Here is a 56,629-nt window from a genome sequence, read left to right as displayed (position 1 = left end):
GCTACTGGCAACGTGCTTACGATTCCGGAACTCCCTGATGGCACCGGCGAGTGATGTGTTTTCACGAACGAGACTCCTCTGGGTTGGGGGATGACACCGTTGAGCGGCTTCTCTCATTGGCGGATGAGGTTAGAAAATGGACATTTCCTAATAGGGTGAGCGGCACGCGGAGGTCATGCGATGCTATGTCTTGCTGTGCTTAGTCCAGCAGACGCATGGCCTGATCCGCCGCCGCCATCATGTGTGCCCGGGATCGCCCGACTTTGCCGACGACCCTGAAACCTTGCGTCAGACTCAGCAGTGCGCGGCCGGTAGCGTCCGGATCCACGGCGGACGCGATCGAACCGTCTGTCTGGCCCACTCGGATCAAACGACACAACAGACGCTCCGTTCGCTGCAAAGACGCGACCACGTGACTCGCGACCTCATCATCGAAGGCCAGCAGGTCGACTGCACTTCCGACTACGAGACAGCCTCGCTTGCCCTCATCGCCAATTGCAGACTCAGCATAAAACCGCAGAATGGCCCGTACCTTGTCGCGGCCGGTCTGCTCCGCGTCGAGCAGGCTCTGCAACTGGTCATTTCGTAGGTGGATGTAGCGCTCGAGCGCGGCAAGGAATACCGCTCGCTTATCGGCGAACGCCTTGTAGATACTGCCGGCCGTGAGCCCCATCGCGGACCCAAGGTCGCCAAGAGACGTCCCTTGATAACCGCGCTCACGAAAAATCTGGATTGCGCCGTCCAGCGCGACGTCCATGTCGAATTCGCGTGGACGACCTGGAGCACGTGGCTGTCTGGCAGCATGGTTGCGTGTAGTCATACAGCGATTATAGGAAATGATCATTTCCTAATCAAGATGTCCCAACGTGTACAGGCATTCGCGCCAGGCTCGTCCACCGTCTCATCCACTTTTTCCGTGTACGACTTTTATCCGAGGCCACTGGGGACGATCGGCCGTGACGCGGTCCAACCAATCCGGTGTAGTCTGACAGTCCGGTGCTCATTTCGGAGGCGGCATGGAACGGGAGCTGAAGCTGCGCGTTGCAAACGAAGATCTCGTCAAATTGCGTAACGCGTCGATGCTTGCGCAATCAGAAGCCACAGCGGGAACGCCTCACCTGCTGACGAGCACCTATTTCGACACGCCCGATTTTTCATTTCACTGGTGCGGGGCTTCGCTGCGCGTGCGCACCGTCGGCAACGAGAAAATCCAGACGCTGAAGCGCGAAGGATCGGCCAAGGCGGGGTTGTTCGACCGGGACGAGTTCGAGATGCCCGTGAATACCGACGCGCCCGATCTAACGCTGCTGTACGACCAGATCCCCGACGACAGCGACTGCGGAAAGCTGATTCGCGACGAGACCGTTGCGGCCCAACTGAAGCCGGTGTTCGTCACGCGGATCAACCGGTCAGCGTTTGTGCTGCGCCAGCCGTCCGGAGACGAACTCGAGCTTGCTCTCGACGAAGGAAGCGTCGAAGCGGATTCGGGATCAGTGCAGATCGCCGCGGTGGAACTGGAACTGAAACAGGGCAATCCGGATGTGCTGTACCGTGTCGCGCTGGAAATGCTCGAAACTGTGCCGCTGCGTATCGATCATCGCAGCAAGGCGGATGTCGGGTATGCACTGCTCATTGACGAGCACACCGAGGCCGTGAAAGCGCAACCAGTGCGACTGAACAAACGCGATTCGGTCGAGGATGCGTTCTGCGTGATTGTGCGCAACTGTCTGGACCAGGTCCACGCGAATGAACGGGGCGTCGTGTCGGGCCACGCTCCATCGAGCGTCCATCAGATGCGCGTGGGACTTCGTCGCTTGCGTTCGGCTCTCGACCTGTTTGCGAAGGTCATCCCCGCCTCGTCCGGATTCGACGAGGAGTTGCGCTGGATTGCCTCGGAACTCGGCGGCGCGCGCGACTGGGAAGTGCTTGCGGGATCGACGCTCGACCATGCCGGCGCCGACGGCAATGCGGACGAGATCCGGCCCGTCAGACAGGCGTGCGAGCAGATTGCCGTCAACAACCGGCAGCGCGCGGCGGCCGCGGTCGAGTCGGTTCGCTACACGCGGCTCGCGCTCCAGTTCGCGCTCTGGATGAACCGCAAAGGTTGGCGAGATGAGATGTCCGACGAACAGCGCAACGCAATCAGCGGCCCGGTGAAGTCATTCGCCGCCGATGTCCTGCGTCGTCGGCACAAGAAACTGATCAAACGTGGCAAGGGTTTGGCCGATCTGGACGATCACCGTCGTCACCGCGCCCGCATCGCGGCGAAAAAAGTTCGATATGCCACCGAGTTCTTTGCGTCGCTATGCCCGAAGCAGGCCGTTCGCCATTATGTCGACGCGCTCACCGCGCTTCAGGATGATCTCGGCTGGCGCAACGATGCCGTCGTCGCCGATCAGCTTCTGAAGTCGTTGTTGAAAACGTCGCCGGAAGCCGCCTCGGGCGCGGCCTTCGCACGCGGCTTCCTCGCGTCACGCGTCGCTGCCGATCATCAGACATTGAAGAAGCTGTGGAAGCGCTTCAAACTGCTTTCGTCACCGCACTGACGCGAACAATTCACCGCGAGGTATCCGGGCACGAACCTGTCACGCGCAACACTCATCGTGAGGTCTCACGATGTTCGAGATCGAAGTCTTATTATCCGAACAAGCGCGACCACGCCGCGCGTATGCGGCGCGCGCGGTCCTCGAACAGGTACGACGCAGCGAGCGCGAACAGGCCTGACATGACCCCCGTCGCGACGTGTTCGAGAACATGAAAGCGGTACTGGCTCAAATGAGAGTAGGCATCGCCGATAGCGGTCAGGCAACCGACGAGCAGTGCGTTGCTATAGCGATTCCCGTACCACTTCGCCGCCGGGGTGAAGGTGAGCAGCAGGGCGAGCACACCGGTGAGCAGCCCGGTTTTGAATGCGATCGCCCAGTGCGTGAGGCTCATGATGTTGCCCCAGCTCCCCGGCATACAGGTCATGCACGCGCTGGTTGGCTGCCAGAAACGCTGGATAAACAGTTTGAAGCGGCGTTTCCATGCGCTTCCCATGATGTACTCCACGATATCCAGCGCGAGATTTCACGCAGACATGGTACATCGTGAGCGTGGCGTGGCGTGGCGTGTGATGAGCGTTCCCACCTGATGGATCCGACAGGCAAACGCCAAAGGCTATGACGACCGATCGCGATTACGCGCACGCGTGGCGCCCGTAATCACCGCAATGCCGAGCAGGATCACGGCCACGATTGCGATGATGTGCTGCGCGACATGCAGCGCCATCAATCCCCACGCGACGCCGCCAATGAAAATGATCCATCCGACCAGATAGATGAGCAGGGTCATCGATTTCTCCTTGTGGTTCCGGCCAATGGCGCCGGTTGCCCGCGCTGCTAGATTTACCGTGCGCTCCGATGATCCGCTGACAGCACTCCTAGCGGCGCATGGCGCGGTGCACACGACGCCCTCGCCGCAAAAGCGATCAACGGGTCTATCTCCGAGCACATTGCGCGCCTGATCGTCAGACGCAAGGACGAGCCGAGCTATCAGGGCACGTTCACGGGCGCGCGTCGGTACTGCTGCCGCGGCCTCACAGCAGCGCTTACTGGCCGAGTTGCCAGCGCAGGATGGGGTGGGTCGCGCCGGCAGGCATGACCCACGCGCCGGTTTGACTGAAATCCCACGATGCGTCGAAGCTCGCCGGGTTGCTCATTTGAGCAGTCGTGAACCCGTTTGACGCGGGCAGTTGCGACACGTCTCCAGTGCTCACCGTACGTGTCGTCGTCTCTTTGTCCCAGTAGACATTGCCTGCAATCGTTCCGCTGGCGCCGTATGCCACGATTCCCCCGTAAGTGCCGTAGCCCGGGCCTTGGTAGGAAGGTCCTAGCACCGGACCAACCGCGAACGACTGCTCGATCACGCCGCTATTCGCGAACGCCAATCCGCCAGCCGCAAAAAGCCCTAACACCCTGCCGGCGGCATAAGACTGTGACACCGTGCCACTGTTGATGCCGACGAGTCCGCCCGGTTCCATCCGCACATCTCCGCTAACATCCGCGGTAGTAAATGATTGAACGATCCGGCCGGTGTTGACGCCGACGAGCCCCCCTGCCTCGCCGGCATCATTCACTGAAGCGCTGCTCCACGAGCGCTCGATGAGACCATCATTGGTGCCCACCAAACCGCCGATCGGAACGTTCCCATAGTGGGGCGACGTACGCAGGCCGGTCGTATACGCGTAGGTGATCAACCCCTGGTTCCGGCCGGCCAGTATGCCGTACGTGACCGAGATGGGATCGTTGAACGAAATGTCGAAGATGGCCGTAAGTTCGCTGTTCGTCATGCCGACGTTGCGTACGACGCCCGTGCTCCCGATTTCGCCGAACAGGCCAAGCGACCGGGTACCCGACGGCGAGTAATACTCCTGCTGACTGAAGTGGTCGATCACATGTCCCATGCCGTCGAACTGGCCTGAAAAAGGTGTTGCCGCGCTGCCGAGCGAGATGAAGTCGACGCCGCCGGAGGGGGTGGAAGAGAGATTCGTCGCACTCGCGTCAATATCCTTGCCGAGCGCATAGTTGCCGGTCAGATCGAGCGATATGTTCTGCAGGTCGAAAAGCGAATTGACGAGCTTGTAGCCAGTCACTTGCGTGAGAAGACCGCTATAGGGCGCGGCAGTCCACGCGGTATTCGAGCGGATGATTCCTGGGCTGTAGCTGCCGTTCATGTCATAGAACGAACTCACCGAACCGGTACTTACCGACCAGTCGATCGTGCCGCGGTTGGTCACGCTGGCTGCGTTGTCGATGCCCGTCACGTCGGCCCGCAAACTCAGGTTGCCACTGCCGGTGCTCCTGAGCGTCGTCGCAGGTGCGATCGTCACGTTGCCAAAAGCGGCGAGCGATAACGACGCCGGTCCTCGCCAGTTGAGATTCGACGCAACCGTCATGTCGCCGCTTGCGCCGTTCGTGCCGGTCGCGGTTGCATCGACGGACGTGCCGGCGTTCAGACTGCGCATGAAGGCGTCGGCTGTGCCGCGATCGATCGTGAAGTTTGGCGTCGACGCGTTCCAAAGCCCTGCTCGGACGCGGGCGCCATGCGCCAGCGTGAGTGTGCCGGCAAGCGTATCGACGGTGCCGCCGCTGCCGTCGGCATTCGTTGCGGCGATCGTGCCTTGCTGCGTAACGTGCCCGTTGTCGGCGACCAGCCAGATGTGACCGCCACGCATCGCCGTGCCCGTCGCGCGGATACGCGAGCCACCACCTGCAAGGGCATAGATATTCCCGTCGGCCGCTCCCAGATTGATCTGCGCGGCTTGCGTGGCACCGCGATCTATCACGGTCCCTGTGCTGCCTATCTGCACGAATACCTGCCTGCTGCCCGACGATTCGAGCAACGCCACTTGCTGCCCCGTGACGAATTCCGCGGTGCCGTTCGGTGCGCTGACCGAGCCCGCATTGACCACGACACCGCGTGCAATCAGGAAAACATCGCCTCCGCTGGAACTGATGTTGCCGAGATTCACCACATTGCCATTCGATGTGCCCGTGAGCGTGAGCGTCCCGCCATTCACGAAGGGTGTATTCGGCAGATCGAGCGTTGAAGCAACGAATCGTCCGCCGGTAGTGATAGTCCCGCTACGACCCACCACGATGCCTTGCGGGTTGATCAGATACACGCTGCCAGTTGCCTTCAGGCTGCCGAGAATCGCGGAAGGCGCGCAGGCCGTCACGCGATTGAGCGTTGCGCCCGAACCGTTGTCGAAGTTGACGGCGCTGCCTTTGCCGATCGAGAAGCTGCTCCAGTCGATCACGCCGCGAGTCGAGTTCGGCTGCGTGACGGTGATCACGTTGCCCTGACCGGCGATGGTTCCCGCCCCGGCAACATAGTGCCCGCCCTGCGGAAGCACGCCACCGGCAAAGGCCGCGTGCGCCAACGACAATCCAGCGATGAAGGGTGAGATGTGTTGAGACGGATGTCGGCGATAGAGTGCGCGCAGTATCGGACGACTTAATGACAATGGCGTCATATGTCCCCCTTCCGCGGAAGTTGGACGCCATCGGCCCGCAATCCGACCGGAGTCGCGTGAACCGTGGTGAGCCCACACGCAGAATATTAGTCAGCTTGTCCGAGAGATACCAGCGAATCCCGCACTTGCCGCCTACGCAGGTCGTCCCGCACACGACGAGCGACCAGCACCGTCAGGTAGTCCGTGATTCGTGCACCTTCGCTGTATTCAATCCACGTCTGCGCGTACATCTGCGAGACCGTTTCCTCAGGAGTGTCGGTAGCGGCGGCAATCTGCCTGATGACATCCTCGACGTTGCGCGTGACCATGGCTTGCTCCGAGCGTGCGGTGATAAAGGACCGTCACACACACGTTACCCGCCTCGATGCGTCAGTCAATTGACCTGCGTCAATTGACTTCGTCCATGATCGATTACAAGCTGTTTGAGGCGGGTGGCATCGAGGCCTTCACTGAAACACCGGTTTTCCCGACGCGTCCTTGACCTTGGTCTTCCATTGCGCGCGGATTTCCGACACGACCGAATCCGGCAGCGAAATGTAGTCGAGATCGCTGGCAGCCTGCCCGCCGTTCTTGAACGCCCAGTCGAAGAACTTCAACGTTGCCGCGCCTTGTGCCGGCTTGTCCTGCGTCGCATGCAGCAGCACGAAGGTCGCGCCGACGACTGGCCACGCGTCCTTGCCGGGCTCGTTCGTCAGGATCTGGTAGAAGGTCGTCTTCCAGTCCGCGCCCGAGGCGGCCGCCTTGAAGGTTTCGGTCTTCGGCGCAACCACGATACCGGCCGAATTCTTCAGGCTGGTGTAGATCATGTTGTTTTGCTTCGCATATGCCCACTCGACGTAACCGACCGCGCCCGGCAGGCGTTGCACGAACGCGGCAACGCCGTCATTGCCCTTGCCGCCCGTACCGGTCGGCCAGTTCACCGTCGTGCCTTCGCCGATCTTCGACTTCCACTCCGGGTTCACCTTCGACAGAAAGTTCGTCCAGATGAAGCTCGTGCCCGAACCGTCGGCGCGGCGCACCACGGCGATGTCCGTATCTGGCAGCTTCATACCCGGATTCAGCGCGGCGATCGCCGGATCGTTCCATTTCTTGATCTTGTTCAGATAGATGTCGCCAAGCACGGCACCCGACAGAATGAGTTGACCCGGCTTCACGCCGGGCAGGTTCACGACCGGCACGACGCCGCCGACCACGGTCGGGAATTGGAACAGGCCAGTCTTCGCCAGTTCGTCGTCCTTCATCGGCGCATCGGAACCTGCGAAATCAACGGTCTTCGCGATGATCTGCTTGATGCCGCCCGCTGAACCGATGCCTTGGTAGTTGACCTTGCCGCCTCCCGCCTTTTGGTAGGCGTCAGCCCACTTGTTATAGATCGGGGCCGCAAAAGTGCTGCCCGCGCCGGTGATGTTGACGGTTTGCGCTTGCGCGGCCGCAAGCGGTAGAGCAACGGCAAGAACTGCAATTCCTCGTTTGAACAGCATGGTTTGCCTCCACGAGATTGACTGACCGGTTCAATGGTTGCAGCAAGCTACGCGCCGCGATCCCTCTCTTGCGCATTCCGCAGGCCCGGCGTGCCCATCGCCGCGTCGAGCCTTGCCATCGGCTCGAACGTCTAAACTTAGGCGGTTCGAATGACATTTCGTTGACAACTGCGGCGCGGCGTTCAGACAGTCTGATTGCGGCGTCGTTCAGCAATGCGGTTGGCTTTGCCGCGTTGAAGGATGGAATCTCACGGACAGGCTTCGGCTTCTGCATAGTACCGGTTCGGCGCGGGAAAAACTCCGGTGATGACTTCGATCAGAAAGGGGCCGTCATATTGACAAGCTTCACTCAGTACACCATCAAGCTCGTCGATGCGCTCAACCGCGCGCGCGGCCACACCGATCGATGATGCAAAAGCCGACCAGCTATGACAGGGCAATTTGGTGAACTGCTCTGAAATGGAACCACTCCTGATAGCGTCGATATGGATTGCGCCATGTGCGGCGTTGTTCAGAACCACATAGATCACCTTGACTCGGTATCGAGCCGCGGTCTGAATCTCCATGCCGTGCATCATCATGCACCCGTCGCCGGTCACCACGACACACGGGCGTTCTGGGGCCGCAAGCTTGACGCCGATTCCGGCTGCGATGGCCCAGCCCATCGGGGCGAGCGAGCTCGACGAAAAGTAGTTGCCCTTACCTGACGACAGCCAGTAATGGGCCATGAAGATGCGGTGGGCTCCGGAATCCACCACGACGTTGCTGTCCTTCGGCAGAATCCGGCACAAGCGCTTAACTACGTCTCCAGGATATAGCGCTTCGTCACCGCTGGAAACTCGGTCTCCTAACTGCTCGAACCGGTGGTCGTACAGGGGGGTCTCGTTGATCTCGGCAATCCACCCCTTTCTTCTTTGCAGTGCTTGCGGCAGCCCGGGAGGGTTGTCCGCGGCTTTCTGGGCCAGCAACCGGAAGCTCGCGGAAATTCCGGAGAAGATTCCTTGACGCGAAATGTGCCCCATCGCCGGTGAATCGAAGCTGTCGTCAAAGATGAATAGCTCCTTCCCCCCTGTCAGCCTCCTGCTCCAGTTCATGCTGTCTCGCTGGTTCAGGTCGCTACCAAACACGACTAGTACATCAAGTTCGTCGGAGTTGATCACCCGTGCAGCGCGCGAATGACTTGAAAATCCGTACACACCCAGTGCAAGGGCATGTTGCTCAGGAAATGCACCTTTTCCCGATAGTGTCGTTGCGACTGGAATGTGAAAGCCTTCGGCAACCTCGAGAAGAAGCTTTGCAGTTTCCGCATCATTGCCGCGACTTCCGACCAGAAACGCGACTCTCTTCGACTGAAACAGATACTGGTCGCACAGGGCATCGAGAGCGGCGCGGTTCGCGGGCACTTCGCATGCGTTAAATTCGCGGTGAGCGTAGGGTTGTCGTGCCACGTCCTGACCGGGCAGGACATCCTGCTTTTGAACGTCTACGGGAATACTGATGAATGACTGCGCTCGACGCATCCAGTTCAACCCTTCGATCGCACGACGCATCTCGGCCTGAGTATTTTCCTTGTTCTTTAGCTCGACGATATCCGTCACCAGACTTCTGACCACGCCGCTTTCAAAAATGCCTCCGGGCGTGGCATCCTGGAACGCCCCTTTGCCTTCCGCGTGCGACGAGATCCCGCCGGCAATATAGAGCATCGGAATCCGGTCTGCGTGAGCGGCCGCCATGCCGGGCACGAAATTCATCGTGCCTGGGCCGGAAATCCCTGCGCAAACACCGAATTTCCGGCTGGCGCGGGCATAGCCATCGGCCATGAAAGCACTGCCAGTCTCATGAGCGCCTACGATTCCGCGAATCAAAGGGGAGTTGTCGATTGCGTCCAGCAGCGGATAGATCAGTTTTCCCGGGACCAGGAACACGTGGTCTATTCCGGCGGACTCCAACGAGTTCACAACCATTGTCGAGACATTGAGCGGAGCGTTTGATCCCATAGTTTTGATTACGATCTCACGAGTTACCGTTAATCGAATCTCACCGCTGCGCATCTGCCCGTCACGCGCTGCCTGTCGGAGCGGCGCGAGACGAGATCGGCGATGGCCAGTGCGCGGAGACGGCGAGACGACATTCAAGGCGCTGCACGTCGAGTGCAGTCGCGCATCACGCTATTTCCTCGAACCCGCTTGACCGGCGGGCCCGGGTGTCTCCGTCCACAATCACACGCCCTGGCTGCACTGTTGATCATCCACGCTGCCTGCGTGCCTGAGGCAGTCGCCGCGCCGCATTGATAGCCATCCGGCGCACGTGTATCGCGGATCTTCGCCCGCTCGACTCCCGCGGGGCTGGCACGCGCCGACGGTATGAATCGACGTCATCCAGCACCCAGAACCGGTCGGAATCGCTCAGAATTTCTGCCAGTCCGTCTCAGTCGCGGCGGCGACGACTAGCGGACGTTCTGAAGAGGGGACTGGTCTCCTCGCAAGCTTTGCCGGTGTTACAGCAGAGGACGGGGCGCGGTTCAGGACCGTCCGTTGCGGTACTGCCGCTTGCGTCATCGCTCGCGATGAAGCAGCCTTCTCGCCATCGACCTTGAAAAAAGCGACCGTTTTGCGCAGGCTTTCCGCTTGCCGGGCCATTGTCTGGGCTGCCGCCGACGCCTCTTCGACAAGCGCAGCGTTTTGCTGTGTGACCTGGTCCATCTGGTTGACTGCCTGATTGACCTGTTCGATACCGGTGCTTTGCTCGCTCGATGCCGACGAGATTTCGCCCACGATGTCGGTCACGCGCTTCACTGACTGCACGATTTCCTTGATCGCACCGCCCGCTTCTTCGACGAGCATCGAGCCTGCCTCCACCCGGCTGACAGAGTCGGAGATCAACTCCTTGATTTCCTTCGCGGCAGTCGCACTGCGCTGCGCGAGCGTGCGGACTTCACCCGCAACGACAGCGAAGCCCCGCCCCTGTTCTCCCGCGCGGGCCGCTTCGACCGCTGCGTTCAGCGCGAGGATGTTGGTCTGGAAGGCGATGCCTTCGATGACGCCGATAATCTCGGACATCGTGGCCGAGCTGGTGGAGATGTCACGCATTGTCTCAACCACGCGCCCGACGATCTCGCCGCCATGTTGCGCGACGCTCGAGGCGGTACCCGCGAGCGTGGCAGCCTGGGTTGCATTGTCCGTGTTGTGGCGGACCGCCGCAGTCAGTTCCTCCATGCTGGAAGCCGTTTCTTCGAGCGACGCCGCCTGTTGCTCCGTGCGACTCGACAGATCCAGATTGCCTTGTGCGATCTGCGCACTCGCAGTCGCGACACCTTCGGCGTTCTCGCGCACCTCTGATACGACCCGCACCAGGGCGTCGCACATGGCTTTGAGCGACGCCATCAGGCTGTTCGTGTCGCCGGGCCGCAGGGCGATACTGATGTTCAGGTCGCCGGCCGCCACGCTTCTGGCCACAGCAGCAGCCGTCGCCGGCTCCGTACCCAGTTGCCGCGTTACGCTACGCATCATCCATATGCCGATTCCCACGCCGATCGACACGGACATCGCCACGAAGACCAGCATCAAAGTTCGACCTTCCTCGTACACGGCATCGTTGGCTTCAGCTGTCCGTTGCGCGTCGGCCTGTTTCAGGGCAACCAGATTGCCCATCAGCACGAGGGTCTTGAAGCCTTTGTCGTGGTACTCGCCCAGCATGTATTCGGTCAGGCTGTCCCGGTCCCCTAACGCCGCCGCGTTGATCTTGCCTTTCATTTCATTGAAGGCCTGGATGTAGTTTTGCCAACCTTGATCGAGGTCGGCGAACGTAGCCTTGCCTTTGTCGGTATAGACGAGCGGCTCCGCCTGATTGAGGTGCTCGCGTGACGAGGCAAAGGCCTTGTCAGCTTGATCGAGCGAGCCAGCCCGCTGTGCGGCCGTCGTGGCCAGAACCGCGTTGCGCAGATAGGTGCCGACTCTCAGTACGTCGGCGTTAGCCTGCTGTATCAGGTTGAGCCCGACAAGGTCCTGCCGATACGTCTTGTCTGCGTTTGCACTGATCTCCGCCATGTTGTGCAGGCCGATCCCGCTGACAACAGCGCTGATGATCGAAACCAGGATGAACGCACTGATCAGCTTGGCGCCGAGTTTCATATTGCCGAAATTCATAGTTCGCTTTGTTGAGAATGTAAGAACCCGAACGGATAAGCAGGTACATCACCGCTTTGGCGCCCGCTATAACACAAGGCCATACCGACGCGAAACGCAGTACCGGACATAACTGGTTATCGGCAATACGCTCTCATTCTTCAGGTGAATAGCGGGATTATCGCGAAGATTTTTTTACGTCCCTATAAGAGAAACAGGAGTGCTCTATTTTGAGCCGATCAAAGTGCCAATCGGTGCACGCACTCGTGCCGGCCGCACTCGCTTGGTGCAAAGCCTTTGGTCGCCCCGAACATGCACGCTCTATGTCTTTAGCTAAATATAATATTTATCGTTTGCATAGCCCGGTGATAGCCTGAATTCGTCCCACAGGCGTGCACCGCGCCACGTCTGCTTGCGCGGGTCTGGACCGAAGAGCGCATTAGCGACGAACAACCGCGCTGAGATTCATTCTATTTCGATATGTTTATATCGATTCAATATTTAAGTTTTGCATCTTCCGGAGCAGCCGCACAGGCATGCAACACGCGCCGAAATTTTATCCAGGAGGCCCTATGAGCAATTGGATCGCGCAGCTTTTCCGGCATTTGACTGCGGGTGTGTATGTGATCGGCGTAGCGGACGGCGAGCGCCGCAATGCGTTCACCGCAAGCTGGCGTACCGACGTGACCGGCGCGCCGCTGCCGCTCGATGCGCTCGCGCATTTCGACTGCCGGGTGACCGGCGACATCGAGGCGGGAGATCATCGGCTGATAGTTGGGCGCGTCGTCGATGGCGCGCTAGCCGGCGCGGACGGCGACCCGTTGATCTACGCGCAGACTGGCAATCTCGACATGAGCGAGGATGTTTATCCGGAGACGTTTTCGTAGTTGGCTGGCGTGCTGGCTGCTCAATGCCAGTGCCCGCCATGTCCTCCGTGCCAGTGGCCGTAATAGCCGCCACGGCCATAGCCACCGCCCCAGTAGCCTCCGATCACCACTGACGGTCCCCACCATCCGTAGTAGCCCGGCCATGAATAGCCATAGGGATAACCGTAATAGCCCGGATAACCGTAATACCCGGGATAGCCGTAATAAGCAGGCGCAGGTACCGCGACGTACGTGCAATTCTGTCCCGACAACGGCAAGTCGTTTGGCGCCGGATTCGCGGCCGCCGTACCGCTCGCCGGCACAGGCGCGTTGCCAGACGATGCTTGCGCGGGGCCAGTGGCAGTGGCGCTGGTGCAGGCGTAATAGCCACCGGCTCCCGGATAGTACGAATAAGGACCGTAATAGACGCAGCCAGACAACACACATACGCCCGCCACGCCAGTGCATAGACCAACGATTCCACAACGCATGATCGCTCCCCCTATCCGGGCGCAGCGCAGCCGTCTCGACACGGCGTGTTTTTATTCTAGTCTTCGAATCCGGTCTCGGGTACGGGTCTTGCGAACGGCAGGTATTCCGTGGAAATCAGGAGTTTCGACATGAACCCGCTCGATCCTCTCGACCCGAACGCCTCCGCGACTCCCGTACAGCCCAGCGCCGGCGCACGTATCGCCGGCGCCGGCGTCGGCGACGGTCCCGGACCCGAGGTCATGGCCGCCGCGACGCTCGACGGCAACAAGGTGATCTCTTCCGATGGCCAGGACCTCGGCAAAATCTCCGACATCATGCTCGACGTGTGCAGCGGCCGCATCGCGTATGCGGTGCTGACGGAGGGCGCTTTTCTCGGCATCGGCGGGACCTTGCACGCGATCCCGTGGCGTTCGCTGACGCTCGACACGGACCGCAAGTGCTTCCAGCTGGACGCCACGGCCGAGCAGGTGAAAAGCTCGCCCGGCTTCGACAAGGACCATTGGCCGGCGATGGCCGATCGCGCATGGGGGACGTCGGTCCATCAGTTCTATCATCGCGAACCGTACTGGGAAGCGACGCGCAGTGTCGTCGAAAGCGATCCCGCGACACGTGTCGATCCGACGAGCGGAATCTGAAGACACGCATCGCGACGCTCGAGCACGGTGCGCTGTTACACCCCGATGGTCCGCGTCGTCTTCAGCGCGATCCACGTCATGCCTTCGCGCAAGCCTTCGAGTACCGCTTCTCTTTCCACGGCGAACACCTGCGACTGATGAAAGGTGCGTTCGAAGTCGCCCTCGGGCGACACATGTTTGACATGGATCGTCGACAGAAACCCGCCTTCCTGCGCCTCCCACGTCTCGACGCTCACGGACCAGGTTCCTTCCTGCGCGTTTGCTGATATGGCCATTGGATGCTCCTCGGGGTTGTCGCGAGCGACTGCCATCGTCAGCGTAATGGCCCGCAACGCCTCTCTCGTTGATCCACGTCAACCGTCGACACGAACCATGAGTCACGCTCGACGTCGTTCGCTTTCCCCGATACTTTCAGCTCCGTTTCAGACGCCCGCCATCGCGTGAAAACCCTGCCGGGAAAACGCGCAATGCCTCTTGCACGCGGCGTGCTTGGCGCGCCGCGCGCACCGATTTCGCGCCCCTCGCCGCGACGTTTCGCGGTAAGCTTTGCGACGGTATCCGCGTCACGAGTTCGTGCCGGTGCGGCAACGCTGCCCTCATGATCGACGAACGTCGGGGTTCATCATGTGGTACGCCTTCATCGATGCACAGCAACGCCTCGCGCGCGCGATGGTCGGGGGAGTTCTGTCCGAACCGGAGTCGGGGCCGCGCCCGCAAGCGGGCTGGCTCGGCCCGGAACAGGCGGCCGACGCGTTCAGCTACTGGCTGCTGAGATCCGCCTGCGCTTTCGAACGAACGCCGACATTCGCGATCCACTCCGTTGCCGGCAACGGTAGCCGCGTTACCGTCGACGAAAGCGTCGTCGCCTCCTTGCCGCTCGGCGCGCTGCTCAGGTTCAAGCGCAACCCCTCTACACCCCCTACCGACGCCAAACTGCCGGTGCTGTTGTGCGCGCCCCTCGCCGGACATCATTCAGTCATGCTGCGCGAGACCGTCGAAACGCTGCTCGAGGAACGTGACGTGTTCGTGACCGATTGGGCCGACGCGCGCGACGTGCCGCGCGAAGCGGGCCCGCTATCGCTCGACGACTACGTGCACGCGCTCGAAAGCTTCGTCGGCGCCGCCCGCGCGTTCGGTTCGCCGGTTCATGTGATCGCGATCTGTCAGGCGAGCGTGCCTGCGCTCGGCGCCGCGGCGCTGCTCGCCATGGACGAGGCGGCGCCGATCGCGAGCCTCTCGCTACTCGGCGGCCCGATCGATACCCGTTTGAACCCGACCATCACCGACCGCTTCGCCAGTTCCCATTCGCTCGAGTGGTTTCACGACCATGCGATCGATATCGTTCCACCGCCCTATTGCGGCCAGGGGCGTCTCGTGTATCCGGGCTTCATCCAGCAGACCGCGATTTTTGCCGCGCATCCGGAGCGGCAGTTGCGACTCGAAGCGGATTACTGGTCCCGATGGCTCGCCGGCGACATGCCCGGTGCGCAGCGGGCGCTGCGCTCGGCAAACGAATATGCCGCGGTGCTCGACATGGCGGAGTGCTACTTCTTCGACATGCTTCGTGTGGTGTTTCACGAACATCTGTTGCCGCGCGATCTGTGGTCGGTCGCCGGGCGCCGCGTACGAATCGCCGCGCTGCGCGATACCCCGCTGTGCACGATCGAGGGTGACAGCGACGAGATCACGGGCGCGGGGCAAACGCATTGCGCGCATGCGCTGTGCGATGCATCGCCGATGCGAGCCGCGCGGCAGCTCACCATCGAGCAGTGCAATCACTACGACCTCTTCATCGGGCCGCGTTGGCGCGATGCGGTTCACCCGGGGCTCTGCGAATTCTGGCGCGATGTCGAGCACGCCGCGTTGAAGGTTTGCCGGCCGCGCCGCGCGGCCAGGGGTTCGGCAAACCGCGAATCGGCGTGAGGTGGCCGGGGAAAACGTCGGCAGTCCGCATCTAACGAACGCCGGGCGTCACGTCACGACGCAAGTTCGTCAGTTCCGACGCTCGGTGCCGATCGCTGTTTCGAGGGTCATTTCCGCCACATCGAACGCGCGACGGATCGCCGCTTTGGCGTCGTCGTCAGTGCAGTGCGCGACGGGCTTGAACTCGTGCGCGGGCGTGACCAGATCCAGCCTCACGTCATACAGCGGATGCGCCGATCCCGGACGCAACGCCTCGATGGCGAGATGGCAGTGCGACACGAGCGCGCCAAACCGCGCGAGACGCACCAGTTGCGCACCTGCTTCCGCTTCGAGCGGAGCGGCACCCGCAAAGCCAAGGTAGACGATCTGCATGTCGATGCCCATCTTCGCCTCCCCTTGCGAGTATCAATCGAACCTGTTCCGCGCAGACTCAGGGTCCAGGCGCCTGCTACGGGGCTTATTTTGTTCTTGCCAGAAAGGCGGTCATTGACGTGGGTCAAGCGCGGTGAAGGCGAGCACCCTCACTGCATATGCATACCGCCGTTAATCGCAATGTCCGCACCGGTGATAAAAGCCGCCTCCTCTGAGCATAGAAACGCGATCAACGCCGCCACCTCGTCCGGACGTCCCAGCCGGCCGAGCGGAATCTGCGGCAGGATCTTCGTGTCGAGGATCTCGCGCGGCACCGCTTCGACCATCGCGGTCGCGAGATAACCGGGCGACACCGTGTTCACCGTGACGCCGTGCTTCGCGGTTTCGAGCGCAAGTGCCTTCGTGAAGCCGTGCACGCCCGCTTTGGCAGCTGAATAATTGGTTTGCCCGTAGGCGCCGCGCGAACCGTTGACCGACCCCACGTTGACGATGCGGCCGTGGCGCCGCTCGAGCATGCCGGGCAACAGCGGCTTGCTCATGTTGAACAGGCCATCGAGATCGGTGCGCAGCACGGCGTCCCAGTGCTCCTTGCTCATCTTCGCGAAGCTCGTGTCGTGCGTGATGCCCGCGTTGTTGATCAGCACGTCTACCGCGCCCAGTTCGGTCAGCACGCGTTGCGCGCAGCGCGCGCATGAATCGAAGTCGGCGATGTCGGCTTCGTAAGCGTGAAAGTCGCGCCCCGTGTCGCGCTCGTGCTGCAGCCATGTCGACACGTGATCGTTGTGCGTCGAGTGCGTCACCGCGACCGTCATGCCCGCGTCATGAAGCGCCCGGCTGACCGCCGTGCCCAAACCGCCCATCCCGCCTGTGACCAATGCCACGCGATCCGTTCCCATCTGAACTCCTCCTTGCCGTGTCTGCCATTGACGGTGCGCGCGCCGGCCTCGCCGGCTCGCGCGGCTAAACGACGCCCGCGAACGGCAGCGCGTTCTGCGAGCTCCACCACCATGCGCTCAGGCCGCCCGCGAGCGGCGCGACGCCTGGCGCGATGCCGTACGCCGCCTGCCACCCCGCATACCAGGCGGCGCAAGCACGGTTGGCCTCGCCGAACCAGTCCGCCTCGCGCTGCGCGACGAAAGCGATCGACTTGCTCCAGTCGGCGAAGCACCGCTCGGCGTACTCGTGTGCCGCGCCCTGTGCGGTCTGATACGCCGCCGCGTAGTCGAGCCAGCCTTCGGGCGGTCCGGACGCCGTCGAGGTCCACGGTGAAGCGGGGCGCCCGGGCGGCGCATCGGATTCGGAAATCATGATCGCTGCCCTCCAGAGCACAGCATAGGATTGCCAGGCGCGGTTGCAAACCGTCGAGCGTGCCCGTCACTGTACTGAGCGCGCGGCGGCCCGCGCTTGATCTGCATCAACAGCCGCGGCCGCCGGGCTCATAGACTCCATTTGACGACGGGCTCGAGCCTGCTTGTGCCCGTTTCCCCACGTTTCTGTCACGGAGCTTTGGCGATGAGCTACAAAAGCATTCTCGTTCACCTCGATACGAGCGTTCGTGCACATCCGCGCCTCGAAATCGCATTGCAGCTCGCACACCGCTTTCATGCGACGCTGACCGGCCTGTTTTCGACGTACGTGCCACCGCGGCACGCGTTCTTCGTGATGGCCGGCACCGCCGACTACTACGCGGAGCACGAGCGTCTGCGGCACGAGCGTGCCAGCGCGCTCGAGCGGCTGTTTCGTGCCGAACTCGCGCGCGCGAACGTCGACGGTCATTGGATCGCCGCGAACGGCTACGCGAACGACGTCGTGCCGCCCTATGCGCGTCTCGCCGATCTGATCGTGCTCGGGCAGACCGATCCGACCGATCCCGAGGCGTTCGTCGCCGAACAGTTCGTCGAGCACGTCGTGCTGTCGGCCGGGCGGCCGGTGCTGCTGGTGCCGTCGGGCGGCACCTTCGCGGCACCCGGCCGCTACGTGCTGATCGCGTGGGACGGCAGCCGCGAAGCCACCCGCGCGATCCACGACGCGCTGCCGTTCCTCGCGCACGCGTCCAAAGTGACGCTGCTGACGGTTCATTCGTCGGGCGATCGTCCGCCGCGCAACACGGTTCCGGGCGACGACATCGCACTCACCGTCGCGCGTCACGGCGTCAAGATCGACGTGCGCGAACTGAGCGTCGCGGACGGCACGCCGGTCGGCGACGCGCTGCTGTCGCAGGCGGCCGACCTCGGCTGCGACATGATCGTGATGGGCGCTTACGCGCATTCGCGTCTGCACGAAGTCGTACTGGGCGGCGCGACGCGCACGATGCTCGAGTCGATGACCGTGCCGGTGCTGTTGTCGCACTGAAGTGCGCGCTTAAGGAGTCCGCCATGTTTCACCGCCTACTCGTCGCGCTCGATGGCAGCGACACCGCCTCCCGTGCGTTCGACGCCGCGCTGACCCTTGCCGCCGAATCGGGCGCCGAGCTGCAGCCGCTGTACGTGATCGACGTGCCCGTCATCGCCTACGACGCGCCCGGCTTCGACCCTTGCGTGATCCAGGACGCCTTCATCGAGGAAGGCAAGCGGATCGCGGCCGATGCCCAGAGCCGGATGACCGCGCGCGGGATCAAGGGCACGGCCCGCACCGTCGAAGCCGCGATCACCGGCCAAGACGTCGCGCATCGCATCGTCGAGGCGGCGCTCGAATGGCACGCCGACGCGATCGTGATGGGCACGCACGGCCGCCGTGGTGTTCAACGACTGATGCTCGGCAGCGTCGCCGAGCGCGTGCTGCGCAGCGCCAGCTGCCCGGTGCTGATGGTTCCCGCGCACGCGAACGGCGCGACGCGCGATCAGTCAATCCCGGCCTGCGCCGAACACGAACTCACCTGAGCCGCGAAAACCAGGCTGCTGCGCGGCCGCTCCCACGCGATCGCGCCACGGCTGCGCGACGCGGCGCTTCAGGGCCGCGCGTGCCCGTGTTCGTCATGCCGCACGATCAGCACCGGCTTGTCGGTCGCACGCACGAGCGACTCGGCGACGCTGCCGAGCAGAAAGCGCTGCACGCCGTGGCGGCCGTGCGTGCCCATCACGATCAGATCGGCTTCGATTTCGTCGGCGACGCGCGCGAGCACCGCGGACACGCTTTCGGCGTACGCGTCGATCACCCGCACGCCGCCGGGCACCTGCGCCTCGCGCATCAGCTCGCGCGGCGCATCGAGCGCGCGGCTGGCGAATTCTTGCGCCGCGGCCGCCGGTTCCGGCTCGAAAGCCACATCGGCATTGTCCGACCACTTGCCGTGCCCTACCACGCAGCAGGCTTCGAGTGTGGCGCCCGTCAGCTTCGCGAGCTTCAGCGCCTCGGCAAACGCGCGCTGCGCGCTGGGACTGTCGTCGAGCGCAACCAGAATTCGTGCATACATGTTGGACTCCCTGTGAAAGCGCTGGCATGAACCGAAGCGGTGCCGTCGCGTGTCCGCGCCGACAGTGTGAAGCGCGCGCCGCCGCGCGGCTTGACGCAGGTCAATGGGCCTTTATCGGCTTGTTCCGTGATTACTTGATCAACTGCATGCCTGCGACCTTCGAAGCCGTCACGTCGAAAGTAGCCGTGTACTCGCACTCGGCTACATACCCCATCGCCAGCCATGCACTAGGAATATTCCTACAACACTACCCGAACTCCTAGCGCCGCTTAAATCCCCGCCGATATATTTCTGAGATGAGGTCGCCAATACTGGTCGGTATGGACACCGCCCCGCCAGCCACCTTATCGAGAGTCTTCCTCGTCGACGATGCGACCGAGGTCCGACGCCGGCTTGCTTGCCTGATCGCGCTGATTCCCGGCATCGAAATCGCCGGCGAGTCCGCCGGCGTCGAGCACACGTTCGACGACATCGTCGCGAGTCGCGCCGATGTCGCGGTGCTGGACCCGTGCTTCTCGGGCAAGACCAATCTGCTGCTGCTCGCGGCGCTGTCGCGGGTGCGGCCGTCCATCGTCAGCATCGTGTTGACCAATCATTGCACGACGGCGTTTCGCCGAGCGTGCGAAGCGGCGGGCGCCGACTTCTGCTTCGACAAGACCTCGGAGTTCGAACTCGCCTGCCGTGCCATCGAAGCGATTGCCTATGCGCGTCATGCGCATCCGGTCTGACCGCCAGGAGCCGAGCATGCAAGTTGCCACAGTCTGTGAACCCCGCCACGACGCGCCCCGCACTTCGCACGTCGTACCGATCCACGTCGTGCCACGCACCGCGGCCACACGCTACGCCGTGCCGCGCTGCTCCACCTGCGCGATGCGCGCGATCTGCATGCCGCCCGAGCTGACATCCGACGAACTGAGACGACTCGACACGTTGATCTGCTCGACGCGCTCGATCAAACGCGGTGATACGCTGTATCGCGCGGGCGACGCGTTTCAAAGCATCTACGCGATCCGCGCCGGATCGTTCAAGACCGTGGTCATGCATCGCGACGGCCGCGAGCACGTGACCGGCTTCCAGATCGCCGGCGACTCGCTCGGCCTCGACGGCATCGGCGAGGGCAAGCAGAATTGCGATGCGATCGCGCTCGAAGACAGCGTCGTGTGCATCATTCCGTTCGCGCAACTCGAGGCGATCTGTCGCGAGATGAAGCCGATGCAGCATCACATCTACCAGATGATGAGCAGCGAGATCGTGCGCGAGTCGAGCCAGATGATGCTGCTCGGCACGATGACCGCCGAACAGCGCGTCGCGACGTTTCTGCTGAATCTGTCGAAGCGCTTCAAGGCGCGCGGCTTTTCCGCGGCGGAGTTTCATTTGCGCATGACCCGCGAGGAAATCGGCTGCTTTCTGGGCATGAAGCTCGAAACGGTGAGCCGGATGTTCTCGAAGTTCCAGCGCGAGCGCCTCGTCAAGGCGAACGGCAAAACGATCCGCATCGAAGACGCGGAAGGACTGGCTCGGGTTTGAACGCCGACGCGTCGCTCGCCTCACGTTCGTTCGCGGGACATGCGGGGTGGAACAAGCGCTCCCGAACTGATATAACTCGGTGCGTTGCGGTGCGCGACCTTGCGTGACCACCCGGAGGAGCGATGGATCTGTCGAGCGGCGAGTCTTCCTGCTTCACCGGTGCGGCGTCCGTGTCGGATGTGCCCGTCGAGGATCGCTATTTCATGTTAATCGATGCGGTTCAGGACTATGCGATCTTCATGCTCGACGTGTCCGGCCGCGTGACCAGCTGGAATCCCGGCGCACAGCGCATCAAGGGCTACACGCCCGAAGAAATCATCGGCCAGCATTTCTCCAAGTTCTATACCCCGGAAGACATCGCGGCCGGCAAGCCCGCCCGCGAACTGGAAATCGCCGCAACCGTAGGCCGCACCGAGGACGAAGGCTGGCGCGTACGTCGCGACGACTCGCGTTTCTGGGCCAACGTGGTCGTTTCCGCCGTGCACGACGCGTCGGGCGCGCTGCTCGGCTTCGCCAAGATCACGCGCGACCTGACCGAACGTATGCGCCTCGCGGAACTCGAACGCGCGAATCAGGTATCCACCCACGTGCAGATCGCCCGCGAAAACGAGCAAAAACGTATGGCGCGCGAACTGCACGACGATCTCGGCCAACGGCTGACCGCGCTGAAAATGAGCGTCGCGCTGCTCGAAGCGAAGCTGAAAAGCCAGGCCGACACCGAGCCGCTGGCCGCGCAGACGCATGAACTGCAAAAGCAGATCGACTGGATGGCCGCTTCGCTGCGGCGTATCGCCGCCGATCTGCGGCCCCCGCTGCTCGACGACCTCGGGCTCGCCGCCGCGCTCGACTGGCTGGCCGAAGACTTCACGAAACGCTACGACGTGCGCTCGAGCGTGCACCTCGAACCGGCCGAGCCGGTGTGCGGCGAATTCGCGGCGACGGCGCTGTTTCGCATCGTTCAGGAGGCGTTGACGAACGTCGCGCGGCACGCCAAGGCCAGCCGCGTACGCATCGACATGACCTGCGCGGGCCCGATCGTATCGCTCGATATCGAGGATGACGGCGTGGGTGTCGCGCTGGATCGGTCGCAGGGAACAGATTCATTCGGTTTGCTCGGCATTCGCGAACGCGTGCGGCAGTTGCGCGGCAACGTGTCGTTCACCAGCTCGCCGGGCCATGGCTTCGGGATCTCGATCCAGATACCGGCCGACGCGCTCGCGTAATGTTCACGCGCTGCCGCGCCCCGCTGTCGCGGGTTACTCTGCGGGCGCATCCTCGGGGCTTGGCTCGCGCATGAGCAGCACCGGACAGGTCGAGAAACGCAGCACCCGCTCCGCCACGCTGCCGATCACGAGGCGCCGCACGCCGCGTCGCCCATGCGTGCCCAGCACAAGCAGATCGGCACGGATCTGCTCGCCGTGGCGCAGCACGATCGCGGCGACGTCGTCGGACAGGCTCTCCGACTCGATCATTTCAGGGCGGCAAGGCACATCGGCGGCGGCGCAGGCCTGTTCGGCCTCCTCCAGCACCAATTGGCCGTCCTGGCGCAAGGCTTCGACGAGCGTGAGCGGGTCGTAATAGCCGGCATAGGAAAAGAGCGGCGTCTTGTCGACCACATAAACCGGATGCACGACGCCCTTCGTCAACGCGGCGAGATTCACCGCTTCTTTCAGCGCGCGTTTCGAGAAAGTACTGCCGTCTAGCGCGACGAGGATATGTTGGTACATGCCAATTCTCCACTGAGGTTGGATTTGTCAACGCGCGTGGCGCGCCCCTGCTACAGATAAAAGGGCCCGCCCGGACTGCCCGGATACGGCTCCCGCCACTCGCCGTGCGGCACGTCGTCCGCCCGCAGTGACGACGCGCCGCGCGGACACACGAGCACGGGACACGCCGCGTCGCGCAGCGTGCGCGACGTCACGTGCCCCGGCAACGGGTGCGGCGCGCCGCGCATGCCGTGCGAACCCATCACGATCAGGTCCGCGTGCCAGCGTTGCGCTTCGTCCAGAATCGCGCTCGACGCATCGCCGGAATCATCGTCGAACTCGAGCAACGCGGTTTCGGCCGCGCGCCGGCTTTGTTCGAGCATCGCCGCGCCGCGCCGCAAGACATCGATTCGATGCTGCGACACGACTTCGAACGGCAGCCATTCGCACCACGCGAAGCGGTCGTCGGCCGCGTAGACGACCTTGATGCGCGCGTCGGGCGGCGCTACCGCGAGCGCGGTGCGCAGCGCGTCGAGCGCGGTGTCGCTGCCATCGATCGCGACCAGCACGCGGCTCACCGCCGAGGCATCGCTCGCGTCGGTCGACCTCGCCGGCATGTACAGCACCGGACGCCCGATCGACGCGACCAGTTCCTCGGGATCGATACGGCTGTCCCAGCGATGTTCACGCGGATGCGCGGCCACCGCGACCAGATCCGCGTCCCATTGCGTCGCCGTGTGGGCGAGCGCTTCGGCCGCGCCCTGATGCAGCGCGGTGAGATCGACGATCTCGGCGTCGCTCGCCGCGACGACGCCGTGCAACGCGATCACCGCGTCGCGCAGCGCGGCCTGCGCGCCGTGCAGCATCGCGCGATGCGCCTCGCACCAGTCCGGATAGCTGAGCATCAGCGTCGGATAAAGCGCGGCAGGATTGCAAACGATATCGACGAGACGAAAGCGCGCATCCGCCGCGACCAACTGCCGGGCGACGCGCGTGCCGAGCGGCAGTCCGCTGCCGCCCGCGGACGCGATCATCACGCGGTGGAAGGTGTTGCGCTCGGCAGCAGTGTTCATCGGCTCTTCTCGGATCGTCGCACCGCGAGGCGGCGCGTCAAGCGCGTCGCTTCACACCTCGGCCCGTGACGGGGACGCCAACGGTTCGCTTACATGATGAACGCCGACGCAGCGCGCGGCTTGATCTGTATCAAGCGCCAACGGCTCGCTAGCGGATCACGGGCGGACCGCGAGCACGGCCGCGCCGGTCAGGTTGCCGTTGCGCAGATCGTCGAGCGCGAGGTTCGCGTCGCGCAACGCGTAAGTCGTCGTCTCGATCGCGAGCTGCATCTCGGCGGCGCTGCGCATGAATTGAAGCCCATCGTCGCGGGTCAGATTCGCGACCGACACCACCCGCCGCTCGCCCCACAGAAACGCGTACGGGAACGATGGAATGTCGCTCATATGAATGCCGCCGCACACCACCACGCCGCCTTTCGCGACCGCCTGCAACGCCAGCGGCACCAGTGCGCCGACCGGCGCGAACAGCAGCGCGGCGTCGAGTTCGCCGGGCGGTGCCTCGTCGCTGCCGCCGGCCCATGCCGCGCCGAGGCGCAGCGCGAGTTGCTGGGCCGCGTGGTCGCCGGGACGCGTGAACGCATAGACGGTGCGCTGCTGGTGACGCGCCACCTGCGCGACGAGATGCGCGGCCGCGCCGAAACCGTAGATGCCGATCCGTTCGGCGTCGCCCGCCATGCTCAACGTGCGATAGCCGATCAGACCCGCGCACAGCAGCGGCGCGGCCTCGATATCGCTGTAGTGCGGCGGCAGATGAAAGCAGTAGCGGCTATCGGCGACGGTGCGCTCGGCGTAGCCGCCGTCGATCGTGTAGCCGGTGAAGCCAGCGTCGTCGCAGAGATTTTCGCGGGCGGACAGACAGTAGCGGCAGTGGCCGCAGGTGCGCCCGACCCACGGCACGCCGACCCGCTCGCCCACCGTGAAACCGCTGACGCCCGCGCCCAATTCGGCCACCACGCCGACGATTTCGTGGCCGGGAATCACCGGCCGCTTTGGATGCTCGAGCTCGCGGTCGACCAGATGCAGGTCCGTGCGGCACACGCCGCACGCATGAACGTCGATCAGGATCTCCCCGGCACCGGGCCGCGGATCAGGCACTTCCCGCTCGGTCAGCGTCGCCGAGCTGCCGTCGAACACCATCGCTCGCATCGGGTTCTCCTTCAGATGCTTCGGCGGCGACAAGCTGCCGTCATGGCGGACAGCGAGGCGCGCGCCGTTCTCATCAGCGTAGGCGCGCCATTGTGTCGCGCGATCGGCCCGCGCCGTGGACCGTTTGATCGAAGTCAATAAGGGCCGTTTCGCCGCCCGTACACTGATCTTATTCCTGATACGGGAGTACGTGCCGTGATTGCGCGAATCCGAAACTGTCTGCTCGTGTGCTCGGCGTCCGCGATGACGGATGGCGAGCCCGAGCCGAGCGCGGTGGGCCGTTATCGGCGCAGGACGCGCACACGCTCGTGCAATGGGTACTTAGCCAATAAGGACTCGATGCGCACGCAGCGGGCCCGCTGCCGACGCGCGATGGCGCCGGCAATGCGAATCAGTTGTATACATTGCGGAGACATGTCATGCGTTTGACTGTTCATCTCGACACGTTCGATCGTGTCAACCCGATGGCCTTCGCCATTCTCTGGCTCGACAAGGACACGCGGCAATGGTCGCGCGAAGGTCATTTCGGGCTCGAGTTGCCCGAATGGGGCGCGTTGCATATGGATTGCGGCAATACGCTCGTGTGCGCGCCGCATAGCTCCGCGCCGGTCTGCGTGCTCGAGGGGCTCGATCTGAATCAGCTCGACGGGCCGTTCGAAGGCGAGGTCGGCCGCGTGCAGTGGTGCGCCGAGCACGGCCGCATCCTCGCGAGCGGCCACTGGCGCGTGCAATGCATCGACGTCGAACGGACGGCACCGGAAAACGGCGTATTCGCAACCGGCGAAGACGCCTGAATCGGCACAGCTCCGGCGTACCGCGTCGCCGATGCCATGACGCGCCGCCGGATATTTTCGTCAGTACGCTCGCAACGATGCGATCTGCGCCCCGCCGAATTCGAACACGTCGCGCTCGGCGAGATCGAGTGCCTGAGCAAGCGACTCGGGAACATGCTGCGCACGCAGATTCGCGCCGCGCACACTACATCGCGATCACCTTGCCAGGGTTCAGGAGATTGTGCGGATCGAGCGCGAGCTTGATCGCCTTCATCGCGGCGAGTTCGGCCGGCGAGCGTGACAGGCCGAGCACGCCCAGCTTCTCCTCGCCGATCCCATGCTCGGCCGATACCGAGCCGCCCATTTCCCCCGTCAGTTCATAGACGACGCGCTTGACGTCGTCGATGGCCTCGTCGGTCCAGCCGGGTTCTTGCACCACCACGTGCAGATTGCCGTCGCCGAGATGCCCATAGACGAGGATCGTCGCTTGCGGCCAGCGCGCGCGCAACCGCTCGTCGCAACGCTGCGCCGCGTCGCCCGCCTGCGCGACCGCGAAGCTGATGTCGAACGAGATGCGTCCCGGGATCAGGCGCGGATATTCGGCTGGCGCGTCGCGAATCGCCCAGAACGCCGCGGCGTCCGCGTCCGATTGCGCGATTGCGGCGTCGGCGATCACGCCGGCGTTCAACATGTCGGCGAGGAATTCCTCGAAAGCCGCCGACTGCCGTTCCGGGTCCGCGCCGCAAGTCTCGAGCAATACGTAGTAGGCTTGATCACTCGCGAGCGGCACGCGCAGTTCGGGCAGGCGTTGCCGCACGAAGTCGCAATAGCTCGGCCACATGACCTCGAACGCGGACACGCCGGCCGGCAGCCGCTCCTGCGCGCGGCCGAGCAGCGTGGTCACCGCCGCGTAGTCCGGCATGCCGCACCATGCGGTCGAGATCGCGCGCGGCTTGGCCCGCAGGCGCAGCACCGCGCGCGTGATGACCGCGAGCGTGCCCTCGCTGCCCGTCAGCAGGTTGCGCAGGTCGTAGCCGGTATTGTTCTTGATCATCTTGCGCTCGCCGCCGATCACGCTGCCGTCGGCGAGCACCGCTTCGACGTCGAGCACCTGGTCGCGCATCATCCCGTAGCGGATCACTCGATTGCCGCCCGCATTGGTCGCGATGTTGCCGCCGATCGTGCAACTGCCGCGCGCGCCGAGGTCGAGCGCGAACATGAAGCCGGCGTGATCGGCCGCTTCCTGCACGACCTGCAGCGGTGTGCCCGCGAGCACGGTCATCGTCGCGCTGACCGGATCGATGTCGATGACGCCGTTCATCCGCTCGACGCTCAGCGCGACCTCCCCGCCAAGCACGCAGGCGCCGCCCGCGTGCCCGGTCATGCCGCCTTGCGTGACGACCGGCTGCCGGAATTGATGGCAGATCCTGAGCGCGGTGGCGACCTCTTCGGTCGTGCGCGGGCGGATCAGCGCGATCGGATCGGTCGATGGCGTGCCGCTCCAGTCCGCGAACCGCCGCCCGCCAAATTCGGCCGGCAGGCTCACGATGTCAGCGCCGAGCGCCGCGCGCAGCGCGGCGACGGCTTCGTTACCGCGGGTCGCGGAGATCGGTTCCTGCTGCATCGGATATCTCCAGTTCGTCAGACGGGCAGAGCCGCTGCGCGCGCTTCACCTCGCGGCCTGAATAAAGGCGGCGTTCCAATTGCATCTTCCAATGCGTGATCCATTCGGCTTTTCGGCTGTGTCGCTGCAATGCACCCGCTCAGGTCACCACGCCGACCTGCCACGGCACGAACTCGCTTTGCCCATAGCCGTGCAGCTCGCTCTTCGTGCGCGTGCCGGACGCGCAGTCGAGCATCATGCGAAAGATCGCTTCGCCGAGTTCGTCGATGCTCGCGCTGCCGTCGACCACACCGCCGCAATTGATATCGATGTCGTCCTGCTGGCGCTCCCACAACGCGGTGTTGGTCGAGAGCTTCAACGACGGCGACGGCGCGCAGCCATAGGCGGAGCCGCGCCCGGTCGTGAAGCAGATCAGGTTCGCGCCCGAGGCGACCTGTCCCGTCGCCGACACCGGATCGTAGCCGGGCGAATCCATGAACACGAAGCCCTTCGCGGCGATCGGCTGCGCGTATTCGTAGACGTCGACCAGATTCGTCGTGCCGCCCTTCGCGACCGCGCCGAGCGATTTTTCGAGGATCGTCGTCAGGCCGCCCACCTTGTTGCCCGCCGATGGGTTGTTGTCCATCGCGCCGCCATTGCGCGCGCAATAGTCCTGCCACCATGCGATGCGCGCGAGCAGCTTGTCGCCGACCGCGGCGCTCACCGCACGCCGCGTCAGCAGATGCTCGGCGCCGTAGATTTCCGGCGTCTCCGACAGGATCGCGGTGCCGCCGTGCCGCACGAGCCGATCGACCGCGGCGCCGAGCGCCGGATTCGCGGAGATGCCAGAGTAGCCGTCCGAACCGCCGCACTGCAGACCGACGCATAGATGCGAAGCCGGCACCGGCACGCGCTGCACGCGGTTCGCGTCGGCGAGCATCTCGCGCACCATCGCGATACCGAGTTCGATCGTCTTGCGCGTACCGCCGCTGTCCTGGATCGTGAAGCTGCGCAGCTTCGTCGTGCTGGCGTCGAGACCGCCCGCGGCGAGCACGCCGTCGATCTGATTCGTCTCGCAGCCTAGCCCGACGAACAGCGCCGACGCGAAGTTCGGATGCACCGCGTAACCGGCCAGTGTGCGACGCAGGATCGCAATGCCCTCGCCTTGCATGTCGATGCCGCAGCCGAGCCCGTGCGTCAAGGCGATCACGCCGTCGACGTTCGGATAGTCGGCGAGCGCGTCGGGACGCACGTCGCGCCGGAAATGATCGGCAATCGCGCGCGCGACCGTCGCCGAGCAGTTCACACTGGTCAGAATGCCGATGTAATTGCGCGTCGCGATGCGGCCGTCGTCGCGGCGAATGCCCATGAAGTGCGCGGGTTCGTCGACGTAGACCGTCGGCTGCGCATCGACGCCGAACGCGTGCTCGCGCGCGAACTCCGACATGCCGAGATTGTGCGTGTGGACATGCTGGCCGCGCGCGATCGCCTCACGCGCGACGCCGATGATCTGGTTGTAGCGCTTGACCGGCTCGCCTCGCGCGATGTTGCGCGTCGCGATCTTGTGCCCCGGTGGAATCAGTCCGGCGACGACCAGTTGTTCCGCCTCGATGCGCGTGCCCGGCAACAACTGCCGGGTCGCGATGATGACGTCGTCGCCCGGATGCAGGCGGATGATCGCGGACGCGACGCTAGCTTGAGTCGACATGAGAAGCCTCGAAAACAGGGTTATCCGTATGCGTTGACACAGAATACGTCAGATCGTGGAGCCCGCGCCCTTCGGCAGATCGCGGCCTTCCGATTCCAGCGACAGCGGCTCGATGCGTCCCACGATGAAAAGATAGCTGAACGCGCCGAGAAAGCAGAAGCCGCCCGCGACGACGAGCGGGATCGTGAACGAGCCCTTCGTCATCGCGACCATCACGCCGGTGAACGTCGTGATCACGATCCCCGCGAGATTCGACGCAAAGTTCTGGATGCCGCCGATCGACGCGACATGGCGCGGTGTCGGCGCGACGTCGCAGGGCAGCGACCAGATGCTCGCCGCGGCGAACGCGAGGCTGCCATAGGCGATACCGAAGAACGCGAGCATCAGATTGGTGTTCTCCGTGAACGCCGACAGCGTGATCACCGACGACACCAGCATGCCGCCGACCATGCAGGTCTTGCGCGCAGCCGTCAGGCTCCAGCCGCGCCGGAACAGCGCGTCGGACACATAGCCGCCGAGCCAGCCGCCCGGAATCGCGATCAGCGCCGGAATCATGCCGAGCGTGCCGAGCGATTTCAGCGAGAAGCCGCGCGTCTGCACGAGATAGCTCGGAAACCACGTAATGAAGAAGTAGATCACGAAGTTCAGGCAGAAGAAGCCGAGCATCATGCCCCACAGCGTGCGATGGCGAAACAGCGATGCCCAGGTCACGTTGTCCTGGCCGCCTCTCGCTTGAGCCGCCGGCGCAGCGTTGCGCGCGCTCTCCATCGCGTCCTGCACGGGATTCCGATAAATCACGAACCAGCCGACGATCCACACCGCGCCGAGCAAGCCGGTGAGGACAAAAGCAGCCTTCCAGCCGAGCGTGCCGATGATCAGCGCGACCACGGGAATCGACAGCGCGGAGCCGACCCGCGAGCCGCTATCGAAGATGCTGGTCGCGATCGCGCGCTCCTTGGGCTCGAACCATTGGCTGACGAGCTTCGCGCAGGACGGATATGCGCCCGCCTCGCCGACGCCGAGCAACAGGCGGCAGCCGAACATGCCCGCGACGCTGGTCGTGACCGCGGTGGCCGCGGTAAACACCGACCACCACCCGACCGCGAGCGGCAACGCGATGCGCGCGCCGACACGATCGACGAACCAGCCGAACGGCATCTGCATCAACGCGTAGGTCCAGAAGAATCCGCTCAGGATGAAGCCCATCTCGGCGGGGCCGATGCCGAGCGCCTTTTCGATTTGCGGCGCGGCGACCGCGAGATTCGCACGATCGATGTAGTTCACCGCGATCGCGAGAAAGCACAGAAAAATCACTACCCAACGCATCTTCTTCTTCATGAAACCGTCTCCTCCTGGGCTGGCATCTACTCTATTTGGATGAACCATGCGGCCTCGTGGCCGCCGGTGTGCTGCCGGGGTGTGCTACAGATCTACTGCGGATTTGCGGCCCGCGTCGTTAGCCGTCGTGCGCGCACAGTCTTCATCGTCATGGAGAAATTGATCGGGTGTCGGGATGCGGAGCGACCAGCAGGGCTGCACGGCTGGCGTCTCCGCGGCGTCAATCTGGCCTTACCAATTTGCAAAAATAACGGCGAGTGCGATACTGGTCAAGCCAATTCGCACGGAGTTGGGGAAACCCCGAACGCTGTCGCCGCGCCGCCGAGCGCGCACGATTTGCGCGCCGGGCGCTTCGATCTACAATCGGCGCTCGCCTTATCGGGCTTGCACAAGCTACATCGCCGGGAATCGTTTCGTGACCACCAGACCTGCCGACACTCGCCGCCTCTATCTTCAGATCGCGGAAAAATTGCGCAATCTGATCGCTCAGCCGGAGTTCGCGCCGAACGGCCGCCTGCCGCCCGAGCGCGCACTGGCGGAGACGCTCGGCGTGTCGCGGCCGTCGGTGCGTGAGGCACTGGTCGCGCTGGAACTGGAAGGGCTCGTCGAGATTCGCATGGGCTCGGGCGTCTACCTGTGCGCGACGCCGTCCGCTCAGAATGATGCGTCGCTGTCGCAGGCCGAACTCGGCGATAGCCTGCTCGACATCCTCGGCGCGCGCTGCCTGATCGAAGGCTCGATCATCGCGAGCGTCGCACCGTTCTGCAAACCGAAAGATCTGAAGATGCTGCGCGCCATCTACAACGAGATGGAGCGCGAAGTAAAGGCCGGCAGAATTCCGGTCGCGGCCGATCGCGCGTTCCATCTCGCGATCGCGCAAATGTCCGGCAATGAGGTGCTGGTGCGCACCGTCAGCTCGCTATTCGATGCGCGGCATAGTCCGCTGTCGGAAAAGCTGCGCGGCCACTTCGAGAACGAGACGACGTGGGGCGCCGTGCCCGACGAACATCTCGTGATTCTCGAAGCGCTGGAGGCGCATGATGCGATTCAGGCGCAAGCGGCGATGCAGCGTCACTTGAAGCTGTCGTTGGAGCGGGTGATTGCGGGGGGGCAGAAGACGTCTTAGGTGCCGCTGCGGGAATACCGCTGATTCACCAGTGCGCGTCGCCCTCAAACGTCGGTATAAACCTGCATCGCAATCCGCTTGCTCTGCGGCGCGCCCGCCGAGATCTGGATCAGCTCGCAAGCACGGCGCTCCGGCTGCGCCATGTCTGGCGTCCACACCCAGTAGTGATTGCCCGGCAAGCCATTGACCGCCACCACGCGGTGATTGCCCGCGGCATCGATCGCATGGATCGTCACGCGGCTGATCAAGCCGCCCTTGAGCGCGCGCATATCGTCGACCGCTTCGCTGACCGCGCGCTCGACGCTCATGCCCATTTTCATGTAGAGCACCACCGCGCGCGCCGTGCCGGCGCGGATCGTCATCTCGCCCGCGCCCGTGCATGCGCAGGCGCCGTAACGGCTATCGGCATAGGAGCCCGCGCCGATCACGGGGCTGTCGCCGAGACGGCCCGGATATTTCCAGCCCCACCCCGATGTACTCGTGCCGCTCACGACATTGCGGGCGCTGTCGAGCGCAAGAAAAACAGTCGTGTCCTTGCCGATCTCCGGATCGACCGCGTCGTGGCAATAGCGTTCGAGCGGCACGTTCGGCCACGCGGCCCTGTCGGCCGCGCTGACTTCGCCGTCGAACCAGCGCGCGTAAGCCTTGCGCGAATGTTCGGCGAGCAGCTCGCAGCGCTCCGCACCCGTTTCGGCCGCATAGCGCGCGGCGCCCTCGCCGATCAGCAGCTCGTGCGGCAGCCGCTCCATCACGGCACGCGCGACGCTCACCGGATGCCTGAAGCCCTTCAGACCGCCCACCGCGCCAGTGCGCAGCGTCGAGCCATCCATCACCGACGCATCGAGCTCGACTTCGCCGAGCAGATTCGGCCAGCCGCCACGCCCGACCGTGCGCACCTCTTCGTCATCTTCGACGAGCCGGATGCCTGCCTCGACCGCGTCGAGCCCGGCACCGCCATTGCGCAGCAGTTCGGCGGTCAAGCCGATGCCGGATTTACCTTCGTTGTTGGTCAGAATAATCATGTGTTTGGGTCTTGCAGGCAGAAATGTGCGGAGCCTCAGGGTTAAAGTCCAGCGCGGAAATCCTTGTTCCAGAAGTCGAGCATTTCCGTCTTGTGTTTCATCAGCATCGCGAAGTCGACCGGCACGATCCGCTCCAGCTCCTTGCCCGAGAAGCCCACCGCCTGTTGCAACGACGGCGGCAGATTCGCGTTCGTGATCGTCGGCGCGTAGCCCATCGATTCGGCGAACGCGCGCTGGGAACGCGGATCGAGCATCGCATTCAGATAGGGAAACGCGCAGGCGGACGATTTACTGCCCGCGGTGACGGCGGCCTCGAACGTGGCCGGCAATGCGCCCTCCTTCGGGAACACGTAATCGACCGCGAGGCCCGCCTTTTTCCACTGCAGCGCGCGCGCCTTCCACGTGACGGTCACGACGATCTCGCCGCTCTTGAGCGCCGACGCCAGCGCATCGACCGACGGATACACTCGCGGCGATGCCTCGCGCAGCGCGCGCAAATACTTCTGCCCGAGCGCGAGATCGCTCGCTTGTCCACCCGAGGCAAGCGCGCCCGCGAGCGTCAGATAGTCATACTGATCATCGACCAGGCCGATTTTGCCCTTGAATTGAGGGTCCAGCAGTGCGGCGAGACCGTCCGGGCGCGTGCGCACCCTGTCGGTATCGTAGACGAGCACGAGCGCGCTGAAGATGTGCGGGACCGCGTAGCTGCGACGAAATTGCGGAATCACGTTGGCAAGGTTCGGCAGCAGCGCGTCATCGAGTTTCGCGGTCGTGCCTTCGGAGTACATCTGGAACATGTCGTTATCGCGCAGCAGCGCGACATCCAACGTGCTGCGCCGCGCGTGTGCTTCGGCACGCATCGTGGTCTGCCGTGCGAGCGCACTGCCGAGCGCATAGGTGATCGCATCACCGGTAGGCGTCACCAGCGAATCGATGTTCTGTTGCAGCAGGCGTTGATAGTCGCCTCCCCACGTGCCGACCACCACCTGACCGGAACACGCACCGGCCGCATTGGCTTTCAACGCGAACGGACCCAGCGCGGAGGCGGCGACGAGCGTCCCCGTCGATCGAAGAAAACGGCGGCGTGGCTGGTTGATGTGGTTCATACACTCGCTCCAGGAGAAATGCGTTTCGAAAAGAAGCCGCAACAGACGACGTCAGGCCTCGGTGGCCCGATCTGTATTTCATTGGATAGGTGGGGAACGCCGCTGCCGCCGCGAAGCGGCAATCGGTCAGCTCGCTGCCGTCAAGCGCGTATTCACGGCCGCCAGCACTTCTTCGAGCGTCTCCTCCATCACCTTCGACAATTCGTCGAGATGCGGAGCCGGCGCGGCGCCATGCGGCGTGATCTTCAGCGTGTAGAAAGGCATTGCGTGCTCGAAGCGGCGCAAGATCAGATTCGAGTCGAGAAAGTCGTACGCCGACACCGGATGCAGCAAACCGATGCCGAGGCCTTCCTTGACCATCGTCGCGATGTTGACCGAGTACGGCGCGGTCGCCACCACCTGCGATTGCAGCTGACCGCTCGCGAACACCTGATCCATGCCCCAGCGCACGAGGTCCGGCAGATCGTACGACACGATCGGCTGATTCCGCAGATCCGCCACCTTGATGACCTTGCGCTTGCCCAGCGGATGACCGGCCGGCAACGCGCAGATCGCGTCGAGCTGCGCGAAGGCGGTCGAATCGGTGCCGGTCACGTCGACCGTATTCGTGACGAGACCGAGCGCGAGTTGACGCGACACCACCTGATCGCGAATCAGCGACGATGCCCCGGTCGTCAACGCAATCTGCACGGCCGGATGCCGGCGATGAAAGTTCGCCACGACGCGCGCGAAGTAGCCGAGCCCGAACGATACGACCGAGCCCACGCGGATCACCGCGGTCGACGGATTGCGCAAGCTCAGCGCGAACTCGCGGATGTTGTCCAGGCCGGCATAGCGCCGCTCGACTTCCTCGAACAGCGCCAGGGCTTCGACGGTCGGTTCGAGCCGGCCGCGGCTGCGATCGAACAGCGTGAGACTGGTCGAGCGCTCCAGATCGGTAATCAGGCGGCTGATGCCCGACTGCGAAGTGCCGATGACCTGCGCGGCGCGAGTCGTCGTGCGCGTGAGCATCAGCGCCCTGAATGCGTCGATGTGCCGAAAGTCCATCCGTTCTCTCCGGATTGCATGGGCCGCCGGCGCTCCCCGCTGTCAACCTTGCTCGCAAGGGAGCGCCGCGCATGTCACGCCGGCAAATCAAAGGCATGGATTCTACCGCCCTTCATCACGACCGGAATGCGCTCGCCCTGCCCCAGCAGACAGTCGAGCGACGCAAGCGGATTGCCGTCGACGACGAGCATGTCGGCGTGCGCGCCTGCCGTGATCTGCCCGAGCTGCCCGACCTGGCCGAGCACCTGCGCGCCGACCACGGTCGCGCTGCGCAGGATCTCGAGCGGCGTCAGCACTTCGCTGCGCAAGCGGAATTCATCGCTTTGCAGACGCTGCGATTCGCCGAGCAGATCGCTACCGAAGCCCATCGGCACGCCTGCCGCGCGGAAGATTTCGAGCGAACGCAGGCCCGCCTGGCGCACGCTCCCGATCTTCGCGACGCTGTCGGCGGGCAGGCCGAGCGCTTCGCCTTCGTTCGCGAGCGCGTCGTAGGTGACGAGCGTCGGCACCGCGAACGCGCCGTGCTCGGCCATCACCCGCGCAGCCGCTTCGTCGACCAGATTGCCGTGCTCGATCGTCCGAACGCCGCAGCGTACCGCGCGCGCGATCGCCTCGGCCGTGTACGCGTGCGCGAGCACGTAGGTGCCGCGCGCCCGCGCCTCGTGGACGATCGCCCTGATCTCGTCTTCCGAATAACCCCATGCGCCGACCGGATCGGTGGGCGAGGCGACGCCGCCCGAGGCCATGATCTTGATCTGGTCGGCACCCATCTGCAGCTCTTCACGCACCGCGCGACGCACGGCATCGACGCCGTCGGCGACACGCGATATCGCGCCGACCCGCGCGCAACACGCGCATGGGCTATCGGTGCCGATGTAGTCGCTGCGGCCGCGCATGTCGCCGTGTCCGCCGGTCTGGCTGATCGCGCGGCCCGACACGAACAGGCGCGGACCTTCGGCGAGTCCCTGTTCCAACGCCTGTTTGAGCGCGAAGCCCGCGCCGCCCGCATCGCGCACTGTCGTGAAGCCACGCCGAAGCATGCCTTGCAACAACGGCAACGACTTCAGCGTGACCAGCACGTTCGGCAAGTTCACCTGTGCCGCGAGATTGAGCTGCGTCGCATGCACGTGCACGTGCAAATCGATCAGGCCAGGCATCAGCGTCTTGCCGCGCAGGTCGATTTCGCGTGCGGACGCGCTGCGGATCGGCCGGTCCGAGACCTCCTTGATGCGTCCGTTTTCCACCAGCACCGCGTGGTCCTCACGCAATTCGCCGGCAGCCGGATCGAGCAGCGCGCAGTGCGAGAACAGAATCGACTCCATCAGGTCTCCTTCCGGTACAAGATCCGGGTCATCTGCAACGTTGAAGGGTGTCGCGCGCTGCGCGACTCAATCGATGGTCGCGTGCGCGAGCGTGCGCGGGGTCTTCGTGAGCAGCTCCGGCGTCGGGCCGGTCACAACCGAATCGTCGAGCCGGAAACCGCCGAGGCCGTACACATAGATGCCGGGCTCCGCCGAGTACACCTCGTTGTCCAGCAGCGCGCGGTGATTGAACGCCATGTCGTCCGGATACTCGTGACCGATGATGCCCATGCCATGCCCCGTGCGATGACGGATGTACTTCGCGCAGCCGGCCTGCTCGATCACCGCCTGCGCGGCCGCGTCGATACCCGAAACCGGCTGACCCGTGACGGCCGCCGCGACGGCCGCCTCGTTGGCCGCGCGCGCGACCTCATGAAAACGCGCCTGCTCGGCGCTCGGTTTGCCGCAGAACCAGGTGCGCTCGTTCTCGATCACGAGACCGTTCAAACGCGGAATCACGATATTGACGAGACCGTCGCCCGCCTTGATCTGGGCGCCGCATGACGCACCGTCGCCGTGCGGCGACGCCGATGCCGGTCCCGACAAGGTCCAGCAACGCATCACTTCGAGGTTCTCGCCAGGAAAGCGGCGCGCGCCTTCGGTCACCATCAGGGTGGCCATCTGATAGTCGAGTTCCTGAACGAGCCGTCCGGGGCGAATGTTCTCGCGATAGCGGTCCTGCACCCAATCGGCGAGGCTTGCGGCGGCCCGCATGATGGCAATCTCCTCCCGGTGCTTGACCCAGCGCAACGAGCGCAACTCGGCGAGCATCGGCAGGAACTTCGCGTCCGGCAGCAGTGACGCCGCGCGGCCGAGCGGACCGCCGGCGGCTTCGACGCCGATTCGCGATGCGCCAAGCCCGGCGGCACGCAAACGCGCGGCGATCAGTTCCGGGACTTCCGCGAGTAGCGGCTGCCGCTCGACCACGCGCGGATGCTCGGAGTAGAACGAGATATCGTCGAGCCACAGATGTCCGCGCTCGCGCGCCATCATCACGTGATGCGTCGACAGCTCGTTCATGATCGCGAACGGCTCGCCCGACAGCGGCACGCACACGGCGATCGGCCGCTCCCAGGTCTGCACGTCGACGTGGAAATTGGTCGCCCACTGGAAGAAGTCGGCGGACGTGAAGATCAGCGCATCGACTCGCTGACGTTCCATCAGTTTTTGCATCAGGTCGTGACGGTAAGCGCGAGTCTTGTCGGTGAGGATTGGCATCTGTTGTTCCTTCAGGAAGAAGAATTAAGGAGAGGCGCATCCCACACACCAGCCCGCGGCGCGCCCTGCCAGTTCAGGTCATCATCGTCTTCGCGTAGCGCCGCTGGATGATCCAGTGCGACAACAGCGCCAGCGCAAACGTGACCACCATCGATACGATCGACAGCACGGCCCCGAACGGCCAGTTGTTCGCCTTGGCGATCTGGTCGTAGATTGCCGGCGTCATCATCGTGATGCCGGTGCCGCCGAGCAGAACCGGTGTCGCGTACGCGTTCATGCACAGAATGAACACGAGCATCGTGCCGGCCGCGACGCCGGGCGCCGCGATCGGCAGCACGACGCGCGCGAGCGTCTGAGCGAAGCTCGCGCCGAGATTGCGCGCGGCTTCCTCGATCGAGAAATCGAGGCCTTCGAGCACGCTCTGCAAGGTCAGGATCATGTACGGCAGAACCACGGCGGTGGTGCCGGCCACCACCGCGAACGGCGTATACAGCAGCCGCACCGGTTGATCGACGAGGCCGAGCGCCATCAGCATCGCATTGACGAAACCCGCGTTGCCGAGCATGACCATCCAACCGGCCGCGCGCACGACGTTGCCGACCAGCAGCGGAAACACCAGCAGCATCACCAGTTGGCTCTTGAAGCGGCTCTGCGTTTTAGCAAGCACATAGGCGACCGGAAAACCGAATACGAGCGACAGCGCCGTGCACAGCGCGGCCACCTTGATCGTGGTCCACAGCACCGCGTGGTAGTACGGATCGGTCAGAAACTGGACGTAGTTCTCGAACGTGAACGCCGCCTGCATCATCTGGACCGAGTCGAAATGATTGAAGCTGTAGCGCACCAGTTGCACGCCCGGCAGCACGATCACGAATAGCACGACGAGCACGGCGGGCGTTGCGAGCAGGCCCCCGGCGAAGTCGCGGCGCCGCGGCGCGGCGTTCAGTGCGCTCGTCGTCATGGTTCAAAGTCCCGGCTTGAATTCCTTGTTCCAGAAGTCGAGCAGCGCCGGTTTTTCCGCGGTGAAACGCGCGTAGTCGACTTTGACGAGGCGATCGAGTTCGGCATTCGTGAAGCCGACGCTCTGTTGCAGCGTCGGCGGCAAGGCCGCATCGGTGACGGTCGGCGCATAGCCCATCGTCTCGGCGAAGCCGACCTGCGCGCGCGGATCGAGCATCGCGTTCAGATAGTTGAAGCCGCACGCACGCGTCGGCGCGTTCTTCGGCACGGCGGCCTCGAACGTGACCGGCACGCCGCCCTCTTTCGGGAACGCGTAGTCGACCGGCACGCCGCCTTTCTTCCACTGCAGCGCGCGCGCTTTCCACATGCAGGTCATCCAGATTTCGCCGCTTTTCAGCGCCGCCGCGACCGTTTCGTTCGACGGATAGACCTTCGGCTGCTGCTTGCGCACCTCGCGCAGAAACTGGATACCGGCCGCCGTGTCGCCATTGTGCTGGCCCGCCGCGAGCGAAGACTGCAGCACGTTGAAGTTGTACAGAATGTCGGAAAAACCCACCCGTCCCTTCAGTTTCGGATCGAGCGCGACCGCGAGCGAATCGGGCTTCGCCTGAAACTTCTCCGGGTTGTAGACGATCACCATCGCACTGAAGATGTGCGGAATCGAATACGGGCGGCGCAGCGCTTCGATCGTGCGCGCCGAGTTCGGCACCAGTTTCGTGTCGAGCGGTTCGAGCACCCCCGAACGATTGACGTCGAACATGTCGATGTCGGCGAGACAGGCGACGTCGAGCGAACCGTGACGCGACATCTTCTCCGCGCGCAGCTTCGTCATGCGGCCGATCTGATCCGCCGAGTCGTACGTGACGCGACCGCCAGCGGCCTCGATGATCGGCTTGCCGATGTTCTGTTCGAGCAGGTTCAGATAATCGCCGCCCCACGTGCCGACGACGACGTTGGGGCAAGCGTCGGCCGCCAGCGCCGTGCGCGGATCGAAACCGAGCGACGGAGCGACGAGCAGACCGGAAGCAGCTTTCAGAAACGTGCGGCGCGTGATGGGATAGCTCATTTTATGGTCCTTCAGGCGGAAAAAAGCAGGCAATCTTCGGTTCTGAAGCACGCGTGCAGCGTGTCGCCCGGCGACCATGCGCCGGCACCGGCGTGCGCGGTGTTCGGCACGAGCGCGACGAGGCTCTGGCCGCGCTCGCTCGTGAGGCGCAATTCGACGGTCGCGCCGAGATAGATCCGGTCGGCCAGCCGGACCGGGATCGACACTTCGCTGTGCTCCGGCGCCGCGGCAAGACGCAGGCGCTCCGGTCGGATGCCGAGCGTGTTGGCATTGCGCGCGGCGGCGTTGACCGTGATCTTTTCGCCGTTCGCCGTGATGAACTGGCCGTTGTCGACGTGGCCCGCGAAGAAATTCATGCGGCCCAGGAAGCTCGCGACGAACGGATTGGCGGGCCGCTCGTACAACGCGTCCGCGCTGCCGATCTGCTGCACGCGTCCGTCGTGCATGACGGCCACGCGGTCCGCCATCGCAAGTGCTTCCTCCTGATCGTGCGTGACGAAGATCGTCGTGAGACCGAGACGCTGCTGGAGCGCGCGAATTTCTTCTCGTAACCTCGACGCGCAGCTTCGCGTCGAGATTCGACAACGGCTCGTCGAGCAGAAATACGTCGGGCCGGATCGCGAGCGCGCGCGCAATCGCGACGCGCTGCTGCTGGCCGCCGGACAACTGCCGGGGATAGCGTTCGGCGAGCGAGCTCAGCCGCACCATGTCGAGCGCCTCGCGAATGCGCGTGTCGCGCTCCGCCTTCGGTACACGCCGCATTTCCAGACCGAACGCGACGTTCTGCGCAACGGTCATGTGCGGAAACAACGCGTAGCGCTGAAACACCATGCCGGTATTGCGCTTGTCGGGTGCGAGCCGCGTGACCTCGGTGTTGCCGATCCAGATTTCGCCGTCGCTCGGCTCGACGAAGCCCGCGACCATGCGCAGCGTCGTCGTCTTGCCGCAGCCGCTCGGGCCGAGGAACGCGACCAGTTCGCCCTCGGCGATATCGAACGACACGTCGGCGACCGCGGTCGTCGCACCGTACTGCTTGCGCAGATTGCGCATGGGATACCTGAGCCATGATCAGATCACCTTGCCGAGCTTCACGAAACGATCGGTGATCAGCATCACGATGCCAAGCAGCACGATCTGCGCGGCCGATACCGCCGCAATGGTTGGGTCGAGATTGAATTCGAGGTACTGCATGATTGCGATCGGCAACGTCGTCTTGCCGGGGCCGACGAGCGGCAAGGTCATCTCGAGGTTCTCGAACGAGACGATGAAGCCGAACAGCGTGGAGGCGACGATCGCCGGCCGCAGCATCGGCAGCGTGACGCGCCACAGCGTGCGCCACGCACCGGCGCCGAGATTGCGCGCCGCCTCCTCGACGGCGGTGTCGAGCTGGCCCAGGCTCGCGGTGACGAGCCGGATCGTCCATGGGATCGTCAGGCAGATATGCGCGAGCAGCAGGCCGCCGAATGTGCCGACGATGTCGGTGTCGAGCGCATTCTCGGCGCGCAGGTAGAACAGATAGGTCGCAATGCCGGCGACGATACCAGGCACGACTAGTGGCAGCAGCAGCGTGTTGCTGACGAGGCGACGCCCAGCAAACCGGTAGCGCGCAAGCGCGAGCGAGGCGGCGACACCGAGCACCACGCCGCCGATCGCCGCGCCGGCCGCGAGCTTCAGCGACAGCACGAAGCCGTTCGCGAACGCGTCGTTACGCCATGCGTTGACGTACCACGACAGCGTGTAGCCGGACGGCGGGAACGTGATGATCGCGTCCTTGAAGAAGCTCAGCCAGATCACGAAGATCAGCGGGCTCAGCATGAACAGATAGATGAGCGCGACGCCCGCCCTGACGAACCATTTCGCCGGGGACAGACGTGGGTGGGACAAAGCGCGCGCGGAAACGATGCTGCTACCGTCGATCGGAACCTGCGTCACCGCGCTTTCTCCTTGGTCGGGATTACACGTTGGGGTGTGTCCGGCGGAGTGGCGACGTCAGGCCACCCCCGCTTCGCCTCGGCTGGTCGCAATGTAAATTTGCATAGCCTGACGAACTGCGATTCACAGTAGCATGAATAAAAAAAGGAGCAAAGCGGGTTCTGGCTAGACGCGCGCTGGGGTTTACGCGGGCGCTGGTCGCCCAGGGGAAAGGTGTTTGCGCCGGAATGGCAAACGCGTTGACCGTCGAGGAGGCTTGTATCAGCGCGCCACCGCTGCCCGTGCCCTGCCCGACTTTACGCGCCAGTTCGCGAGCGCGCCGAGCGCCATCAGCACGCTGGTGCCGAGAAACACCGCGCGCATGCCGACGTGTCCGCCGACGAAACCGCCCAGCAACGGGCCGGCCACCTGCCCCGCGTATTGCGACGACACCGAGTACCCAAGGATCGCGCCCGTCACGCTCGCCGGCACGTTATGGCGGATCACGCTCGCGATGCACGGCAACAGGCCGCCCAGTGCCATCCCCATCAGGAAACGCAGCACGATCAGCTGCCAGCTCGCGGTGACGAACGCCTGCGGAACGAGCAAGACCGCCGATACGGCGAGGCAGCCGACGATCACATTCCAGTGCCCGGCGCGATCGGCGAACTTGCCCAGACGCGACGACGAGATCACGCTGCCGAGCGCCGCGCCCGACATCACGAAGCCCGCCACCATCGTCACGCTTTGAGGCTTCGTGAGCTGGGCGACGTAGACGGTGATGATCGGCTCGATCGACATATTCGCGACCATCAGCAGCAGACCCGTGGCAAGCATCGCGATGGCCGGCCGCTTGTCGTCCACCGAGGCCCACGCGCCCTGCTTCGGCGCGCTGTCCGCATGCTTGCGAACCGGCATTTCGCGAATCAGAAACGCCGTCGCGAGAAAGGCGACGAAGATCGCCGCGCCCGAGGCCCAAAAGGTCGCGCGGATGCCGATCAGCGGCGGCAGGAAGCCGCCGATCAGCGGGCCGACCAGATTGCCCGCCATGATCCCCGACGACAGCACGCCGAGCGCCCAGCCCGAACGCGCCTTCGGCGTCTGCGTCGCGACGAGGATCATCGAGCCCGACGCATAGCCGCCGAGCAACCCGGCGAGCAGCCGCAACGCGACCAGCTGCCACGCCGAGTGCGCCATGCCGATCAGCGACATCGCGACCGCCATGCCGAGGCTCGAGCGGATCAGCATCAGCTTGCGGCCGTAGAGGTCCGCGAGCTTGCCCCACAGGGGCGCGACGAGCGCGGCGCTGAAGAAGGTCGCGCCGAACGCGGCGCCGGACCACTGCACGATCGCCGCATGATCCTTTACGCCGAGCTGCTCGACATAGAGCGGCAGGAACGGCAGCAGCAGCGTCATCGCGACGATGGTCGTGAACGAGCCGAACACGCACACGCACAGATTGCGCTGCCAATGCGCGGCGGCTTCATCGCCGGCCGGCGGGGCGGCCTTGGCTGTCGCCGTGGCCTGCGCCTGCGGCGGCACCGGTTCGGCCGATGGTACGTCGAGCTTACGATTCATCTTCGAGGCTTTCCAGGGTGACGAGGGTCTGTTCGAGCTATCCAAAGCATCGTAACGGGCTGCGCCGCCGCCAGGCAGTCAACCCATCATCCTGGTATCGCTACTACCTCTTCGGAACGCGCGGACCTGGCTGCGCGCCTCTTTGCAACTAGTGGCCCGCGGGCGACGTGCTGTGCGACGTCTGCGGCGCGGCCGCCGCCGATGCCGCCGCATCCGACACGCCCACCGCGCCGCCCGGCAGATCGGCCGGCTTCGTCGAACTCACCGCATCCGGATAGAGCTGCATCAGCACGCGCAGCACGCCATTGGTCCAGCCAAAGCCGTCCTGCAGCGGATACTCGCCGCCCCCCGCCGACTTGCCGCTCGCGTCGACGTCGTACTTCTCGACCAGCTTGCCGGTGCGCTGGTAGTACGCGACGTCGGTGCGGATCCAGCGCGTCGCGATATCGCGCGCGAGCTCCGGCTCGCTATAGCGGCGCAACCCGATCACCGCGAGGTACTGCAGCGGCGCCCAGCCGTTCGGTTCGTCCCACTGCTGGCCGGTGTTGGTCCGCGTCGTCGCGAGACCGCCCGGACGCAGCAGATCGCGCCGGATCGTCTGCGCCACTTCGCGCGCGTCGTTGCGTGTCGCGACGCCGGCGTAAAGCGGGTACACCGTCGCGGCAGTAAGCCGGTGCGTGAGCGTGCGGTGCACGAAGTCGTAGTCGCCGAAAGCGTGCAGTTGCGGGTCCCACAGCACCCGGCGGATCGCATCGGCGCGCACCCGGGCACGTAGTTCGAGATTCTCGGCGTGGCCTGCATCGCCGGTCACACGGTAGGCTTTCGCGAGCGTGCGTTCGAGGTCCACCATCAGGCAGTTCAGGTCCACTGGCACCAGCGAGGTCACGTCGATGCTCGCGAGCGTCCTGCCGTCGGCGAACCAGCGCGAGCTGAAGTCCCAGCCGGTTTCGCCGCCCGCGCGCAGGTTGCGCCACAAATCCCGCGCATCGCGTTGCGGCATCCGCTGCGCCGTCATCACATCCTCGCGGTACGACTCGTCGCGCGGCGCCGCGCGCTCGTCCCAGTAGCGATTGAGCAGCGTGCCGTCGGCGAGGCGCACGAGATGGTGGGCCGCGTTGCCCGGCGCGAGATGGTCGCTGCCGGCCATCCAGTACGCGTATTCACGGCGCAGCTCGGGCAGATAGCGGGCGTAGACCTGATCGCCCTCCTTGCGCGCGACGAGCCGCACCATCTGCGCGAAGAACGGCGGCTGCGAACGGCTCAGGTAATACGTGCGATTGCCGTTGGGGATGTGGCCATAGCGGTCGATCAACGTCGAGAAATTGTTCAGCTCGTCGTCGACGAGCGCGTGCTGGCCGCTCGCGTCGAGCCCCAGCAGGATGAAGTACGAATCCCAGTAGTAGATCTCGTCGAAGCGGTCGCCCGGCACGATGTACGGCGACGGCAGCGGCAACAGCGACGAGTACGGGCTCGCGCTCGCATCCGGTTCGCGACGCAGCACGCTCCACAGCGTATCGATGTGCGCGGTGACGCTCTCGTCAGGATCGGACGCGTAGCGCTTCGGCGCGCGCGGGGGCAGCGTGAAGCGCTGTTCGACAAATTGTTTCAGGTCGAAGCGCGGCTGAGCACGCTGGCTGTCGTAGTCGGCGATGACCTGGGCCGGCGGCTCGCCTGGCGACATATCGGCAAACGTCTTGCTGTCCGGGTAAAGATGCGCGAGTTCGACGTCGCGATACAGCTCGCCGTACAGCTCGGACGGCGGCGTCGGCACGACCGGCGACGGCTGCGCGTGATCCGTGTTTTCGACGTGCCGGTCCGCGGCGCTGCTGGCGGTATTCGCGGCGGCGGCCGATGCGGGCAGCGTAACGGCCGGCGCGGCCGGCTGGGTCTGGGCGGCCGTCGGCGCGGATTGCGCAATGACGCTGGTGCTTGCGGCGAGCGCCAGCGCGGCGGCCACGTTGGCTACAACGCGGCGGTACGGCCGCTCGCGGGAACACCAAACGGGAAGATCGTAACGAAATGGCATCGGCGGACCCGTTGAGGACGACGCGGTGACGTCGACGTAGGCGGCCCGCCGCGCGCGCCGATGACATGCTGCACGCTACCGCGGGGCTTCGAGGCGGTCTCGCCAGCAAGTGCGGGGCCCGCTTCGCAAAACGATGTCGCGCGCAAGCGTTTCTCACCAAACTGCGCTCAAGGCATGAGCCTTCATCAGGCCGTGCATCCCGCCGTGCGCGCTGCCATTCAGAATCCAGCGCGGCCCGGTCCGGCGCCGGCTTGCGGCCCGCTCATTTTAAGCGGAAACCCAGCTTAGCCTCCGGTCGGGAATCCTAGAGACGCCGCCTTCGCGCGCAGATCCGCGAAGCGGTCCGCCGTCGGGTTGATCGCCAGCTTTTGCGACTGATCGATCGCCGCTACGGAGCTTGACGGCGAAGGTGCCGCCGCCCCCAGACACGTCCCGCCGAACGGCCCTTGGGCGACCGTGAACGCGGGAGCGTCGGTGCGCGGCGCGTCGTCGAGATCGAGCGCGTAGGCGAGATTGAACGTCGCCGGATCGCTGCCGCGCACGCCAAGCGGCTGTAAGCCGAAGCGCCATTGCAGCAGCGCGTGAATCGAGCTGGGGTCGAACGGATAGCGCGTGATCGAGTTCGCGCGCACGCGCGGGCCAAGCAGCGCGAGCGGCACGCGAAAGCCGAGCTTGCCGTCGTTGCCGAGTGTGAGCTCGCTGTTGCTGATCGGCCTGGTGGGCGGCACCACGTGCTCGAGAAAGCCGCCCCATTCGTCGTAGACGACGATCATCAGCGTGCGGCTCCACGTCGGGCTCGTGCGCAGCGCCTCGTAGACCTGCGCGAGAAACGCCTCGCCGTCGCGGATATCGGCATGCGGATGATCGTCGGCGGAAACGCCTTCCGGCTCGCCCGCGAAGGACGGATCGACCATGCAGAATGGCGGCAGCGTCCCGGCCGCGGCATTCACGAGGAAATCCGCAAACGGGCGCGAAATGCCCAGATAACGCGTGCCATAAAGCGCCGTGAACGGCACGTCGTGGTAGTAGTAGCGACAGTCGATATTGCCATCGCTCAGCTTGTCCCAGATCGTGGCGAGCGACGAAGTGTCGGTGCTGTCGTCGAGCCGATCCGTTGCGCCGCTATGCAGATAGAGGCGATTGGGAAAGGTGCTGGTCAGGATGCCGCTGAAGTAAAAGTCGCCGATCGTATAACTGCTCGCCACGGCGTTGAAAAATTGAAGATCGGCCGACGTGTAGTAGCCGATAGGCAGCAGGTCGCCCGGGATCAGGCTCGTGCCCGGCGTGAGCAGCCAGCCATTCATCGCACCCGATGCCAGTTGCGTGCGCGCCCCCGAGAAGCTGTGATTAGGGTCCTGGTAGGCGCACGCCTGATAGCCGTACGCGGCATTCGCCGCGAGGGAAAACGGCGTTTGCGTCGCGCCGAACGCGTCTTTGAAGTGCTGGTTCGCGGGCATGCCCTCGGCCCCCGGCACCCAGCCGAGGAAATGGTCGAAGGAACGATTTTCCATCGTGACCAGCACGATGAAGTCGATGCCCGAACTAGCCGGCGCGGGTAACGCCGGGCGCGGCAGGCTGTAGCGGTCGGCGGCGTTGGGCGATGGAGTGTCGGTAATCGAGGACGCGGGTTCGCTGGCGCTCCCGCCGCCCGGTTGGCCGTCTCCGCCCAATCCACCGCCGCCTCCGCAACCCGATAGCGCAACGCTGCCGGCCACCGCGGCCACGCCCGCAAGAAAGCGGCGGCGGTCGTGTCCGTGATTCTGGTGAGTCTCGTCGCCCATGACACGTCTCCTCGTTGGATGCGGCGCGGGCGTCCGTCCATGCCAGCCTGCCGCGAAGCAAAACGCGCGCGCCGATTCGAGCGGCGGGTTGGTGGTGGGCAGCAAGTTTCGAACCCGAGGTATCCGAGGGCCGTTGCGAAGCGGCGCTCAACGCTAGCGTGGGACAAGGGCGATTCGCCTCCGCCTCGCGTGCTGACTACGCAGGCGCGGCGGTTACGGGGCCGAGGAGTATCGAAGCAGGCCCGCCGCTGCTCCATGCTTGCTGAACGACGCGCTCTAGATCTCCACGCGCGCGCCGACTTCGATCACGCGATTGGCCGGTAGTTTGAAGAACGCCGCGATATTGCCCACGTTGTGCAGCATCACCGCGAAAAGCCGCTCGCGCCATAGCGCCATGCCATGGCCGCGTTTGGGCACCACGGCCGCGCGGCTCAGGAACCACGATGTGTCGTCCAGGTTGAAGGCCAGTTCCGGCGATTTGTAGGCGGCCAGCGTGCGCGGCAAGTCCACTTCGTCCTTGAATCCGTACTTCACCGTTGCGTGCCAGCAACCCGTGCACAGCGGCCTGATCTGCACGCGCTCGCTGTCGGCCACCCACGGCACGTTCTTCGTTATTACGCTCAGGAAAACCGTGCGCTCATGCAGCACACGGTTGTGCCGCAGGTTGTTGACGAGCGCGTGCGGCACCGCTTCGGCGTCCGGCGTCAGGAAGATCGCCGTGCCGCCCACGCGCGTCGGCGAACTTTCGAGCAGCGCAGCGAGGTACGGCTTGAGCGGCGTCTTTCCCGCCCGCACGCGCGCTTCGGCCAGCATCATTTCCCACCCGCGTCCCCACGTCGCCATGACCGTGAACACGATCGCGCCGATCACGAGCGGGAACCAGCCGCCATCGACGATCTTGAGCAGATTAGCCGAGAAGAACAACGCGTCGATCACGAAGAAGAACGCGGTGGACAGCAGGCACAGCAGCCAGTTGTAGCGCCACGCGTAACGCACGACGAAGAACGTCAGGAACGTGGTGATGAGCATCGTGCCGGTCACGGCGATGCCATACGCGGACCCGAGCGCCGTGGACGAGCGGAAGCCCAACACCGCCGCAACCACGGCGATCAACAGGATCCAGTTGATGCCGGGCACGTAGATTTGCCCGATCTCGCGCTCCGACGTATGCACGACGTTCATGCGCGGCAGGAAGGAAAGCTGCATGGCCTGCATCGTCATCGAATAGGTGCCCGAAATAACGGCCTGCGAGGCGATCACGGTGGCGATCGTCGCCAGCACGATCATCGGCACGATGGCCCACTCCGGGAACAGGCGGTAGAACGGGTTTTGCACCGCGCCGGGGTTCGCCAGCAGCAGCGCGCCCTGGCCCAGATAGTTGAGCGCGAGCGCGGGAAAAACGACGCCGAACCAGGTGAGGCGGATGGGTCGCTTGCCGAAATGGCCCATGTCTGCGTAGAGCGCCTCGGCGCCCGTCAGCGAGAGCACCACCGCGCCGAGCGCGACGAACGCGAGCCAGCGGTGATGCATGACGAAGCCGAGCGCTTCCAGCGGATTGAGCGCATACAGCACGACCGGCGCGGCCATGATGTTCGCGACGCCCGCCACGCCGATCACGACGAACCAGAGCACCATCACGGGCCCGAACACGGCGCCGATGCCGCCCGTGCCGTGCTTTTGCGTGACGAACAGGATGATGAGCGCGGCGAGCGTCACTGGAATCACATAGGTCTTGAGCCCGGGCTCGACGACTTCGAGCCCTTCCACGGCGCTCAGCACGGAAATGGCCGGCGTGATCACGCTATCGCCGAAGAACAGCGCCGCGCCCATCACGCCCACCACGAGGAGGCCGCGACGCAAACGCGGCCGCGACGCGATCGACGACGCCGCGAGCGCGAGCAGCGCCATGATGCCGCCTTCGCCATGATTATTCGCCCGCAGGATCAGTACGACGTACTTGAGCGAAACGACGATCATCAGCGACCAGAAGATCAGCGAGACGATGCCGACGATATTGAAAGCATTGAGCGTGAGACCGTTGCTGGGATCGAACACGGTGGCGAGCGTATAGAGCGGGCTCGTGCCGATGTCGCCGTAGACCACGCCGAGCGCGGCCAGCGCGAGCGCTGGCAGAGCCGGCGACGCTTCGCCGTGGCCTTCCTTCGCCGGCGCGGCGGATGCGGAATGTGCCATGTCTGCCTCCTCATACGAATCGCGCGTGAGCCGTGATGGCCGCGCCGCGGGTTCGCTTCGATTCTTTCGTTTCGTTGACTTGAATTCGTTTGGGTCGTACGGGCTGGATCGTGCCGGGTGTGCGCTAGAGAAAGTATAGAAATTTCCGGCGAAAGTGCGCTTCGCGCGGGGATGCCAGCTGCCGTCCATTGTCAGCTTAACGTCAGTCGAAACGTCGAAAGCGAAGCTACCCAGGCAGTGACGTCGCGCGTTTCCTGACGCGGATCAACGAGAGAATAAAGGCCGCCCGCCGCCAGGGGTTTCCCCTCCTTCGCCATACCGGAAAATATCCTAGTATCAATGAGTTAAAACTAACTAACTCATCAATTAGTCTGGTGTCCATGCCGCAAGCCGCCCGTTCCCGAATGGGTCGCCGTCCTCATCCGCAGGACTTCGACGCACGCGAACATCTGCTCGATGTCGCGGTGGCGCTGTTCGCCGAGCGCGGTATCGCCAACACGACGCTTGCGCAGATCGCGGCGGCGAGCGGCGTGACATCCGCGATGGTGCACTACTGGTTCCAGACGCGCGAAAAGCTGCTCGACGCGTTGTTCGAGGAAAGGCTCGTCGCCGCGTTCGGCGCGATCTGGGATCCGGTCGATCCCGAACACGACGAACCGCTCGCGCTGACGCAAGGCATCGTCAAGCGCATGTTCGATGTCACCGAAACCATGCCGTGGCTGCCTTCGCTCTGGCTGCGCGAGATCGTCAACGAAGGCGGTTTGCTGCGCGAGCGCGCGTTTGCGCGCATCCCCGTGCAAAAGCTCGCCGCGTTCGGTCAGAACATCGCGCGTGGCTGCGCGTCGGGTCAGTTGAACGCCCGGCTCGAACCGTTGCTGCTGTTCAACTCGGTGCTCGCTCTGGTGATGCTGCCGCAGGCAACCGCGAGGATCTGGCAGCGCCTGAATCCGCGCACCTCGTTCGATCGCGCGACGCTCGAACGCCATGTCGTCGCGCTGCTCGCGCAGGGCATGACCGCAACCACGGCGGTCGAGACCAACGCCAAGGCCAGAACCGGGGCGACGTCCACCGCACGCCGCGCGAAGGGCAAGCCGTCATGATCGTGTTCGCCAGCTCATCCCGACGTGCCGCGTTGCTCGCGCTGTGCATCGCGTGCGCAAGCTGTTCGCGACCACCGGCGAACACGTGGCAAGGCTATGTGGAAGGCGAGTTCCTGTACCTCGCGTCTTCGCAGGCGGGACAGTTGACCGAGCTCGCGGTCTCGCGCGGGCAGACCGTCGCGCAGAACACGCCGCTCTTCGCGCTCGAAGCGCAGAACGAAACCGACGCCGTCGCGCAGGCGGGCGAGCAACTGCGCTCGGCCCGCGCCCAGCTTGCCGACCTTGGAACCGGCAAGCGTCCGCCGGAAGTCGCTGTGACGCGCGCGCAACTCGTGCAGGCCGAAGCCGATGCGGCGCGCGCCGCGACGCAGTTGCGCCGCGACCAACAGCAATTCGGCGCGGGCGGCATCGCGCAAAGCCAGCTCGACGACTCGCGCGCGAGCGCGTTGTCGAGCGCCGCGCACGTGCGTGAGTTGCAAAGCCAGCTGGCCGTCGCGCGTCTGCCTGGGCGGATCGAACAGATCCGCGCGCAGCAGGCGCAGGTCGACGCGGCGCAGGCCCAGCTCGGCCAGGCCCAATGGAAGCTCGATCAGAAAAGCGTGCACGCGCCGCACGCCGGCCTCGTGTTCGACACGATGTATCGCAGCGGCGAATGGGTGCCGGCCGGCAGCCCCGTCGTGCGCATGCTGCCGCCGGAGAACGTCAAGGTGCGCTTTTTCGTGCCCCAGGGAGTGGTCGGTTCGCTCGCGCCGGGCCGTCGCGTATCGATTCATTGCGACGGTTGCGCGGCCGATGTGCCGGCCGTGCTCAGCTTCATTTCGGACCAGGCGGAGTACACGCCGCCGGTGATCTTCAGCAACGAAAGCCGCGCGAAACTCGTGTTCATGGTCGAAGCCCGACCTCAGAGCGCCGATGCGCCGAAGCTGCGGCCCGGCCAGCCCGTCACGGTCACGCTGCAATGAGTGCGCCCGCGCCCCCCGGCAATGCCAGCGACCCCGTGTACGCGATCGACGTGCAGGGGCTGAACAAGCATTTCGGCAACAAGCACGTGGTCAACGATGTCACGATGCGCGTGCAGCGCGGCGAGATTTTCGGCTTTCTCGGGCCCAACGGCAGCGGCAAGACCACCTGCATCCGCATGATGTGCGGACTGCTGACGCCCGACTCCGGCAGCGGCACGTGTCTCGGCTACGACATCGTGCGGGACAGCGCGCAGATCAAGCGGCGCACCGGTTATATGACGCAGCGCTTCTCCTATTGGGAAGATCTGACGATCCGCGAAAACCTCGACTTCGTTGCGCGCATCTACGAGATGAAGAACCGCCGCGAGGCGGTCGATCGCGCGCTCGAACAGCTGGGCCTTCAAAGCCGTGCGAAGCAGTTGGCCGGCGCACTGTCGGGCGGATGGAAGCAGCGTCTCGCGCTGGCCGCGTGCATGCTCCATGAGCCGGAACTGCTGCTGCTCGACGAACCGACCGCAGGTGTCGACCCGAGCGCGCGCCGCGACTTCTGGGAAGAGTTGCATCGCCTCGCGGCGCGCGGCATCTCGGTGCTCGTCAGCACGCACTATATGGACGAAGCGGAACGCTGCCACAAGCTCGCTTATATCGCCTACGGCAAGCTGCTCGCGCAGGGCACCTCGAAACAGGTCATCGATTCGCAAGGGCTCGTGACGTGGGCCGTGTACGGCCAGAATCTCGTCGAGCTCGGCGACCGGCTGCGCCGCTCGCCCGGCGTCGAGCAGACGGTGGCGTTCGGTTCGTCGCTGCACGTGAGCGGTCCGGACACGCCCGAACTCCACGCCACGATCGACCAGCTGGCTCATTCGGACCCGGCGTTGCGGATCGAACCACAGGAAACCGGCCTCGAGGACGTGTTCATCTTCATGATGAACCGCTCGACCGACAATTACGCCACCCCTTCGGGCAAAGCATCGTGAATTCCGCGCGCCGACTTCCACGCTTTTCGCTGATGCGTTGGTGGAGCGTCGTGCGCAAGGAGTTTTTGCAACTGAAGCGCGACCGCATCACGTTTGCGATGATGATCGTGCTGCCGATCATGCAGATGGCGCTGTTCGGCTTCGCGATCAATACCGACCCCAAGCATCTGCCGACCGCCGTCATCGCCGCCGATCACAGCGAGTTCACGCGCAGTTTCCTGATGGCGATGCGCAACTCCGATTACTTCGACATCGTATCGACGCTGCCCGACGAAGAATCCGGTCGCCGCGCGCTCGCGCAGGGCAAGGTGCTGTTCGTGCTGAATATCCCCGTCGGTTTCACGCGCGATCTGGCCAAGGGCGCGCGGCCATCGCTGCTCGTCGAAGCCGACGCGACGGACCCCACCGCGGTGGGCACCGCGCTCGGCGCGCTGCCGTCGATCGCGCAGTCGGTGTTGCAGAAGGACCTCACGGGTCCGCTGTCGACGCTCGCGGTCGGCCCGGCCGCTTTCGACGTTCAATTGCACCGGCTCTACAACCCCGAAAGCCTGACCCAGTACAACGTGGTGCCCGGCCTGATGGGGGTGATCCTGACGATGACGATGGTGATGATGACGGGCCTCGCGATCACGCGTGAACGCGAGCGCGGCACGATGGAAAATCTGCTCGCCACGCCGGTACTGCCGCTCGAAGTGATGACCGGCAAGATCGTGCCTTACGTGGCGATCGGCCTGGTGCAGGTCAGCATCATTCTCGCGGCGGCGCGCTTCGTGTTCAACGTGCCGTTCGAAGGCAGTCTGATCGCGCTGTATCTGTCCGCTCTATTGTTCGTTGCGGCCAATCTGACGATCGGCATTACGCTGTCGTCGCTCGCGCAGAACCAGTTGCAGGCCATGCAACTGACGATGTTCTATTTTCTGCCCAACATCCTGCTGTCGGGTTTCATGTTTCCGTTCGCGGGCATGCCGAAGTGGGCGCAGTACATCGGCAACCTGTTGCCGCTCACCTACTTCAACCGGCTGGTACGCGGCATTCTGCTCAAGGGCGTCGGTTGGGCCGACATGTGGCCGCATGTATGGCCGCTGCTGATCTTTCTGTTCGTCGTAATGGGTATCGCCGTGAAGTTCTATCGGCGCACGCTCGATTGAGGAAGGCCTGCAATGTGTTCCGCTCCTGGCTTTCGTGACGCGGTTTTTCATCGCGCGGCTTGTTGGTCCCAGCGTTGCGCCATGCGCCGGCTGGCCGGCTTCTGCGCAAGCGCGGCATTGTGCGCGTGCACCGTCGGCCCGGATTTCCATCGACCCGAGGTGACCAGCGTGTCGAGCTATACCGCCGCGCCGCTTGCGGCGAGCACCGTCGCAGCCGATGGTCCCGGCGGCGCCGCGCAACACTTCGTGCCGACCGAGGTGCCCGGCGACGGCTGGTGGCGCGCTTTCGGCTCGCCGGCGCTGGACGCGCTCGTGCAACAGGCGCTCGCCGATAGCCCGACCCTCGCGCAAGCCCGCGCGAAACTCGAGGAAGCGCAGCAGGACTATCGCGCGCAGGCGGGCGGCACGCTATGGCCGCAAGTCGATGCGAACCTGTCGACCACGCGCGAGAAAATCGATCCCGAGGCGCTCGGCTTCGGTCAGCTGACGCAGGGCCGCGCGTTTGCGCCGTTCACGCTGTACAGCGCACAGGTCACGGTGTCGTACACGCTCGATCTGTTCGGCGCGAATCGCCGCGCGCTCGAAGCGGTGGCCGCGCAGGTCGACTATCAGCAATATGAACTCGAAGCCGCGCGTTTGACGGTCGCGGGCAACGTCGTGACGGCGGCGATCCGGCGCGCATCGCTCGCGCGGCAGATCGCCCTCACCGAAGCGCTGCTCGCCAACCAGATGCAGCAACTCGATATCGCCGAACGCCGCTATGGCGCGGGCGGCATCTCCGAGGTCGATCTGCTGAGCCAGCGCACGCTCGTGCAGCAAACCCGCGCGACGTTACCGCCATTGCGCACGCAGCTTGCGCAGACCGATCATCAACTCGCGATCTATCTGGGACGCGCGCCGGCGGAATTGGCCACCACCCACGACCTCGCCGCGCTCGACCTGGATACGCTCGTGCTACCGGCGGACCTGCCGCTGACCTTGCCGTCGACGCTCGCGCGGCAGCGGCCCGACATTCGCGCGTCCGAGGCGCTGCTGCATCAGGCGAGCGCGAACATCGGCGTCGCAACCGCGAACCTGTATCCGCGCATCACGCTGTCGGGCAGCGCGGCGACCGAACGCGTCAACGTGTCCGATCTGCTGACGGGCTTCAACGTGTGGAATTTCGGTGCGGGTCTCACGCAGCCGCTGTTCCACGGCGGTGAACTGCTGGCGCGCAAGCGCTCGTCGGAGGCGGCCTGGCAAGCGGCGCTCGCCGTCTACAAGCAAACCGTGCTGCAGGGACTGCAACAGGTCGCCGACGCGCTGCGCGCGCTCGATCAGGACGCGATTGCATTGCAGGCGCTCGACGCCGCGCAGCGCAGCGCACAACACAGCGCAGGGATCGCCAGCCAGCGGTATGCGGCGGGCGGCATCAGTCAATTGACACTGCTCGATACGCAGCGCCAGGAATTGCAGACCGGACTCGATCGCACCAAAGCCGCCGCGCAGCGTTATGCCGATACCGCCGCGCTCTATCAGGCGCTCGGGGCGCGGCCTTGAGTCGATCGGTTGGTCATCGGTTTGCAGGCGTCTCGCGCCGCGCCTTGTTCAGCACGAGGTACGCGAACGAGCCGATCACGATGCCCCAGAACGCGGAGCCGAGCCCGAGGAACGTCATACCGGATGCGGTCGCGAGAAACGTGATCACGGAGGCCTCGCGATGGTCTTCGTCCTGGATCGCGCCCATCACGTTCGACGTGATCGCACCGATCAACGCGAGGCCCGCCAGAATCGCGACGAACTCCTTCGGCAGCAGTATGAAGGACGATCGCCGCGCGGCCTATCGGCATTGTTCAGCGGCCGCCGCTCGCTAGCCCTGATCGCCGCCGCCGACCGGCAGCACGGTGCCGGTGATATACGACGCGTCATCGGAAGCGAGGAACAGGATCGCGCCGACCTGTTCGTCGATCGTGCCGTAGCGATGCATCAGGCTCGACGCGATCGTCTGATCGACGATGCCCTGATACCACGTCGCTTCCTGCTCGCTTTGCGGTGCCGTATTGCGCAGCACGCGGCGCGGCGGCGCTTCGGTGCCGCCGGTGGCGACCGCGTTGATGCGGATGCCGTGTTCGGCATGCTCGAACGCGAGGCTCGCGGTCAGCGCGTTGACGCCGCCCTTAGAAGCCGCATACGGCACGCGATAAATGCTGCGCGTCGCAATCGACGACACATTGACGATCGCGCCGCTCGCGCGCTTCAGCATCGCGGGCAACACCGCGTGGCAGCACCACAGCGTCGGGAACAGCGAACGCCGCACCTCGGCCTCGATCTGCTCTGCTTCATATTCCTCGTACGGCTTCGCCCAGATCGTGCCGCCGACGTTGTTGACGAGCGCATCGATGCGGCCGAACGCCTCGATCGCGAAGGCCGTCATCGCGGCCGCGCCCGCATAGGTTTCGAGGTCGGCGATGAACGCGCGCGCATCGCCGCCTTCGCGTGCGATCTCTTCGGCCACCTCGTGCACGATCGGCGAACGGTCGACCAGCACCAAAGCCGCGCCCTCGCGCGCCGCGCGCAACGCGACGCCACGGCCGATGCCCTGGCCCGCGCCGGTCACGACGAGCACCTTGCCCTTGAAGCGATTGGTAAAGGTCGAAGTCATGCTACGTTGCTCGCCGAGAATTTTTCGTAGTAGAAGTTCGCGGGCTCGACGCTGCTGTCGCGTAGCCAGCCCTGCACCGCTTCGACCATCGCGACCGGGCCGCACAGGTAGACGTCGACGTCGCCGTCGTTCAGCCATTCGCTATCCACATGCGCGGTCACGTAGCCCTTGCGCTCGTGGCTGCTCGCGGAATCGACGACACAGGTGCGATAGCTGAAATTCGGCAGCGAGCGCTGCGCCTCTTCGATCTGTTCGAGCGCGACCAGATCGATGTCGTTGGTCACGCCGTACACGAGGCGCACCGGCTGCAGGTTGCCGCTCGCCTTCAGCACGTCGAGCATCGACAGAAACGGTGCGATGCCGGTGCCGCCCGCGAGGAACAGCACCGGACGCTGCGGATCGCGCAGATAGAAGCTGCCATACGGACCCGTGAAGCCGATCTGCTGACCAGGCTGCGCATCGTTGCTCAGAAAGCCGCTCATCTTGCCGTCCGGCACGTTGCGCACGACGAACGCCGCGCGCGTCGCGCCCGGCGCCGAGCTGAACGAGTACGACCGGCTCTCGCCGCTCGCGCCCGGAATCTCGACGTTCACGTATTGACCCGCGAGAAAGCTCGGCGCGCTCGCGCCGTCGATATCGATCGAGAAATGGATCGTCGAATCCGACAGCCGTTCGACCGCCGCGAGCGTGCCTTCGAAACGCGACACCCCGGTCTTGCACGCCGCCGACGACGCCTGCACGCGAATCACCAGATCCGAGCGCGGCCGCGTCTGGCACGCGAGGATATAGCCCTGGCTCGCTTCCTCGGAGGTCAACGCATCTTCGACGTAGCTCGACTCGGGCATGTCGTAGGCGCCCGATTCGCACAGCCCCCGACAGGTGCCGCACGCGCCTTCACGGCAATCGAGCGGAATGTTGATCTTCTGCCGGTAAGCGGCATCCGACAGCGTTTCGTTCTCACGGCAGCTGATGAAGCGCGTGACGCCGTCTTCGAACTGAAGTGCAATAGTGTGTTCCATGACCTGTCTCCTGCAACCGCACCGGCTAGATGTGGTAGATGTCGATGACCTGATTGATGTAGTCGTTCTTCAGCACGACGTACTTGCTCAGGATTTGCGGCTGCGCGCCGTTGAAGTCGATCACGTAGCGCGACATGCCGAAGTAGCTGTAGTTCGTCCTGTAGCGATGGCTCAGCGTGTGCCAGTTGAAGCGCA

The 56,629-nt window shown here is 64.4% G+C and carries 54 protein-coding genes and 2 pseudogenes (2 of these 56 cut by a window edge); 16 read left to right on the top strand and 40 right to left on the bottom strand.

Features of this window, described 5'->3' with window-relative positions; genetic code table 11:
- Together OKW37_RS39485 and OKW37_RS39480 are read right to left on the bottom strand one after the other, a co-directional pair.
- A protein-coding gene (locus tag OKW37_RS39485) for an alpha/beta fold hydrolase (protein WP_429401891.1) crosses the window boundary here: on the bottom strand, positions 1-65 show its 5' portion. 886 nt of this gene lie to the left of the window's left edge; the window shows 65 of its 951 coding nt (coding positions 1-65); it begins with the start codon at positions 63-65; its stop codon lies beyond the left edge, outside the window.
- Positions 66-199: 134 nt separating this feature from the next.
- Positions 200-757 carry a TetR/AcrR family transcriptional regulator gene (locus OKW37_RS39480; protein WP_429401893.1) on the bottom strand — a complete coding sequence of 186 codons (558 nt, stop codon included), beginning with the start codon at positions 755-757 and terminating at the stop codon, positions 200-202.
- A 259-nt stretch (positions 758-1,016) separates the two neighbouring features.
- On the opposite strand from OKW37_RS39480, the gene OKW37_RS39475 reads away from it, so the two are divergent.
- A complete protein-coding gene (locus tag OKW37_RS39475) occupies positions 1,017-2,546 on the top strand; it encodes a CHAD domain-containing protein (protein ID WP_429401895.1) in 1,530 nt (509 codons plus the stop codon).
- 91 nt (positions 2,547-2,637) lie between these two features.
- Here the strand turns inward: OKW37_RS39475 and OKW37_RS39470 are convergent, their stop codons facing one another.
- The 7 genes from OKW37_RS39470 to OKW37_RS39440 all read right to left on the bottom strand — a co-directional run bounded on the left by OKW37_RS39470 (position 2,638) and on the right by OKW37_RS39440 (position 11,642).
- A complete protein-coding gene (locus OKW37_RS39470; protein ID WP_090810890.1) occupies positions 2,638-3,039 on the bottom strand; it encodes a hypothetical protein in 402 nt (133 codons plus the stop codon).
- 120 nt (positions 3,040-3,159) lie between these two features.
- Positions 3,160-3,333 (bottom strand): hypothetical protein, encoded by a 174-nt coding sequence (locus OKW37_RS39465; protein ID WP_013093753.1) that lies wholly within the window; start codon positions 3,331-3,333, stop codon positions 3,160-3,162.
- A gap of 256 nt (positions 3,334-3,589) precedes the next feature.
- Positions 3,590-6,016: a filamentous hemagglutinin N-terminal domain-containing protein gene (locus OKW37_RS39460; protein ID WP_429401897.1), complete on the bottom strand. Its 2,427-nt coding sequence runs from the start codon at positions 6,014-6,016 to the stop codon at positions 3,590-3,592.
- Between the two features lie 86 nt (positions 6,017-6,102).
- Positions 6,103-6,324, bottom strand: a complete 222-nt coding sequence (locus OKW37_RS39455) for a DUF3562 domain-containing protein (RefSeq protein WP_184023913.1) — start codon at positions 6,322-6,324, stop codon at positions 6,103-6,105.
- 138 nt (positions 6,325-6,462) lie between these two features.
- Positions 6,463-7,497, bottom strand: a complete 1,035-nt coding sequence (gene pstS, locus OKW37_RS39450) for a phosphate ABC transporter substrate-binding protein PstS (RefSeq protein WP_184067872.1) — start codon at positions 7,495-7,497, stop codon at positions 6,463-6,465.
- Positions 7,498-7,745: 248 nt separating this feature from the next.
- Complete coding sequence (locus OKW37_RS39445; RefSeq protein ID WP_429510128.1) at positions 7,746-9,461, bottom strand: thiamine pyrophosphate-binding protein; 1,716 nt, start codon at positions 9,459-9,461, stop codon at positions 7,746-7,748.
- A 441-nt stretch (positions 9,462-9,902) separates the two neighbouring features.
- Positions 9,903-11,642 carry a methyl-accepting chemotaxis protein gene (locus OKW37_RS39440; protein WP_429401900.1) on the bottom strand — a complete coding sequence of 580 codons (1,740 nt, stop codon included), beginning with the start codon at positions 11,640-11,642 and terminating at the stop codon, positions 9,903-9,905.
- A gap of 551 nt (positions 11,643-12,193) precedes the next feature.
- On the opposite strand from OKW37_RS39440, the gene OKW37_RS39435 reads away from it, so the two are divergent.
- Complete coding sequence (locus tag OKW37_RS39435) at positions 12,194-12,508, top strand: flavin reductase (protein ID WP_429401902.1); 315 nt, start codon at positions 12,194-12,196, stop codon at positions 12,506-12,508.
- A gap of 20 nt (positions 12,509-12,528) precedes the next feature.
- Here the strand turns inward: OKW37_RS39435 and OKW37_RS39430 are convergent, their stop codons facing one another.
- Positions 12,529-12,930: a hypothetical protein gene (locus tag OKW37_RS39430; RefSeq protein WP_429401904.1), complete on the bottom strand. Its 402-nt coding sequence runs from the start codon at positions 12,928-12,930 to the stop codon at positions 12,529-12,531.
- A gap of 177 nt (positions 12,931-13,107) precedes the next feature.
- Here OKW37_RS39430 and OKW37_RS39425 point away from each other — a divergent pair, with 177 nt between their 5' ends.
- Entirely contained in the window at positions 13,108-13,614 is a 507-nt protein-coding gene (locus tag OKW37_RS39425; RefSeq protein ID WP_429401906.1) for a PRC-barrel domain-containing protein, read from the top strand.
- 35 nt (positions 13,615-13,649) lie between these two features.
- Here the strand turns inward: OKW37_RS39425 and OKW37_RS39420 are convergent, their stop codons facing one another.
- On the bottom strand, positions 13,650-13,889 hold the full coding sequence (locus OKW37_RS39420; RefSeq protein WP_429401908.1) for a hypothetical protein: 240 nt from the start codon (positions 13,887-13,889) through the stop codon (positions 13,650-13,652).
- Positions 13,890-14,238: 349 nt separating this feature from the next.
- Between OKW37_RS39420 and phaZ the strand changes: the two genes are divergently transcribed.
- Positions 14,239-15,537 carry a polyhydroxyalkanoate depolymerase gene (gene phaZ, locus OKW37_RS39415; RefSeq protein WP_429401910.1) on the top strand — a complete coding sequence of 433 codons (1,299 nt, stop codon included), beginning with the start codon at positions 14,239-14,241 and terminating at the stop codon, positions 15,535-15,537.
- Positions 15,538-15,606: 69 nt separating this feature from the next.
- On the opposite strand, the gene OKW37_RS39410 is transcribed toward phaZ, so the two are convergent.
- From OKW37_RS39410 to OKW37_RS39400, 3 genes are all read right to left on the bottom strand, one after another.
- Positions 15,607-15,921 carry a hypothetical protein gene (locus OKW37_RS39410; protein WP_429401912.1) on the bottom strand — a complete coding sequence of 105 codons (315 nt, stop codon included), beginning with the start codon at positions 15,919-15,921 and terminating at the stop codon, positions 15,607-15,609.
- Positions 15,922-16,058: 137 nt separating this feature from the next.
- The gene (phbB, locus tag OKW37_RS39405; RefSeq protein ID WP_187613367.1) at positions 16,059-16,805 is read right to left on the bottom strand and encodes an acetoacetyl-CoA reductase; all 747 of its coding nucleotides are present in this window, start codon (positions 16,803-16,805) and stop codon (positions 16,059-16,061) included.
- A 64-nt stretch (positions 16,806-16,869) separates the two neighbouring features.
- Positions 16,870-17,217, bottom strand: a complete 348-nt coding sequence (locus OKW37_RS39400) for a polyketide synthase (RefSeq protein ID WP_429401914.1) — start codon at positions 17,215-17,217, stop codon at positions 16,870-16,872.
- Between the two features lie 204 nt (positions 17,218-17,421).
- On the opposite strand from OKW37_RS39400, the gene OKW37_RS39395 reads away from it, so the two are divergent.
- Positions 17,422-18,261: a universal stress protein gene (locus OKW37_RS39395; RefSeq protein WP_429401916.1), complete on the top strand. Its 840-nt coding sequence runs from the start codon at positions 17,422-17,424 to the stop codon at positions 18,259-18,261.
- A gap of 23 nt (positions 18,262-18,284) precedes the next feature.
- On the top strand, positions 18,285-18,788 hold the full coding sequence (locus OKW37_RS39390; RefSeq protein WP_429401918.1) for a universal stress protein: 504 nt from the start codon (positions 18,285-18,287) through the stop codon (positions 18,786-18,788).
- Positions 18,789-18,856: 68 nt separating this feature from the next.
- On the opposite strand, the gene OKW37_RS39385 is transcribed toward OKW37_RS39390, so the two are convergent.
- Positions 18,857-19,318, bottom strand: coding sequence for a universal stress protein (locus OKW37_RS39385; protein WP_184044907.1), 462 nt, complete (start codon positions 19,316-19,318; stop codon positions 18,857-18,859).
- A gap of 320 nt (positions 19,319-19,638) precedes the next feature.
- Here OKW37_RS39385 and OKW37_RS39380 point away from each other — a divergent pair, with 320 nt between their 5' ends.
- From OKW37_RS39380 to OKW37_RS39370, 3 genes are all read left to right on the top strand, one after another.
- A complete protein-coding gene (locus tag OKW37_RS39380) occupies positions 19,639-20,046 on the top strand; it encodes a two-component system response regulator (protein ID WP_429401920.1) in 408 nt (135 codons plus the stop codon).
- A gap of 16 nt (positions 20,047-20,062) precedes the next feature.
- A complete protein-coding gene (gene fnr / locus OKW37_RS39375; protein ID WP_429401922.1) occupies positions 20,063-20,845 on the top strand; it encodes a fumarate/nitrate reduction transcriptional regulator Fnr in 783 nt (260 codons plus the stop codon).
- 122 nt (positions 20,846-20,967) lie between these two features.
- Complete coding sequence (locus tag OKW37_RS39370) at positions 20,968-22,068, top strand: PAS domain-containing sensor histidine kinase (protein WP_429401924.1); 1,101 nt, start codon at positions 20,968-20,970, stop codon at positions 22,066-22,068.
- A gap of 33 nt (positions 22,069-22,101) precedes the next feature.
- Here the strand turns inward: OKW37_RS39370 and OKW37_RS39365 are convergent, their stop codons facing one another.
- The 3 genes from OKW37_RS39365 to OKW37_RS39355 form a co-directional block, all read right to left on the bottom strand.
- Complete coding sequence (locus OKW37_RS39365; RefSeq protein WP_429401926.1) at positions 22,102-22,572, bottom strand: universal stress protein; 471 nt, start codon at positions 22,570-22,572, stop codon at positions 22,102-22,104.
- 50 nt (positions 22,573-22,622) lie between these two features.
- Entirely contained in the window at positions 22,623-23,624 is a 1,002-nt protein-coding gene (locus OKW37_RS39360; RefSeq protein ID WP_429401928.1) for a universal stress protein, read from the bottom strand.
- A 156-nt stretch (positions 23,625-23,780) separates the two neighbouring features.
- Complete coding sequence (locus OKW37_RS39355) at positions 23,781-24,770, bottom strand: zinc-dependent alcohol dehydrogenase family protein (RefSeq protein WP_429402514.1); 990 nt, start codon at positions 24,768-24,770, stop codon at positions 23,781-23,783.
- A gap of 419 nt (positions 24,771-25,189) precedes the next feature.
- Here OKW37_RS39355 and OKW37_RS39350 point away from each other — a divergent pair, with 419 nt between their 5' ends.
- Complete coding sequence (locus tag OKW37_RS39350) at positions 25,190-25,564, top strand: DUF3564 domain-containing protein (protein ID WP_090810855.1); 375 nt, start codon at positions 25,190-25,192, stop codon at positions 25,562-25,564.
- 60 nt (positions 25,565-25,624) lie between these two features.
- Here the strand turns inward: OKW37_RS39350 and OKW37_RS39345 are convergent, their stop codons facing one another.
- The 4 genes from OKW37_RS39345 to OKW37_RS39330 form a co-directional block, all read right to left on the bottom strand.
- Positions 25,625-25,747, bottom strand: a complete 123-nt coding sequence (locus OKW37_RS39345; RefSeq protein ID WP_429401931.1) for a hypothetical protein — start codon at positions 25,745-25,747, stop codon at positions 25,625-25,627.
- A gap of 1 nt (position 25,748) precedes the next feature.
- Positions 25,749-27,167: an FAD-binding oxidoreductase gene (locus tag OKW37_RS39340; RefSeq protein ID WP_429401933.1), complete on the bottom strand. Its 1,419-nt coding sequence runs from the start codon at positions 27,165-27,167 to the stop codon at positions 25,749-25,751.
- A gap of 139 nt (positions 27,168-27,306) precedes the next feature.
- Positions 27,307-28,854, bottom strand: a complete 1,548-nt coding sequence (locus OKW37_RS39335; protein WP_429401935.1) for a UxaA family hydrolase — start codon at positions 28,852-28,854, stop codon at positions 27,307-27,309.
- Positions 28,855-28,902: 48 nt separating this feature from the next.
- Positions 28,903-30,192, bottom strand: a complete 1,290-nt coding sequence (locus OKW37_RS39330) for an MFS transporter (protein ID WP_429401937.1) — start codon at positions 30,190-30,192, stop codon at positions 28,903-28,905.
- Between the two features lie 415 nt (positions 30,193-30,607).
- On the opposite strand from OKW37_RS39330, the gene OKW37_RS39325 reads away from it, so the two are divergent.
- The gene (locus tag OKW37_RS39325; RefSeq protein WP_429401939.1) at positions 30,608-31,318 is read left to right on the top strand and encodes a FadR/GntR family transcriptional regulator; all 711 of its coding nucleotides are present in this window, start codon (positions 30,608-30,610) and stop codon (positions 31,316-31,318) included.
- A gap of 44 nt (positions 31,319-31,362) precedes the next feature.
- Here the strand turns inward: OKW37_RS39325 and OKW37_RS39320 are convergent, their stop codons facing one another.
- From OKW37_RS39320 to OKW37_RS39255, 14 genes and pseudogenes are all read right to left on the bottom strand, one after another.
- A complete protein-coding gene (locus OKW37_RS39320) occupies positions 31,363-32,340 on the bottom strand; it encodes a N(4)-(beta-N-acetylglucosaminyl)-L-asparaginase (protein ID WP_429401941.1) in 978 nt (325 codons plus the stop codon).
- Between the two features lie 41 nt (positions 32,341-32,381).
- Entirely contained in the window at positions 32,382-33,446 is a 1,065-nt protein-coding gene (locus tag OKW37_RS39315; RefSeq protein ID WP_429401942.1) for an ABC transporter substrate-binding protein, read from the bottom strand.
- A 126-nt stretch (positions 33,447-33,572) separates the two neighbouring features.
- Positions 33,573-34,493, bottom strand: a complete 921-nt coding sequence (locus OKW37_RS39310; RefSeq protein WP_429290217.1) for a LysR substrate-binding domain-containing protein — start codon at positions 34,491-34,493, stop codon at positions 33,573-33,575.
- A 74-nt stretch (positions 34,494-34,567) separates the two neighbouring features.
- Positions 34,568-35,815, bottom strand: a complete 1,248-nt coding sequence (locus OKW37_RS39305; protein ID WP_090810841.1) for a metal-dependent hydrolase family protein — start codon at positions 35,813-35,815, stop codon at positions 34,568-34,570.
- 66 nt (positions 35,816-35,881) lie between these two features.
- The gene (locus OKW37_RS39300) at positions 35,882-37,072 is read right to left on the bottom strand and encodes a M24 family metallopeptidase (protein WP_429401945.1); all 1,191 of its coding nucleotides are present in this window, start codon (positions 37,070-37,072) and stop codon (positions 35,882-35,884) included.
- A 73-nt stretch (positions 37,073-37,145) separates the two neighbouring features.
- Entirely contained in the window at positions 37,146-38,033 is an 888-nt protein-coding gene (locus OKW37_RS39295; RefSeq protein ID WP_429401947.1) for an ABC transporter permease, read from the bottom strand.
- A 3-nt stretch (positions 38,034-38,036) separates the two neighbouring features.
- Positions 38,037-39,098: an extracellular solute-binding protein gene (locus OKW37_RS39290; RefSeq protein WP_090810835.1), complete on the bottom strand. Its 1,062-nt coding sequence runs from the start codon at positions 39,096-39,098 to the stop codon at positions 38,037-38,039.
- Between the two features lie 11 nt (positions 39,099-39,109).
- Complete coding sequence (locus OKW37_RS39285; protein WP_429510126.1) at positions 39,110-39,565, bottom strand: TOBE domain-containing protein; 456 nt, start codon at positions 39,563-39,565, stop codon at positions 39,110-39,112.
- 175 nt (positions 39,566-39,740) lie between these two features.
- Positions 39,741-40,148 (bottom strand): annotated as a pseudogene (locus tag OKW37_RS39280) (ABC transporter ATP-binding protein); the annotation flags it as partial.
- 18 nt (positions 40,149-40,166) lie between these two features.
- Positions 40,167-41,030 (bottom strand): ABC transporter permease, encoded by an 864-nt coding sequence (locus tag OKW37_RS39275; protein ID WP_429401951.1) that lies wholly within the window; start codon positions 41,028-41,030, stop codon positions 40,167-40,169.
- Between the two features lie 261 nt (positions 41,031-41,291).
- Positions 41,292-42,587 carry an MFS transporter gene (locus OKW37_RS39270; RefSeq protein ID WP_429401953.1) on the bottom strand — a complete coding sequence of 432 codons (1,296 nt, stop codon included), beginning with the start codon at positions 42,585-42,587 and terminating at the stop codon, positions 41,292-41,294.
- 148 nt (positions 42,588-42,735) lie between these two features.
- Complete coding sequence (gene treA, locus OKW37_RS39265; RefSeq protein WP_429401955.1) at positions 42,736-44,613, bottom strand: alpha,alpha-trehalase TreA; 1,878 nt, start codon at positions 44,611-44,613, stop codon at positions 42,736-42,738.
- A gap of 284 nt (positions 44,614-44,897) precedes the next feature.
- Positions 44,898-46,394: an alkaline phosphatase family protein gene (locus tag OKW37_RS39260; RefSeq protein WP_429401957.1), complete on the bottom strand. Its 1,497-nt coding sequence runs from the start codon at positions 46,392-46,394 to the stop codon at positions 44,898-44,900.
- A gap of 276 nt (positions 46,395-46,670) precedes the next feature.
- The gene (locus tag OKW37_RS39255) at positions 46,671-48,587 is read right to left on the bottom strand and encodes a potassium transporter Kup (protein WP_429401959.1); all 1,917 of its coding nucleotides are present in this window, start codon (positions 48,585-48,587) and stop codon (positions 46,671-46,673) included.
- Positions 48,588-48,991: 404 nt separating this feature from the next.
- Here OKW37_RS39255 and OKW37_RS39250 point away from each other — a divergent pair, with 404 nt between their 5' ends.
- Genes OKW37_RS39250 through OKW37_RS39230 form a run of 5 tightly spaced genes read left to right on the top strand, consistent with a single transcriptional unit; the run spans position 48,992 to position 54,313 of the window.
- Entirely contained in the window at positions 48,992-49,687 is a 696-nt protein-coding gene (locus tag OKW37_RS39250) for a TetR/AcrR family transcriptional regulator (RefSeq protein ID WP_429401961.1), read from the top strand.
- A complete protein-coding gene (locus OKW37_RS39245) occupies positions 49,684-50,649 on the top strand; it encodes an HlyD family secretion protein (protein WP_429401963.1) in 966 nt (321 codons plus the stop codon). Before OKW37_RS39250 ends, OKW37_RS39245 begins: the two co-directional genes overlap by 4 nt.
- Entirely contained in the window at positions 50,646-51,626 is a 981-nt protein-coding gene (locus OKW37_RS39240; protein WP_429401965.1) for an ABC transporter ATP-binding protein, read from the top strand. The genes OKW37_RS39245 and OKW37_RS39240 overlap by 4 nt, the downstream gene beginning before the upstream one ends.
- 32 nt (positions 51,627-51,658) lie before the next feature.
- Positions 51,659-52,774, top strand: a complete 1,116-nt coding sequence (locus tag OKW37_RS39235; protein ID WP_184069711.1) for an ABC transporter permease — start codon at positions 51,659-51,661, stop codon at positions 52,772-52,774.
- Positions 52,775-52,786: 12 nt separating this feature from the next.
- Complete coding sequence (locus tag OKW37_RS39230; RefSeq protein ID WP_429401967.1) at positions 52,787-54,313, top strand: efflux transporter outer membrane subunit; 1,527 nt, start codon at positions 52,787-52,789, stop codon at positions 54,311-54,313.
- A gap of 13 nt (positions 54,314-54,326) precedes the next feature.
- Here OKW37_RS39230 and OKW37_RS39225 read toward each other — a convergent pair.
- The 4 genes and pseudogenes from OKW37_RS39225 to benB form a co-directional block, all read right to left on the bottom strand.
- Positions 54,327-54,575: pseudogene (locus OKW37_RS39225) on the bottom strand (benzoate/H(+) symporter BenE family transporter); the annotation flags it as partial.
- Between the two features lie 48 nt (positions 54,576-54,623).
- On the bottom strand, positions 54,624-55,415 hold the full coding sequence (locus OKW37_RS39220; RefSeq protein WP_429401969.1) for a 1,6-dihydroxycyclohexa-2,4-diene-1-carboxylate dehydrogenase: 792 nt from the start codon (positions 55,413-55,415) through the stop codon (positions 54,624-54,626).
- A complete protein-coding gene (benC, locus tag OKW37_RS39215; RefSeq protein ID WP_429401971.1) occupies positions 55,412-56,434 on the bottom strand; it encodes a benzoate 1,2-dioxygenase electron transfer component BenC in 1,023 nt (340 codons plus the stop codon). Before benC ends, OKW37_RS39220 begins: the two co-directional genes overlap by 4 nt.
- Before the next feature lie 25 nt (positions 56,435-56,459).
- Positions 56,460-56,629 carry the end of a benzoate 1,2-dioxygenase small subunit gene (benB, locus tag OKW37_RS39210; RefSeq protein WP_184061809.1) on the bottom strand. It continues 322 nt past the right edge of the window, so 170 of the gene's 492 nt are visible here — the last part of the coding sequence; the start codon falls outside the window, past its right edge; it ends in the stop codon at positions 56,460-56,462.

This window comes from Paraburkholderia sp. MM5482-R2 (assembly GCF_050436125.1).
GTDB lineage: Bacteria > Pseudomonadota > Gammaproteobacteria > Burkholderiales > Burkholderiaceae > Paraburkholderia > Paraburkholderia tuberum.
This window is presented reverse-complemented; position numbering and strand designations above follow the sequence as displayed.

Coding starts and splice junctions, on each gene's coding strand:
- OKW37_RS39480 (WP_429401893.1), bottom strand. CDS start 757: ATGGACGTCGCGCTGGACGGCGCAATCCAGATTTTTCGTGAGCGCGGT.
- OKW37_RS39475 (WP_429401895.1), top strand. CDS start 1,017: ATGGAACGGGAGCTGAAGCTGCGCGTTGCAAACGAAGATCTCGTCAAA.
- OKW37_RS39470 (WP_090810890.1), bottom strand. CDS start 3,039: ATGGGAAGCGCATGGAAACGCCGCTTCAAACTGTTTATCCAGCGTTTC.
- OKW37_RS39465 (WP_013093753.1), bottom strand. CDS start 3,333: ATGACCCTGCTCATCTATCTGGTCGGATGGATCATTTTCATTGGCGGC.
- OKW37_RS39460 (WP_429401897.1), bottom strand. CDS start 6,016: ATGACGCCATTGTCATTAAGTCGTCCGATACTGCGCGCACTCTATCGC.
- OKW37_RS39455 (WP_184023913.1), bottom strand. CDS start 6,324: ATGGTCACGCGCAACGTCGAGGATGTCATCAGGCAGATTGCCGCCGCT.
- pstS (WP_184067872.1), bottom strand. CDS start 7,497: ATGCTGTTCAAACGAGGAATTGCAGTTCTTGCCGTTGCTCTACCGCTT.
- OKW37_RS39445 (WP_429510128.1), bottom strand. CDS start 9,461: ATGGTTGTGAACTCGTTGGAGTCCGCCGGAATAGACCACGTGTTCCTG.
- OKW37_RS39440 (WP_429401900.1), bottom strand. CDS start 11,642: ATGAATTTCGGCAATATGAAACTCGGCGCCAAGCTGATCAGTGCGTTC.
- OKW37_RS39435 (WP_429401902.1), top strand. CDS start 12,194: ATGAGCAATTGGATCGCGCAGCTTTTCCGGCATTTGACTGCGGGTGTG.
- OKW37_RS39425 (WP_429401906.1), top strand. CDS start 13,108: ATGAACCCGCTCGATCCTCTCGACCCGAACGCCTCCGCGACTCCCGTA.
- OKW37_RS39420 (WP_429401908.1), bottom strand. CDS start 13,889: ATGGCCATATCAGCAAACGCGCAGGAAGGAACCTGGTCCGTGAGCGTC.
- phaZ (WP_429401910.1), top strand. CDS start 14,239: ATGTGGTACGCCTTCATCGATGCACAGCAACGCCTCGCGCGCGCGATG.
- OKW37_RS39410 (WP_429401912.1), bottom strand. CDS start 15,921: ATGGGCATCGACATGCAGATCGTCTACCTTGGCTTTGCGGGTGCCGCT.
- phbB (WP_187613367.1), bottom strand. CDS start 16,805: ATGGGAACGGATCGCGTGGCATTGGTCACAGGCGGGATGGGCGGTTTG.
- OKW37_RS39400 (WP_429401914.1), bottom strand. CDS start 17,217: ATGATTTCCGAATCCGATGCGCCGCCCGGGCGCCCCGCTTCACCGTGG.
- OKW37_RS39395 (WP_429401916.1), top strand. CDS start 17,422: ATGAGCTACAAAAGCATTCTCGTTCACCTCGATACGAGCGTTCGTGCA.
- OKW37_RS39390 (WP_429401918.1), top strand. CDS start 18,285: ATGTTTCACCGCCTACTCGTCGCGCTCGATGGCAGCGACACCGCCTCC.
- OKW37_RS39385 (WP_184044907.1), bottom strand. CDS start 19,318: ATGTATGCACGAATTCTGGTTGCGCTCGACGACAGTCCCAGCGCGCAG.
- OKW37_RS39380 (WP_429401920.1), top strand. CDS start 19,639: ATGGACACCGCCCCGCCAGCCACCTTATCGAGAGTCTTCCTCGTCGAC.
- fnr (WP_429401922.1), top strand. CDS start 20,063: ATGCAAGTTGCCACAGTCTGTGAACCCCGCCACGACGCGCCCCGCACT.
- OKW37_RS39370 (WP_429401924.1), top strand. CDS start 20,968: ATGGATCTGTCGAGCGGCGAGTCTTCCTGCTTCACCGGTGCGGCGTCC.
- OKW37_RS39365 (WP_429401926.1), bottom strand. CDS start 22,572: ATGTACCAACATATCCTCGTCGCGCTAGACGGCAGTACTTTCTCGAAA.
- OKW37_RS39360 (WP_429401928.1), bottom strand. CDS start 23,624: ATGAACACTGCTGCCGAGCGCAACACCTTCCACCGCGTGATGATCGCG.
- OKW37_RS39355 (WP_429402514.1), bottom strand. CDS start 24,770: ATGCGAGCGATGGTGTTCGACGGCAGCTCGGCGACGCTGACCGAGCGG.
- OKW37_RS39350 (WP_090810855.1), top strand. CDS start 25,190: ATGCGTTTGACTGTTCATCTCGACACGTTCGATCGTGTCAACCCGATG.
- OKW37_RS39340 (WP_429401933.1), bottom strand. CDS start 27,167: ATGCAGCAGGAACCGATCTCCGCGACCCGCGGTAACGAAGCCGTCGCC.
- OKW37_RS39335 (WP_429401935.1), bottom strand. CDS start 28,854: ATGTCGACTCAAGCTAGCGTCGCGTCCGCGATCATCCGCCTGCATCCG.
- OKW37_RS39330 (WP_429401937.1), bottom strand. CDS start 30,192: ATGAAGAAGAAGATGCGTTGGGTAGTGATTTTTCTGTGCTTTCTCGCG.
- OKW37_RS39320 (WP_429401941.1), bottom strand. CDS start 32,340: ATGATTATTCTGACCAACAACGAAGGTAAATCCGGCATCGGCTTGACC.
- OKW37_RS39315 (WP_429401942.1), bottom strand. CDS start 33,446: ATGAACCACATCAACCAGCCACGCCGCCGTTTTCTTCGATCGACGGGG.
- OKW37_RS39310 (WP_429290217.1), bottom strand. CDS start 34,493: ATGGACTTTCGGCACATCGACGCATTCAGGGCGCTGATGCTCACGCGC.
- OKW37_RS39305 (WP_090810841.1), bottom strand. CDS start 35,815: ATGGAGTCGATTCTGTTCTCGCACTGCGCGCTGCTCGATCCGGCTGCC.
- OKW37_RS39300 (WP_429401945.1), bottom strand. CDS start 37,072: ATGCCAATCCTCACCGACAAGACTCGCGCTTACCGTCACGACCTGATG.
- OKW37_RS39295 (WP_429401947.1), bottom strand. CDS start 38,033: ATGACGACGAGCGCACTGAACGCCGCGCCGCGGCGCCGCGACTTCGCC.
- OKW37_RS39290 (WP_090810835.1), bottom strand. CDS start 39,098: ATGAGCTATCCCATCACGCGCCGCACGTTTCTGAAAGCTGCTTCCGGT.
- OKW37_RS39285 (WP_429510126.1), bottom strand. CDS start 39,565: ATGGCGGACCGCGTGGCCGTCATGCACGACGGACGCGTGCAGCAGATC.
- OKW37_RS39270 (WP_429401953.1), bottom strand. CDS start 42,587: ATGAATCGTAAGCTCGACGTACCATCGGCCGAACCGGTGCCGCCGCAG.
- treA (WP_429401955.1), bottom strand. CDS start 44,613: ATGCCATTTCGTTACGATCTTCCCGTTTGGTGTTCCCGCGAGCGGCCG.
- OKW37_RS39260 (WP_429401957.1), bottom strand. CDS start 46,394: ATGGGCGACGAGACTCACCAGAATCACGGACACGACCGCCGCCGCTTT.
- OKW37_RS39255 (WP_429401959.1), bottom strand. CDS start 48,587: ATGGCACATTCCGCATCCGCCGCGCCGGCGAAGGAAGGCCACGGCGAA.
- OKW37_RS39250 (WP_429401961.1), top strand. CDS start 48,992: ATGGGTCGCCGTCCTCATCCGCAGGACTTCGACGCACGCGAACATCTG.
- OKW37_RS39245 (WP_429401963.1), top strand. CDS start 49,684: ATGATCGTGTTCGCCAGCTCATCCCGACGTGCCGCGTTGCTCGCGCTG.
- OKW37_RS39240 (WP_429401965.1), top strand. CDS start 50,646: ATGAGTGCGCCCGCGCCCCCCGGCAATGCCAGCGACCCCGTGTACGCG.
- OKW37_RS39235 (WP_184069711.1), top strand. CDS start 51,659: ATGCGTTGGTGGAGCGTCGTGCGCAAGGAGTTTTTGCAACTGAAGCGC.
- OKW37_RS39230 (WP_429401967.1), top strand. CDS start 52,787: ATGTGTTCCGCTCCTGGCTTTCGTGACGCGGTTTTTCATCGCGCGGCT.
- OKW37_RS39220 (WP_429401969.1), bottom strand. CDS start 55,415: ATGACTTCGACCTTTACCAATCGCTTCAAGGGCAAGGTGCTCGTCGTG.
- benC (WP_429401971.1), bottom strand. CDS start 56,434: ATGGAACACACTATTGCACTTCAGTTCGAAGACGGCGTCACGCGCTTC.